This is a genomic window from Frateuria sp., from assembly GCF_035943815.1.
Lineage (GTDB): Bacteria > Pseudomonadota > Gammaproteobacteria > Xanthomonadales > Rhodanobacteraceae > Frateuria_A.
The window spans coordinates 1-52,875 of record NZ_DASZBU010000011.1; the positions used below are offsets into that span (position 1 = coordinate 1).

The window sequence follows — 52,875 nt, forward strand, 5'->3', positions numbered from 1 at the left end:
GGCGATCGCGCTACCTGCAATAAGCCAAACCCCTCAGGTCGTTCGTGATTGGCGCGCTTGGGTGGCGTTGGACGTTGACCCAGCGGGCCAAGTGGTAAATGTTGTCTTGCCCAGCCAGATTCCCGAAGCTATCGGCAACCAGGCGCATGAAGTAATGTCGCATTGGCGCTTCAGGCCGGCCAGGAGCCACGATCAGGCGGTTGGCGCAAAGACCTACGCAATGGTGCACTTGCAGGTGGTCAGGCGCGATGAAGGCCATTTCGGATTGCAGGTTGTCTACGTCTCCAACGGTCCCCGCCTGCACCCGACGACGGTGCCCTTTCCGCCGCTCACGCAGATCAACTCGGCACATGGCGATTTGCTGATCGAGGCAGTCGTGCGGCCCGACGGGCACATCGGCGAAGTCCAGGTCGTCGAATCACACTTCACGAGCCATGACCGCCTCATCCGGGAAGCGGCCAGCCACGCGGTACAGCAATGGACGGCCGACCCGGAATCGGTTGGGGGCCGACCCGTCGCGACTCGCATCCAGCTCCCAATCACCCTATGCCACGGCCAAGGCAGCACATGCGATGAGCTCCAACCAGAGTTGAAATTGTGGCGTCATCCTGCCGCGATGCAAACGCCGACTCCCGATGAAGCGGTAGCCCTGGACAGCCCGCTGGAGCCCATCTCCACGCAATCGGGGGGATAGGTGGAGGGCAAAAGGTGTCAGGGACAAATAACCGGGCCAGAGCTGCCTAGGTCAGGCGACTACGGCTGCCGCGCTACGCTACAGCTCCCCACGACGGTCCAGCCCGATGTTTGCCTCGTTACCCGCGCCGCTGCGCGTCCCGCTTGCCATGCTGTTGCTCGCCGCCAACACGGTGGCGCACGTGGTGGTGCTGTTCGCGCTCACCCTGGTCAAGCTCGTGCTGCCGTGGCGTGGCGCGCGTGTGGCGCTGTCGCGCGCGCTGGTGGCGATCGCGGAGAGCTGGATCGGGGTCAACGGCGTGCTGTTCGATCTGTTCACGCGCACGCGCTGGCGGATCGAGGGGCTGGAGGGGCTGCGGCCGGACGGCAACTACCTGGTGCTGTGCAATCACCAGAGCTGGGTGGACATCCCCGTGCTGCAGAAGATCTTCAACCGCCGCATCCCGTTCCTGCGCTTTTTCCTCAAGAGCCAGCTGATCTGGGTGCCGCTGCTGGGGCCGGCTTGGTGGGCTCTGGATTTCCCCTTCATGAAGCGCCACTCGCGCGAGCAGCTGGCGAAGCACCCCGAGCTGGCCGGCAAGGATCGCGAGACCACCCGCCGCGCATGCGAGAAGTTCCGCCACATGCCGGTGTCGGTGATGAATTTCGTCGAGGGCACGCGGTTCACCCGCGCCAAGCACGAGGCGCAGGGTTCTCCCTACCGCCATCTGCTGCGTCCGCGCGCCGGCGGCGTGGCCTTCGTGCTCGACGCGATGGGCGAGGGCCTGCACGCCATCCTGGACGTCACCCTCGTCTATGCCGGCGGCGCCGGCTCGATGATGGACCTGATCGCCGGCCGCGTCCGCGACATCCGCGTGCTGGTGCGCCAACGTCCCATCGAACCGGCCCTGCGCGGCGACTACGGGAACGACCCTGCCTTCCGCGAGCGCTTCCAGGCCTGGGTCAACGCGGTGTGGGCGCAAAAGGATGCCGATGTGGAACGATTGCAACTTGAAGGGACGGAGAGCAATTAAAGCGGCATGATTCCCTCCGTCCCTTTCCTTTAGGGATCACCGATTGACTCGGACGCAACCAACCAGGGGGTAACGAATGAACGCAGCAAAAGAACCCAGGCGCCCGCGACCAGGCTCCGGAATCGCCATCGGCGTTGCCATTGGGGTCGCGATGGGGGTGGCCATGCACAACGTGGGCGCCGGCGTGGCGATTGGCGTCGCGGTGGGTGTGGCCATGGAGGCAGCCGCGCGCAGGAGACAGAAGTAGGCGAGGTCACCAGCAAAAGGTGCCAGGGACAAGCCCCTTGGCGGCGTCCTCTTCATTTGAGGCGGCTATCGCCAGTAAGCATAGACGGGAGAGGGGCAGTGGTCGCCCATATCGCGTTCGTGTTATGGCAGCCATCCGCGCGCGGCAGGGAGTTCCTGCACGCGTTCGTTCAAGGCTAGTCGAGGGCGGCTCCCCCGCAGGAAGGCATGGACAACCCCACATCGCACGCTCCCGTTTCCTTCCGCAGCGCATTGCCGGGCGACGTCCGCGCACTGCCACCCGTGGCTCGCCGCATCTTCACCGAGACGTTCGAGTCCCGCTTTGGCGGAGCGGCCTTCGATGCGTTCTGCGAGACGGCCTACGGCCCCGCGGGGACGATGGCCCGTGACCTGGCCGATCCCGCGATTGCCTGGCGCGTCGCCGAGCAGGCGGGCGTGCCGGTCGGCTACGCCAAGCTTCGCCCGTGGACGGGGTCGCCCGGCGAAGCGGGCGCGATGGAGCTGCAGCAGATCTACGTGCTCTCATCGTGGCACGGCAAGGGCGTTGCCGAAGCGCTGATGCATTGGGCGGTGGACGAGGCCCTCGCGCGCGGCGCCCGTTCGCTCTACCTGACGGTGTTCGACCACAACGAGCGGGCCAAGCGCTTCTACGCGCGGCACGGCTTTGCCGAGGTGGGGCACTGCGAGTTCCGGCTCGGCGACCAGGTCTACGACGACCGGGTATGGCGCAGGACGCTCGTCTGAGGTCGGCGTTGGTAAGGAGGCCCATCGGTGTCGGAGCAGCAGCCCCACATTCACTGCCCCCTATGTCGTTGGGAGCCCACGGCAAGTAGCCGTTGGTTCTGCGCGCCTTCCGAGCCGGGTGCCGGGTGTGGAACGCGCTGGAACACTTTCTGGACGGCGGGCTGCTGTCCTGGGTGCGGACACTTCTGGGCGCGGACGCAGTGCCTTAGCTGCAAGCAGTCGCCGCCTCACGAGGCCTGGTATCACTATCCGCCAAAAGGCGAGCCCGAAAGTTTCCGTGACCGGGCGCTGCAGCGAGTCGACTGATCCCATGGCTAGCCAGGTCGACTGAAAAACCAGGGAAATACCCGGCAGGAACACGCGTGGCACCCGTGGCATGGCTCGGCTTCGGTCGAAGCGACTGCCACCACGCGACCGAAGCGAGCGCAAGCCCTGTCCGGGCAGGCCGCCGGCCACCGTGAGCCCCTGAGTCAACTACCTCCATTCCCTCAGGGATGGCTACGGCCACCGCACTTCCGGCAGGTGCTCGAAACCCGGGCGGGCGAACAGGTAGCCCTGGAAAAGGTGCACGCCCATGGCCTCCAGCGTCTGCCACTCCTCGAGGGTCTCGATGCCTTCGGCGATCACGCGGATGCCGAGTTCCCCGCACATGTGGAGCGTGTGGCGGACCAGGATCTGGCGCACGCGGTCGCGGTCGATGCCACGTATCAGCGCCATGTCGAGCTTGATGATGTCCGGCCGGATGTCGGCCAGCAGCGCCAGCCCGGAGTAGCCGGCGCCGAAGTCGTCCAGCGCGGTGAGAAAGCCCTGGCGCGCGTACTCCGCCACGATGTGCGCCAGGTGTGCATGATCGTGCGACTGCTCGCTTTCAACGATCTCGAACATGAGCCGTTCGGCCGGAAAGTTCACCCGGCGCGCGGCGGCCAGCGTCGCACGCAGGCAGGTGGCTGCCTGGTAGACCGCGTTGGGCATGAAGTTGATGCTGAGCTGGCAGTCCACGCCCAGCTCCGCGGCGAGCGTCACGGCCTTCACCCGGCAGGCCTGGTCGAAGCGGTAGCGGTTGTCCGCATCGACCTGCGCCAGCACGCCGGCCGCGCCACTGCCATCGGTGCCCCGCACGAGCGCTTCGTAGGCGAATACCTTGCGCGCGGCGGTGTCCAGCACCGGCTGGAAGGCCAGGCTGAAGTCGAAGCCGAGGGAGGCTCCGTCGCGGCATGCGGCGCAGGAGGCTGGCGAGGTCATTGTGTCTTCTCCGGTGATGGCCGGGCCCTGCCGGCTTGCTTCCAGGGGCACCGAACACCGTCCGCAGCCGCCACGCCCATTGCATCGGCAGCTTGCCTCCGCATTTGAGGGCGGCCAGCCGAAATTTCGCGCAGGATGGTGCCGGGCCCATTTTCTTTGGCCACGCAAGCGGCAAGCCTAAGGCTTCGTGCGCGCTGGCGCTCGGCATCTGCGTAGACGTGGTTACTCAGGGGCAGGTTCACGTTATCTTGGGATGCATCTGATCGCTTTGCCGGGATAACGGCCGCCTGGCTCGATGCTCTTCGCCCATCGCGACTTGTGAGCCAATGGGTCGGACGTGGTCAGTCCCCATTTGCGGCCATCCGTCCAGCCTCGAGCTCCTGCCGCGGCAAGGTGAACACGAAGCGCGCGCCCGTGGCGGGCTCGCTTTCCACCCAGATGCGCCCGCCATGGGCTTGCACGATGCCCTTGCTGATGTACAGCCCAAGCCCGGTCCCCTTGGCGCTCGAGTCGCGGGCCGACCAGTACGGTTCGAAGACCAGCCCGTGGTGCTCCGGCGCGACACCTGGGCCGTTGTCTGCCACCGAGACCAGCACCTCGTCCTCGACAAGGCTTGCGCCGAGCATCACGGAGCCACCCGGTGCGCAGAACTTGATCGCGTTGCCGAGGAGGTTGCCCAGGACCTGCTGGATGCGCTCGGCATCGCAGATCACCATGGTGTCGCCGGCCGCATTCGCCAGATGCATGGACAGGCCCTTTTCGAGCGCCAGCGGCTGGTGAACGACGTAGGCCTCCTCGAGCACGGACGCCACGGTGACGCATCCGGCCTGCAGCGAAAAGCGGCCGGTTTGCAAAGTGGCCAGGTCCAGCAGATCGCGGATCAGAAAATCCATGCGCGCCGCCGTGCGGCGCATGAGTTCCAGCATGCGCAGCGCCTGGCTTTCGCCCTTGGCGCCGCTGACGTGCCGGCCGAGCATGTCGAAGCTCAGCTGCAGCGAAGCGAGCGGCGAGCGCAGGTCGTGCGACACCACGGCCAGCAATTCGTCGCGCATCCGCGTGGCGGCCTGGGCATCGAGCTGGGCTTGCTTGAGCTCGGTGATGTCGACCACCACGCCGGCCACCCCCAGGCGCTCGCCGGCCGCAGTCCGCACGGGGGCGTAGTTGCCGAGGAAGTGCCTGGTCCGGCCGGGATGGTCCGGGTCGGGAAGGGCCAGCTCCTCGCCGATCACCGGCTCGTCGCGCTCCAGGACGCCACGTAGCAGTGCCTCGAGGCGCTCGCCCAGTGCGGGGACGAGCTCCTCCACGCGCCGGCCCAGGTGGGCCGCCACCGGCTTGCCGTTGAGCCGCGCGAGCGTCTCGTTGACGTGCAGGTAGCGCAGGTCGGTATCCAGCACCCCTATGCCGACCGGTGCGGCCTGGAAGATCGCGTCCAGGCGCGCCCGCGCCTTCTGCTCGGCGCGCCAGCTGCGCTCGCGCTCCGCTTCGGCGCGCTTGCGCGTGGCGATGTCCTCGACCACCGAAATGAAATACTCGGGCCGGCCTTGCAGGTCGCGCACCAGCGAGGCTGTCAGGTTGGCCCACACGACGCTGCCGTCGCCGCGGATGTAGCGCTTCTCGATCGTATAGGTAGGGATATGACCCTCGAGCAGCTGCTGCATGAGCTCGAGGTCGCCGGCCAGATCGTCCGGGTGGGTGATGTCCTGGAACGTCAGCCTGTGCAGCTCGGCCTCGCCGTAGCCCAGGAGCTGGCATAGCCGCCGATTGAAGCGCAACCAGCGGCCGTCCAGCGCCACGTGTGCGATGCCCACTGCCGCCTGGTCGAAAGTGGCGCGGAAACGCTGCTCGCTCTGGTTCAACTCTTCGCGCAGCAGGTGTTGGACGATGGCGGTACTCGCGCGGTCGCACAGGGCGCGAAAGAAATACTTGTCCTGTTGGGAGAAATCGTGGGCGGTGAGGGAGCCCATGTGGGCCACGCCCACCATCTCGCCTGCGGCCAGCAACGGCACGCCGTATATGGCGCGCACGCCCACGTCCCGGGCGACGGAACTTTTCATGATCGGGCTGCTGGCCGCATCACGCAGCAGCTGCGGAGCGCACGTCGAAGCGACCAGGCCGGCAAAGCCCTCGTCGATGCCAAGTGCGTAGCCTTGCTCCAGCCGGCCCTCCAGCCCCGCAGACGCGTATGTCACCAGGCGGTCGCCCTCGCGCAGCAGGACGACCATCGTGTCGGCCGCACCCACGCTTTCAAGGAAGACATCGAGCAGTTGCTTGAGCAGTGTGTCGAGCGCGGCGCTCTCCAGCGCCGCCCGGGACAGCCGGTCCAGGCCCATGAGCGTGCGCTGTTGCGCGGCCGAGTACGCCTTGACCGCGGTAGCGATTCCCTGGTCGATGATGCTGGTCACATGCCGCCATTCGGCTGACGGTATGTAGACGCGCTTGCGGTCGATCACGTCGAGGATGCACAGGCGCAGCTGCGAGTATTCCTCGATGACCTCCTGCAGATCCACGCTCTGGTCCAGCCGCTGCAGGGCGTGGGCGGTCGCCGCGGGCGGCGGCAGCGAACCGCGCTCGTCGCCCGCTTGCACGCGATCGGTAAGCTCGATGATCTGTTCGAGGAGTTCGCCCATGTCGTCGGGCAGCGCTTCGCCGGACAGCGTGCCATCGGAAAGCAGAGGACGCACCGCTTTCGCCCAGTCGTCGAGAATGGTCCGGTACTCCCGGCGCAGGAACTGGCTGGCGGGGAGGCGTTCGAGGGAGGTGGGCATGAGGTCCACATGATTGAGCGGCCAAGGTCTTGGGTTGCGGTCTAGCACAGCCCCCGCGATGGCCCCGGAAAACGTGCCGCCGCAAGGCGGGCCAGCGTTCATCCTCGTCAGTTGCCTGCGAAATCGAAAACACAAGTAAAGTGCCGGGGCAAATAACGGGATGGCGATGGCGTTTGCGCGCTTTCGATAGTGGGCCGAATCCAACGGGAGGGAAGGCTATGCGTCGATGGGGATGGATTGCAGCAGCGTGTTTGCTCGCGCCCGCTGCGTTTGCGCAACAGGTCGTGCGGGAGCAGCCCGTGACCCTGCAACTGGATGTCGATACGCAGGGCCAGATCGCGGCCGCCAAGGTCATGGACCCGCAGCCTTTGCTGATGCCGGGCCCCGGGGGCTTGGTCAAGCTGCCCCCGCGCTACGGGCCGCTGCCGCCCGTGCTGGCGCAGGCTGCCGAGCAGGTTGCGTCGAAATGGCGCTTCCGGCCGGTGCTGGCGTCGGGCAGGCCCGCCACGGGGCGCACCTGGGCCACGGCGATGCTGCAGGTGGTGAAGCGCGAGGACGGCAACTTCGGCGTGGACCTGCGCTACCTGCGCAACGGTCCGTACATGAACTACGCGGTAGCGCCGAGGTACCCCCAACGCATGGGCAAGCTCAACAAGTCGGGTGCGCTCGCCGTGGAGTACATGGTCCAGCCCGACGGCGCCATCAAGGGGTTCCGGGTGCTCAAGGCGGCTGGCGCTGCGACGGATCATCAGGGCGTCTTTGAGGACGCCGTGCGCGAGGCGCTCAGCCGGTGCCGCGAACTGCCCTTGCTGATCGATGGCAAGGCTGTGGTCACGCGCGTCCGTACCGCGTACCTATTCACGATGGACCTGCCGAAAGAGGACGCCGACCGTCTCTCGCGACAAGTCGGAGATGCCGTGGACCCCAAGGTATCGGGCGATTCCGGCACTGCGCCGCCCGCCTCGGGCGAGGCGGTCGCAATCGATAGCCCGTTCCAGAAACAGTCCGCCGGCTGACTTTGGTTAAGCGAGACACGGGTCGGGGGAAACGCGATCTGAAGAGGCACCTTTTTCGCCGTCGACCCCGACTCCGGTTTGCATTACTCGATCGAACGAAACACACAGCGAGGGGCGCCATGAAGAACGCAGCTAGCGGTTTCGGGGTCTGGGCGGCGGTGTGGGTGCTGGCGCTTGCCTTGCCCTGGCAGGCGGCGCGGGCGGGCGAGGCGGACAAGTCGCCGTCGTCCGATTGGGTGACACCGGCGATCGCCGGTTACGGCAAGGTCCACCCGCGGCCGGACGCGGCGGTGCAGCCTGACCCTGCCGCGGACTACCGCATCTTCGTGCGGGTGACCGATGACGGTAAGCATCCGCGCGAGCGCCTGCATGCGCTGGATCGGCTGGCCCGGCTGGTCAACCTGATGGCCGTGTCCAAGGTGCCTGCTTCGCACGTGCACATCGTGGCGCTGCTCGATGGCGAGGCCGCGCTCGCCTCGGCCACCGACGAGGTCTACCACCACTTTACCAAGGTGGCCAAGAACCCCAATTTGCCGCTCGTGCACGCCTTGCGCCAGGCCGGCGTCGAGCTGCTCGTGTGCGGGCAGGCGCTGGCCATGGAGAAGCTGCCCGACAGCGCGGTGGTGCCCGACGTCACCGTCAGCCTGTCGGCGCTGACCGATACCGTGGTCTACGGGCAGAAGGGCTATAGCTACCTGGAGCTCTGAGCGCGCGGCGCGCCGTGCCCATAAAGGGACACGGTGGCCCATCGAACGCGGCTTGCGTATTCGTCGGGCGAAACCCGGCGGGCCCTTTCGAGCAGCGTCGCGGTCCTTTGTTTATCTCGAAAAAGACACGGGCCAGAGCAAGCCTTTTGCGTAAGGCCTCTGACCCGCGTTTGTTCTGTCCTTGCAGACGGCTAGGGACCAGCCTGACCGGCAAGGGTGGCGCCGCGAGCCGACTGCTGCAGCTGGTGAGCGAACACGTCGGCCGCCTGCAGGGCCTGCTCTTCGGTCTCGAAGGGCGCGTCGGCGCATTCTGGCGGATGGTCTGCGATCTGGATGACGATCGTGTATTCGCCGTCATTGATCTTGGAGAGCCACGCGATGTATGGGCCCAGTTCCGTGTACCGGTCGCATCTGTGAGTGCTCATGTGCATGCGCCTCATGCTGTTCGGTTCATGCATGGTGCGCGTCGTGCCGCGGGGGCAGCAAGCGCGGCAGGGAGCTCTCCCAGGAAGACCGGCGGCTGCCGATGCGTCCGGCAACGAGTGGTGCCGCCGCCGGACGCTGGTTCAGCGCTACACGGCGCTGCGCGGATACCGACGCAGGTGATAGACCCGGTGCACGTGGCCGGCTCCCAGCCAGCCGCCCAGCGCCGCCGCCAGCAAGGCCAGCAACAGGCTGATGAACACCGTCCACATCGCCATCGCGGTGTAGTGGGCCGTCTTGTCGGCGGCGCTCTTGAGCTCGGCCTGGGCGGCGGCGACCTGCGGGGACAGGCCGCGCACGGCCTGGTCGGCGTCGGCCTGGGACATGCCGGTGGCGCCGGCGAGCACCGCGCTGGCGGTATCGGGATGGTTGGCCAGCAGCGCGGTGCTGATCGCGCTCACCGCCGCCGGGTCGGCCGCGGCGTGCGTGCCGGCGCCGACGATGCGCTGCGCCACCTGGCCGTGCAGGCGTACGACCGCGTCGCTGCTGGCGGCCATGGCGTGGGCGTCTCCACGGTGCGCGTTGCCGCCGCCGTGATCCGTGCCGCCCATGGCCCCGGCGAGCATCGCGCTGCCGCCGGCCGCCGCACCGGACAGGCCGAACGCCAGCAGCAGGCCGCTCATCGCGATCGACAGGCCCCACACGGTGACGCCGTGCATGCAGCCGACGGTCTGGTCGTCGCGGCCGTCGAACCAGCTGGCGAACATGCCGCCGAGAAACAGCGATACGATCCAGGTCAGCGCCATCCATACCGCGGTGCCGGTGCCGATGCCCTTGGCGGTGGCCGCCGCATCGTTCGGGTCGAACGTCTGGAAGCCGAACGCGAGGCCGGCGGTGTACAGCACCAGGGCGATGCCCGCGGCCACCATCCAACCGGCGATCACGGCGCCCCAGCGCAGCGAGGGGTGGGTCGTCACATCCATCACGGACGCTTGTTGCACTTCGATCGATGCCATGTTCGTTCCTCGATGGCGGGCTCTACCGCGGTATGCCTTTACGCGCAGCCGCGGATCAAGCCGATGATGATCAGGATCGGCAGCGGCACGCCGAGCAGCCACAGCAGCACGTAGCCGATGCCGCCCTCCTGTGCGCTGCGCCAGCTGCGATAGGGGTTCAAAGAAAGTTTCATGTGCTGTTCCCTGACAAGAACTCGAATGACCGACCTTCCGTCATACCCATGAAAGTGCGGGTTGCCGATGCGGGCGGGTTCCGGCTTTCGTGGGCATGACCCCGAAAAAAATTTCGGTGGTTCGCTGGCGTGGAAGACAGCGGGCGGCCCGATGGCCGCCGGGTTCGTTAACGCTGTTCCCAGCGACGTGGACAGGCAGTGACGGAAGCATCTGCATGGCGTCGTCAGGTGCGAAGTGGCACAGCCTCCACAGTGCAGACCCTGTCGCCGGTATCGACGTGCGCTGGTAGACCTGCTGGCCGGCCAGCCCATGCCCGAGCTGGACGCGGTGAACCGCATCGCCATCGAGGACATCGTCGGGAAGCTGGCGTGGGCGCGCATCGAGGAGGAGTTCGGCAGGTAGGCGTCGGGTTACGACGTCGCGAAGGCTCGTTCGCGCGGTAAACGGGCGCTCCGCTACGCCGGCCCTTTGCGGCGGCACGCAGACCGTGCAAGATCGCCGTCCCGGCGTCGCCGGCCATCACCAACCACGATTCGGCCATCCCCGCGGACGGCCGCGAGCCGCAGGGGGCGGTTGCAAGCATGCTTACGCTCGAACAATGGACCGTGCTCGGCACCTGGGCGTCGCCCCTGGTGGCGGCCCTGGGATTCCTGCTGATCCGCAACCAGCTCAAGGGCGACCGCGAGGCGCTGGAGACGCAGACGAGCTGGGAGATCTACAACGTCGGCGGCAGCATCCTGCAGATATTCATCGCCAATCCGGAGTGCCGGCCGTATTTCTACGACGGTGCCCCCGCGCCGACCGAGGAGCCCTTGCGCAGCAAGGTGCTGGCGGTCAACGAGCTGATCTGCGACCACATGGAAAACATCATCCTGCACCGCCGCGCGCTGGACGCGGAGACCTACCAGGTGTGGCTGTTGTACATGCAGGGCCTGTACAACCGCAGCCCGACCATGCGTGCCTTTCTGGAGCCGTCCAGCGAGGGCTATCGCTACTCCACCCAGCTGCTGGATCTCTTGAAGCAGGGCCAGCGCGACCAGGTCGGCCAGCACGACTGGCTGGCCCGCCGCCCGGACGCGCCCAGGCCGCTCAGCCAGGCGGGTACCGCATGAGGGTGATCGGCCTGCCGACGTATTGGTCCTGCTCGAGCGTCTGCCAACCCAGGCGCCGGTAAAGCTCTACCTGATCGAAGGTGTACAGGTAGATCGATGTGTCGAGCGGCGCGGCGTAGTCCATGACGTATTTCACCAGCGCGCCGCCGATGCCCCGACGCCGCCATGCCGGCAGCACCAGCACATTGGCCAGCCACGGGCCGAGATCCGGCCGCGTGGGCAGGTCATGCGGCACGATGCTGGCGATACCGGCCAGTTCGCCGTGCAGGCGCGCACCGAAAAACTTCGGCACGCGCACGGCGGGGTCCAGCGCATCGGCGATGTCCCGCCGGTTCTGCGCCCAGGTCTCGGCCGACTCGAAGCGCGCCCACTCCTGGTAGATCCACTGCGCCGCCCGTTCGGTTTCGGTGTCGCGCAGTACGGAAACGTCGGGGAGATCGTCCATGGGAATCACGTGCAAGCGGAGATGGGTGCTTCGCGGGACGATAGCAGCTGGCTGGGTCGCGGCGAATCCGCGAGGCAAAGGCAGCTCGAGCTGGATCCGCTTCTCAAAACTCAGGTCCCTGTTTGCGGTTCGCAAGGAGGCATGACCGACAGCCTATCGACCACGCGGGCATCCACCTGCACCATGCCGCTACATTTCAAGGGAGTCGGCACATGGCCACAGGTACCGCGTTGCTGCTTGCTTCTGTGGCGGCGACGGTCATTGCCGCTCCGCTGGGATTGGGGCTGGCGGGCGCCGTATCGGCGCGGCGTGCGGATGCCGCGTCGTCGGCCGGCGGCAGTTGGCGGTTCGCCGCAGCATCGATGCTGGTCTACGTGTTCGCCTTCAACCTGACGTTCTTCATCCAGGAACTGTTCCTGGTGTTGCCCAAGGCGCTGACGCCCGGGTTGCGTCCGACCCTCTACCACAACAACCACGCATGGGAGGGCAGCAGTCCGCTCGCGAGCCTGTTCCAGGGCACCGGCGCGCTGGCGACCCTGTCGGTCGGCCTACTCTGCCTGTGCCTGCTGCGGCGTCCGCGGCCTTGGTCGACGGGGATCCGGCTGTTCGTGTTCTGGATGGCGTACTGCGGTTGCTTCATGGCGCTCCCGCAGGTGGTGATCGGTGCGCTGAGCCCGGGCAGCGACGTCGGCATGGCCATGACCTACCTGCAGTTGGGCGAGGGCGCACGCATCGGCGCGGCCCTAGTCGCCCTCGGCCTGATGCCCTTGATCGCGATGCGGTTGTGCAGGCCGGCGCTGGAGCTGGCCGATACGCCGGCGCGCGTCGCCGGTCCCGCTGCACGCATGCGCCTGGTGTTGCGGATGGTGACGCTGCCGGCGCTCGCCGGGACGGCGCTGATCATCCCGTTCCGCGTACCGCGGGAACTGGTGGAGGTGTTGCTGGTGCCGCTACTGGTAATGCTATGCGGGATACCGTGGATCCAGGCGGGCGCCTGGCGCGTGCGAGAAGTGCGGCCTGGCGGTGGCGCTGCCGCTCCGTCGCTCGCCTATCCGCTCGCCGCGGTGGTGGGCCTGCTGCTGTTCTTCCAGCTCGTGCTTCGGCCGGGCATCCCTTTCTACGGAAGCTGAGACCGCCGAGGGGCGAGGAAACGGGACGCGGCCGGCGGCCTATCGCTTTCCCGCGCGAGCCTTGAGCTCGTTCACCACCGTCCGCTGCTCCGCATGCGTCAGCTTTGCGAAGGCGACGATCACTTCGGCGATTTCGTCGGTATCGGCAAAGAGCGCCGCGAGCGGCATGCCGAGCGCATCGGCGAGTTTCTTCGCGGTGCGTAGATCGCATTCGTTGACGCCACGCTCGTAGCGGTTGATCCGCGTGCGCGCCACGTCAGCCGAGATTCCGGTGGCGACGCCCAGCGCTTCCTGAGTCAGGCCTGCAGCCAGTCGGGCAGCGCGTAAGCGGTTGGCGAAGATGAGGCGGGCGTCGTCCAAAGTATTGGCACGGGCATTGGAGTCGTCGAGCCAGCATGAAGCCTTGCCTTTGCCCTGTCTGTTACCGTATAAGTAACACCGTGGCGCTTCTGCGGCAATCGCCTTGCCCGACGACGCGCTGCTGGCCGGCGACGGCGCGCCTGCGCCCGCACGGCCTGTACGCAAACCGATCTCGCCCGACGACCGTGCCGCCGGCCGGTACGCGAGCGGCCAACCCAGGGGAAAGCAAAGGACGCACCATGAAGACAAGCACGTTACGCAATGCCATTTCCATCGCCTTGTTCGTCGCCGCCACGGGCACGACCGGGTTGGTCCTGGCCGAACAGGCTGTGACCGATGCCACGGCGCCGGGCCAGCCCCCGGCGGCCGATGCGCTCGCGCCGATCGAGCTCGATCTGCCAGGCGGGCCGCTTGCGGCAGCCCTCGATGCCCTCGGCGCGCAAAGCGGCCTGCGGCTGGACTATCCGCCCGGGCTGGTCGCGGGCCGGCAGGCGAGGGCGGTCCACGGCCGCATGAGTTGGCGCGCTGCGCTCGGTCGCCTGCTGCAGGACACGGACCTCACCTACCGGCAGGTCGGCGACACCATCGTCGTGATCCAGCGTGTGCAGGAGCGCAGCAGTCCTGAGGAGCGGGCCACCGGCGCGACGACGGACGCCACGGCCGCACCAGCGGTGAGCAACCTGGCGACCGTCACCGTCACGGGTACGCGTATCCGTGGCGGCACCACGCCGTCACCGGTCGTCACGATCGGCAGCGAGCAGATCCGGCAGGAAGGATTCGCGGACCTCGGCGAGGTGATCCGCAGCGTGCCGCAGAACTTTTCGGGTGGCCAGAACCCGGGCGTGCTCAGCGGCAACCTGGCCGGCGCGGGTAATGCGAACCAGAACCTGACGGGCGGATCGAGTTTGAACCTGCGTGGCCTGGGGGCCGATGCCACCCTGACCCTGCTCAACGGGCGCCGCATGGCCTATGGTGGCTTCACCCAGGCGGTGGACATCAGTGCAATACCGGTGGACGCGGTGGATCGGATCGAGATCGTCCCCGACGGTGCCTCGGCGATCTATGGCTCCGATGCGGTGGGCGGTGTCGGCAATGTGATCCTAAAGCGGGATTTCGACGGCGTGACCGTCGGCACGCGCTTCGGCAAGGCAACCCAGGGAGGTCTGGCTAGCCGCGAGTACGACATCACCGCGGGCACCACCTGGCGCAATGGTGGCCTCATCGCGACTTACATGGACACCTCGATCGACCCCATCTACAGCAGCCAACGCAGCTACGCCACGCAACTGGTCGACCCATCCACTCTGTATCCCGGCAGCGATTTGCACAGCGGCCTGTTGAGCGTGCATCAGTCGTTGGGGGACTTCGCCGAGCTCCATCTGGACGCCATGCGCACCACGCGCGACCAGCTGCATATGTACAACTACAGAGGTACGAGCACCCGGGCCACACCGACCACGACGACCACCCTGGTGTCGCCCGGCCTGGAGGTCTGGCTGCCGAATGATTGGTCGCTGTCGCTCGGTACGACATCCGGCAGAAGCGAGCACCAAGAGCACCGAGTGCAGACCGTGATCGCGAACGGCGCGGCGATCGTCACCGACGCCTGCTACTGCAACGATAGCCGCAGCTATGAGCTTGGTGCCGAAGGACCCTTGTTTCGGCTGCCGGGGGGTAATGCACGTCTGGCGGCCGGCATCGGCTACCGGGAGAACGAGTTTCGCGATGTCGACCGCGTCACGACGGCCAATGCCTTCCGGGGCAGCGAAGGCGCCAGGTTTGCGTATGCAGAACTCAATCTGCCGCTGATCGGACCCGACCAACAGGTCTCTGGTATCCAGCGTCTGGACGTAACGGCCGCAATGCGGGGTGAGCGCTACAGCTCCTTCGGTGGCGTGACGACGCCAAAGGTGGGCGTGCTCTATGGCCCCAACCCCGACTTCAGCCTGAAAGCCTCCTGGGGCAAGTCCTTCAAGGCGCCCACGCTCTTCGAGCAGAACTATGCGCAGAACGCCTATCTGTTCTTTCCCGGCAGCTTCGGCGGTACCGGGTACCCCGCCGATGCCACCGTGCTGGTGCTGGATGGCGGCAACAGGAACCTCCAGCCGGAGCGTGCCACCACCCGGTCGGTATCGTTGGCGCTTCATCCGGAGGCGTTGCGTGAGCTGGAGGCGGAGCTGAGCTGGTTTCGCATCGACTACCGCGACCGGGTGATCCAGCCGATTGCCAATGCCAGCCAGGCGTTGAGCAGCGCGATCTACGCGCCATTCGTCGACGCCGCACCGACTTCCCAGGCGCAGGCGGACGTCATCGCGGGCGCGGGGAAGTTCTACAACTTTGTCGGGGCGCCTTACGACCCAGGCAAGGTTGCGGCGATCATCTACACGCAGTACGCCAACACTGCCCGGCAGCGCATTCGGGGCGTCGATCTGTCTGGCTCCTATCAGCTGGAGTTGGGGCAGGGCACGTTGTCGCTCCGTGGGTCAGCAAGCTGGCTGGAAAGCAGGCAGCAAACCGTTCCCGCCGCACCGGAATTCGCCCTGTCCGGCACGCTGTTTAATCCGCCCAAAGTCAGCAGCCGCGCTGGTGCGGTGTGGACGCGGGGTGGGTTCAGCGCTTCGGTCTTCGCCAACTATCGGAGCGGGGTGACCAACCGGGTCGACAACGTGAAATCCGCCTCGTTCAACACGTTCGATGCGGCCATTCGCTATGCCACCGGCAGGCGTGGCGATGCCTGGTCGGGACTGGAATTCGCCTTGGCCCTGGACAACGCATTCGATCGCGACCCGCCGCTGTATCGGGTCGCGTCGCCGCTCTACGTAGCGCCCTATGACTCGACCAATTACTCGGCGATCGGCCGCTTCCTGAGCCTTTCCGCGTCCAAGCATTGGTGATGCCCGGTGGAAGCCGGCTACGGCCGGCATCCCTCACGGTGGCAGAGAGGTGACTGTCCATGCTCAGTTGCGTCGTGCGGCCCCTGCTCTTTGCGGGTGCCTTGTTGGCCTGTGCTTCCGTCTGTCATGCGGGCCTCGTTTCGCCCCGTCGACTCCTGGAAGTAGCCGACATTTCAAGCCCAACGGTATCGCCGGACGGACGCAGCGTGGCGTTCCGGGTCGAGCGTGCGTCGGTGGCGCGCAATACCTACGACACTGTCTGGTACGTGCAGGGCCTGAGCGATCCGTTGCCGAGGCGCATTGCCGATGGCGGCGTTCCGCTACGCGACTCGGCGGGCGAATCGCTGCCCCCCGAGGTGGTGTGGTCACCCGACAATCGCTGGATTTTCTACCGCGCCTTGGTCGACGGAAAGATCGATGTGTGGCGCGCGGCGGCGGATGGCTCCGGCTCGGAACCTTTGACGCATGACGCGGCGGACGTGCGCGATTTCGCCTTGGGCGAGGGCGGCCGTGTGCTCAGGTACAGCGTCGGCGCGACCCGAGAGGAGGTCCGGTCGGCGGAGCGGGCCGAGTACGACCAGGGCATCCACATCGACGATTCCGTGCCGATCGGCCAGGGCCTGTTCCGCTCGGGCTACGTCAGCGGGCGCATGGCAACGCAGCGCTTTAGCAAGGTCTGGTTCGACCGTCTCCCACTGCTGGCCGATGCGCCGGATCGCTGGACAGAGATCGATATTGCCACCGGGGCGAGCCGGGCGATTGCGGTCTCGGCTGTACCTTCCGTGCCATCACTAGCTCCGGACAAGGTCGGTGTCGATGGAGATCCGTGGAAGTCACTTCGCGAGCCTCAAGGCGACAGAGTGGCCTGGCTCACGCGCATCGGCGATCGCAGGGGCCAGCAACAGCGCCCCGATGTCTTGCTGTCCGCTTTGCCGCGCGCGCATGCAGGCCGGGCCGTTCGCTGCGTTTCGGCACTGTGCACGGGCAAGGCCATCACTGCGGTTCAGTGGCGCCCGGACAGCGACGAAGTGCTGTTTACCGTCACGGATCCTCGCCAGGGATTGGCGCAGTCGATCCTTCGATGGAACGTGGCAACCGGCGAGGTTCGCACGGTTGTGAAGACTGCAGGATTGGTCAACGGTGGACGTGATCCCACATGGAACTGTGGCGCATCGGCCGATGCGCTGGTGTGTGTAACGGCGGAAGCCGATCGTCCGCCGCGGCTGGAGAAGGTCGATCTGGAAATCGGCAAACGTCTTGTGCTGTTCGATCCCAATAAGGCGCTAGCCCAGGACATTGCCGACGTCGCGCCCGCGCGTTTGCTGCAATGGCAGGACAAGCGGGGCGAATGGTTCACAGGCCAGTTCTATTCGGCGCGGCGCGGTGGCGATGGGCCAGCGCCGTTGTTCATCACTTACTACAGCTGTCCTGGCTTCATACGCGGTGGGGTAGGGGACGAGTGGCCGTTGGCCTCGCTGGCGCAGGCTGGCATTTCGGCGCTATGCATCAACCGACGCCCTGGCTACACGATGGATGCGGTCGCGCGATATGGAGAGGGACTGGCAGCGGCGGAGAGCGCGGTCGAACGGCTGTCCAGGGAACACGAAATCGACCGTGCGCGAGTCGGCATGGGCGGATTGAGTTTTGGCGCCGAGGTGACGATGTGGACGGTCGCCAACTCGGGCCTGCTGGCGGCCGCATCGGTCGCCACGCCGGTCGTGTCGCCCTTCTACTACGTGATCGGCAGCATCAAGGGAAAAGCCTTCCGCAAGGGCTTGCGGGAATTGTGGGGGTTGGGGTCGCCAAGCGAAACGCCGCAGCGCTGGAGCGTGCTCTCACCAGCATTCCAACTGGACAAGATCCATGCGCCCATTCTCTTCCAGCACTCCGAACAGGAATACATGTATGCGCTGGACTACGAGATTCCGCTCATACGCGAGCAACGGGCAGACCTCTACGTGTTTCCGAACGAGCCGCACCAGAAGTTCCAGCCTCGGCACAAGCTGGCCGCGTACAACCGCAACCTCGACTGGTTCCGCTTCTGGCTGCAGGGACACGAGGATCCGGATCCAGCAAAGGCCGAGCAATACGTACGCTGGCGCGCTATGCGGACGAACTTGCGGATGGAGCGCGGGCCACGAGCGGGCCACTGATTTGCGCGTCATTCCCCAATCGCAGGGCGATATCCGGGGTCCAGCGTCTTCAAGGTTCGAGTCTTAAGAGCGCTCGGGATTTCGGCCCCCCCGAGAATGATAGCCACCCGAGGCTTTTGCGCTTCCCCGCTAGTGCTGATGGCGGATCCAGCTCTCGGCAGCGCACAAGTCGAATATCCGCATGAACCGGTCGTCCCGGGCGGCCAGGTCGCGGTCGAAGAACTTCCGTAGGGCATCGGCGTCGAGAAGCCCTTTCCCCTCGAGCTGGCCCGTCAGCAGGTACTCCCTGAGGAGGTTCTTGTTCTGGCGGTAGACCGCCCCGGAGTAATTCATGAAAGTCCCTTTGCTCCGGCGATGCAGGATATCCGGGGGCAGGGTGTCCCCGAACGCGTCCCGGGCGACAGCGCGATTTCGACCCTCGGCAATCCACATCCAGCTTGGAACCCTCAGGCAGGCTTCCAGAACAGGCTGGGACAGCAGCGGCATGCGCAAATGTCGCCGTGCGCCGCGCGCCAGCCCGTCCCTGAAGACCTGGGTGCCGGCGAGATCGAAGATGCGTTCGCGGTCTCCGGGCAGCGCGTCGCGTGGCGTAGCAAACCAGGGGTGGGGTTCGAGCATTTCATGCGCGAGCGTGGCGGACAGGAACGACACGTCCGGCTTTCGCGGTGGCTTCGGCGGAGCGAGCAGCTTCCTCAGAGCCAACTTGCCCGCTTTCCAGAAGGTGCATTGATGGAGTTCGGCGAGGTTGCGGACCGCACGGATGCCCGCGATCGTTCCGCGCTCCCTGAGGGCATCGACAGCGGGTGCCGCGGTCCGGGTGTAGCAGAAGACGGTATCGCCGCCACCGCCGGAGAAGAAGCTGTTGACGCCAAGTCGCGTGCCCATCGCCTCGCTCAGTTCATTGGCGGCGTGCTGCAAAAACCAAGTGCTCGGGGCGACCGTGTCCGGAGGCGGGCGAAAATCGAGCGGCGTTCTAGTGAAGCCGAGCCGTTCGACATGAAGCTCCACATCCAGAACATCCGCCATCAGCGACGCGTATCTCCGTTCGTCGGCGCCGGGTACAGGCGTGACCAAATTGCAGCACGCCACGCGCGCGGTCGTGTCTTGAAGGCAAGAGGCCACAATGGAGGAGTCCAATCCCCCGGAGAGCTCCAGCAGAAGAGATTGATCCGTGTCAGCCCACCGCTTCACCGCGAATGACACGGCGCGGCGAACATCGATCTCAGCTTGATGCCGATCGCGGTGCCTGCATTGCCGAGAGACAAAGGTCCATGGAGACCACGCCAATTCCGTAGAGTGCCGGTTTCCACATAGGTTGAGCTGGCAACCGGGTAGTAGTTCGCGCAGGTCGACAAGGCCGGTGCGGCCAGCCTTATGGTGTGGATAAACCAGGTTGTTGCGGATGAAGTCCCAGTCGATCTCCCTGCTGTAAAGGCCCAACTGCGTCGCGATCGATATGTCGGAGGTGATGAAACGCTCGCGAAGCGAATAGATGCAGTTGACACCGCCAGATGGGTCGCGCATGACCGTAGCGGCATCGGAGCCGTCTCCGGGCGGATGAAGCAGCAGGTATTCGCCCCAGAACTCCTCCATGAGGAACTCGGCAAGCTTGTGTCTGGCAGGAAGATTGGATAGATCCAAACTCTCATCTGGAGTCTTTCCCTCGCGAGGGAAGATGTGGCCGATCAGCACGCCACCGGATGCCAGCGAACGTACAGGCGTGTCTTCGGCGGTATACAGATCGATGCGCCCCAAGGTTAGGCGGTGTTGAAGCCCAAGCGCTCGAAGCCTCTCTCCGTCGCCGCTTCCCTGGCAACGCCCGTCGAGCAAGGCGATGTATCGATACATCACACGACCCGTATCGGTGTGTGAGAGGCGACATTGCCGACGGTATCGTTCAGGACGAGGTCGTCGACCTGCACCCAGCAATGCGCTGAGAAGGGATCGATGGCGATGCCGAAGACGACGTGCGTGGGGACTCGTCTTCTGAGCAGGAATCTCGCCATCGCAATGGAATCCAGCAGGCACCGCATTTCGATCGGTACGTAAAGTCGCGCACGGCGAAACGCAGCGGCCGCATCCCAGACGCGCCGCTCTGGAAATTCTGCGAGCGGCTCGCTTCTCGCTGCCTGGGCGTGTCTATCCGCCGTAAGGCCATCGAGGATGCTCTTGAGAGTGGAGATCTTCAGGGCTATTCGCGTGACGAGGACGGTCACAAAAACTTCTATCAGTTCGGACACGCGAAGATTCCGCGACTGGCTTGTCGCCTCCATGGCGCTGCGGGTGGCTGGCTTGGCGTCTGGACGGCTGCCGGCCGCAATGTCCGTTTGCTCAACCAGAATGGAGCGTTTGATCAGATCGCTCCTATCGGTGTCCGAACATCCCGCCCCATCCAGATACGCGGTCAGCGCCTGCTCCAAGGGGCATGGCAGATGGAAGTAGCGATCCTTGCCGACGTCCAGGAAGACCAGTCGCTCACCTACCCGGCAGTACGAGAGGTCGTCTCGCAAAACATAGTGAGCCATTCGTTATCCCCCAGAAAAAAAGGGACGCGCCCTTCGGCGCGTCCCTTGGGCTTTAGTCTTGCGAAATGCCCATGGGGGCGAAGCCACCGATCACTTCGTTCGTCAGCGGCCCGCCCTTCGTCTCCGCGCTGGCGATGCCGAGCTCGATGACGTCTTCCTGCGCGTTGGTGCGAGTTGCGTTGTCGTTCGTGTTCATCTCAGTTCTCCTGCTCACGTCATGGCGGTCCCATGACGCAGGCAGCGTACGAGGCGAAAAATTTGGTTCTCAAATGATTTTTGCGCTGTCATTTGAAGATTGTTCGGGAGCGTGATTTAGGTCCCGCAATGTGAGCATGACTCGAAGCATCTTGCGATTCCGCCGCGCCGGATTAACATCCCTCGCTTGAGGGAACCGGCCACAACAATACGGCTCCAGTGGCGTACTGCTTTGGCCCCCCGCTTCCAGGCTCAGAGATTCTTGACGTCCATCGAAAGTCGAAATTTCTTGCTGGAGACCGGATCCTTGTACGCTCCGGCCCAGGAGCCAACCATCCGCTGACATGGAGTCGAGCTATGGATGCGATCCACTCCAAGAGCGTCTTCGTGTACCGGCAGGTCAGGCGCGCCCTGCGATCAGGGAGCTATGCGCCCGGGCAGCGAATCGATCCGGCCAGGCTCGCCGCGGAGTTCAAAACCAGCCCCACGCCGGTCCGGTTCGCGCTGTATCGCCTGGTCGGCGAAGCCCTGGTCGTCGATCACGCCCGCAGCGGATTGCATGTGCCCTTGTTTACCGAAGTCGCCCTGCGCGATCTCTACGATTGGATGGAATGCCTGTTGTTGATGGCATGCGATATCGGCGCGGCGCCGGCAACTCGAAAACCGGAGCCGCTGGAAATTTCCGCCGATGGCGATCAGGTCAACCTGACCTGGCAATTGTTCGACGCGATCGCCCGCGCGACGTCCCACACGTGCTTGCACCAAGCGGTGAAGCAGGCCAACGACCGGCTGGCGCCGATCCGTCGGGCGACGCAAGGCTTGTTCGACCGCGGCCTCGAAGAGCTTTCGCAATTGCATCGGCTTTGGCAGGCCAGCGACATGCCGGCCTTGAAGTCTGCGGTGCGCGAGTACCACGAGCTCCGGAAGCAAAGGGTTCCCTATATCGTGGCCCTGTTGAGCGACCGCGGCGATTACCTCAACTAGGCGCCGTCGCGCTCCTTCTCCGGCGGGCGTGCAGCGCTTGCTCGGCGCGCGGCCCGGTACCCGACTGCGAAGGCGGACGGCTCGCGCTAGGATGCCCCGGCGACGCGGTCACCCCTGCGGCCGTCATCGCCCCTATCTCCCGACAAGGAACGCCATGAGCACGCATCGCGCAACACGGCGGAGTGCCCGCCGATGACCTTGCTGCACAACGAGGCGCCCACGACCGTCGATCCGGTCATCGTGGTCGAGGGCCTCACCAAGACCTACGCAGGCGGTTTCCAGGCGCTGAAGCCGATCGACTTGAGCATCCGACGCGGCGAGATTTTCGCGCTGCTCGGCCCCAACGGCGCGGGCAAGACCACGCTGATCAGCATCATCTGCGGCATCGTCAACCCGGGCGACGGCTCGATCACCGTGGACGGCCACGACGTGGTGCGGGATTTCCGCGCCACTCGTGCGCGCATCGGCCTGGTGCCGCAGGAGCTGACCACCGACGCCTTCGAGACGGTGTGGAACACGGTCAGCTTCAGCCGCGGCCTGTTCGGCCTGCCGCCCAAGCCGGCGCACATCGAGCAGGTTCTGCGCGACCTGTCGCTGTGGGAGAAGCGCAACCACCGGATCATGACGCTCTCCGGTGGCATGAAGCGCCGCGTGATGATCGCCAAGGCGCTTTCGCACGAGCCGAGCGTGCTGTTCCTGGACGAGCCCACGGCCGGCGTCGACGTGGAACTGCGCCGCGACATGTGGAACCTGGTGCGGCGCCTGCGCGACAGCGGCGTCACCATCATCCTGACCACGCACTACATCGAGGAGGCCGAGGACATGGCCGATCGCGTAGGCGTGATCAACAAGGGCGAGCTGATCCTGGTGGAGCAGACCGCCACGCTCATGCACAAGCTGGGCAAGAAGGAGCTCACCCTGCATCTGCACGAGCCGCTGGCGGCGATCCCGCCCGCGCTCTCCCGCTACCCGCTGGCGCTGTCGACCGACGGCACCGACCTCACCTACACCTACGACACCCAGGCCGAACATACCGGCATCACCGCCTTGCTCGGTGATCTCGCCGCCGCCGGCATCCGCTTCCGCGACATCAGCACGCGCCAGAACTCGCTGGAAGAGATCTTCGTCGACCTGGTGAGGAGCCGCTGATGAACTGGTACGCCATCGCCGCCATCTACAAGTTCGAGATGGCCCGCACGCGGCGCACGCTGATGCAGTCGATCGCCTCGCCCGTGCTCTCGACCTCGCTGTACTTCGTGGTGTTCGGCTCGGCCATCGGCTCGCGCATCACTTCCGTGGAAGGGGTGAGCTACGGCGCCTTCATCATTCCCGGGCTGATCATGCTGTCGCTGCTGATGCAGAGCGTGTCGAACGCCTCGTTCGGGATCTACTTCCCCAAGTTCACCGGCACCATCTACGAGATCCACTCGGCGCCGGTGTCGTTCGTGGAGATCGTCGCCGGTTACGTCGGTGCGGCCGCGACCAAGTCGGTGATCGTGGGTTTGATCATCCTGGCCACGGCGCGGCTGTTCGTCGACTACCACATCGCCCATCCCCTGCTGATGGTCGCGTTCCTGCTGCTCACCGCGATCACCTTCAGCCTGTTCGGTTTCATCATCGGCATCTGGGCGGACAACTTCGAGAAGCTGCAGGTGATACCGCTCCTGGTGATCACGCCGTTGACCTTCCTGGGCGGCAGCTTCTACTCCATCCACATGCTGCCGCCGCTGTGGCAGAAGGTGACCCTGCTCAACCCGGTGGTCTACCTGGTGAGCGGTTTCCGCTGGAGCTTCTACGACCTGGCGGACGTCGGCGTCGACGCCAGCCTGGCGGCGATCGCCGGCTTTCTCGTCGCCTGCCTGATCGCCATCGGCTGGATCTTCCGCACGGGCTACAAGCTCAAGAGCTGAAGCGGGCGCGCGATGCTGCCGGGCAGGTCCTCGACTGCCCGCTGCATTACAAGAAGCGGATTACCTGATACCCGGGCGCTGCAGCATGGCGGCAGCGCGGAACGGAAGCAGCCCAGGAAAGTCAGGCATCCGGCCAGCACGCGACGTAACTTGCATCCCGGCATCGACAGAACAGGCCAATGGCGAGTGATCGACGCGGGGCCGTGACTGGCTTGGCAGTATTCCCTCGTCCTGCCTTGGGATAGGCGCGGACGCGGTACTCTTCGCACTGGTGCCATGCCCAAGCCCGGGGTCCGTCGATCGTGAGTTGTCGCAAGTGAGCTTCAGTGTGCGTGACGGGCTTGATGCGCGCCATGGATGAGCGCAAGGGTGTTCCCGGCTGGATGGTGGCCGCGTCCGTGGCGTTGCTGACCGTGTTTGCCCTGGCGTCTTCTTATGCGTTCCGGCGCACGCCGCCGCCGATGGTCAGGCTGCAGGAGCCGCCGCCGGCTCCCCCGGTGCTGTTCCCGGTCCAGGTGTGGCTCAGCACGGCCGACCGCCGGCTGCGCCTGGCGCGCCAGCCCGACGTCGAGATGGCCAGGCACGAAGTCCAGCCGGGCGACGTGATCGTCGATACCCACAGCACCTACCAGTCCATGGTCGGTTTCGGGGCGGCGCTGACCGACGCCTCGGCCTGGCTGCTCCAGAACCGGATGGATGCGCGGCAGCGCGGCGCCTTGCTGCACGAATTGTTCGGCCCACCGCCGGGACTGAATCTGGACATGACGCGGCTGACCATCGGCGCGTCGGATTTCTCGCCGCAGCCCTACACCCTGGACGACCTGCCCACCGGGCAAGTCGACCCGTCATTGGAGCACTTCAACGTCACGGCCAATCTGCGCGACGTGATACCGGCGGTGCGGGAGATACTGGCGATCAATCCACAGCTGCGCATCATCGCCTCCCCGTGGAGCGCGCCCGCATGGATGAAGTCCAGCAACAACCTGATCGGCGGGGACTTGCTGGGGCAGTTCGAAAGCGCCTATGCGGACTACCTGGTCAAGTACGTCGATACCCTGCGCGGATACGGCATCCCGATCTTCGCCCTGACCGTGCAGAACGAGCCAGGCTTCGTGCCGGAGACCTACCCGGGCATGGCGTTGCCCGCGGCCGCCCGGGCGCGCCTGATCGGCCAGTATCTCGGCCCGGCGCTGGCGCGGCGTACGCCCAGGACGCTGATCCTCGGCTGGGACCACAACTGGGATGAGCCGGGCCAGCCCTCGACCGTGCTTGGCGACCCCGACGCCGCGCGCTACATCAGCGGTATCGCCTGGCACTGCTACAGCGGCACGCCATCGACGCAGGGCGACGTCCATCGCGCCTACCCGAAGAAGGACGCCTACATCACCGAGTGCTCGGGCGGCGATTGGGAATCGGCGCGCAACGGCGAATTGATGTGGTTCGCCCGCGACCTGCTGCTGGCAGGCGTCCGGCAATGGGCGCGCGGGGTGGTGTACTGGAACCTGGTGCTGGACGATCAGCACGGCCCGCATTTGGGCGGCTGCGACCTGTGCAAGGGCCTGGTCACCATCGATTCGCGCACCGGCGAGGTCAGCCGCAATGACGAGTACTACGCCTTCGCGCACTTCAGCCGGTTCGTGCCGCGCGGGGCCGTGCGGGTAGGCTCCAGCGAGCCGGACCCGCAGATCAACGACGTAGCCTTCCAGGACCCCTCCGATGGGACGATCACGCTGGTGATGGTGAACAGCCATACGGACGCGCGTCGCATCGCGGTGTCGGAAGGCCAGAGCCGCTTCGAGTACGAGCTGCCGGCGCAGAGCGTGGCCACCTTCGTGTGGAACCAGGACCCTGCGCGCGCGTGGCTGCACCGGTTCCTGCGCTGGCTGGACATCCGCCCGACCATCCGATGATGCTCCGGCCAGCCTGATAATCCGGGAGCCGGCAGTCGAGCCATGAATGCCGTGCAGAGGCGAGGCTTTCTCTGTTGAAGGCAATGGGCACCGAAGGCTTCGTTCCGATAGGCGCTTCGCGCCGGCCGGCAGTGCGTATTCCTGCCGCGAGGGCGGCGCTAGGACTCGGCCGTTTCGCTGGCTGTGCCCAGATGCATGCCGCGCGAGGCCGGCGCCGACAGGCGCGATCCATCGGATACGGCCGACGGCATCGTCTCGACCGCCTCGATGTCGGCGATGACACGATTGCGTCCCCCGCGCTTGGCCCGGTACAGCGCGGCGTCGGCCTCCATGCACAATCGCTGCAGCACGTAGCCGCAGGTGTCGGTGGCCGCCACGCCCACGCTGGCGGACACCGAGACCGTTCCGCCGTTCATGGGCGTACTTTCGATGGCCACGCGGATGTGGTTGGCCGTTTCCATGCCTTGCTCGCGGGAGCATTCCGGCAGCAGGATGCCGAACTCCTCGCCGCCCAGGCGGCCGAACAGGTCGACCGGACGCAACTGCAGCCGACAGATCGCCACCGTGCGCCTGAGCACGGCATCGCCCGCCGCGTGGCCATGGGTGTCGTTGACCTGCTTGAAATGGTCAAGGTCGATCAGCACCAGGCAGGCGTGGGCGCGCCGCTTCTCGAGCAGGCGCAAGGCGCGGTCGGCCTCGCCCATGAAGTGCTGGTGGTGGACCGTGCCGGTGAGCCCGTCGAGGCTGGACAGCTTCTTGAAGCGCAGCTGCGAGCGCTTCAACCGGAACAGCCACAGCACGATCGAGGCGATCACCAGCAACAGCAGCGCGATGTACAGCCGGCTGGTTTCCATCGCCTTGGTCGCCAGCGCCTGCTGCAGGCGCAGGATGCTGTTCTGCTTGCTCAGCGCCTCGGTCTCGAGCTTCTTGGCCAGCACGTGCTGCTGCACCACCTGGTAGGCCAGGGCGCGGGCACTGACGTCGTCGAGGTAGCCCTTGTCCTGGGCAGTGTATTTTTCGTAGTAGGCAAGTGCCGCCGCCGCATTGCCGCGCTTTTTTTCGATCCTGTACAAAATCTCGTAGGCGGCCTTGAGCCATTCGTTGATGTCGTCCCGCCCGCTCATGGCCACCGCCGCGAGCGCGGCCTTTCCCGCTTCATGGTCGTTGCCTAGTTTTTCGTAGGCCTCGGCGCGCTGCACGTGTGCGGACAAGATTTGTGGCTGGTATTGGCCGGCGCGGATACTGGGGGCGATCTGGTCGAGTTCATCCAGCGCCTGGCGCGGCTGGTTCTCGTTCAAGAGCAGGCTGACCTGAATCAGTCGAAGCGCGTTGGTGACGATCGGCTGGTGCGCCTGGCTGCAGATTTCGATGCCCCGCATGAGTTGTGCATCGCTCGAGGCTAGCCGCTTTCCGTCATAAAGCGCCGCCAAGCGCATGTAGACCGGGCGGCATGGAGACTCTCCTGCCGGCAAGGTTTCTTCGGCTCTTTGCGCATACTGGACTGCGAGGTCCACCTGTCCGGCCAAGGCCAGCATCTGCGAGAGGTTGATGAGGAGAACGAAGCGCCCCTGGGTGTCGGTCAGATGGGAAAGCTCGCCGGTTACCCGGTTGGCCAGCTCGAAGGCCTCCTCGTAGCGCCGGTTAATGCCCAGATTGCTTAGAAGCAGTGCCGAGGCCTTTGCTACCAGCACGGTGTCTCCCGAGTGATCGATTATCTCTCGAAGCTGGGACTCCGACTTGGTGTATTCCCCCCGGTACATGATTTCCCAGGCTTCGAGATAACGCAGTCGCCATTGCTCGGCGCGGGACATGGCCGGTGCCTGGCGACGGGCCTGGTCGAGCATTTGCACAAAGCGCGGGTGGTCTTCCGTCCGCAGACGCTCCGCCTGTTCGAGCAACCTGGAAGAGTCCGTGATGCTTGCTTTGGCGTGGACCGGCTGAGTCAGCACACACCAGACTAGGGCCGCGAGCACCGGCCATAGAAGGATGTGGCTTCGTAGTCGGAGCATGTCCTTCTGATCCGATCCCCGTTCGGCAATGGTCAGCTGCGTTGATGCGGAACAGCCGAACCCAGAGGCTCTTCCTCGTCTTCCTGTTCGGGTTCTTCTTCCTCGCGGGCAGGCGTCTGGATAACCTGCGGCACCTGGTTCAACCTACTGCCGAGTAATGCGGACAGTATCGAGCTGTCGCCTTGCGCTACGGCCGAAACCAGCACCTCGTGCGCATGCTCGCGTTCCAGTAGGCTCGCCAGTTCATTAGCCGATGCATGGCGCAGCGAGGCACTGCGGCCGATGGTTTCGAGTGTCTCGATCGTGTCTGCCATGGTTATCCCCCCGTATTCGATATATTGGAAAGCGTTCGCCAGGGTTACCGATCACTCAGACGAAGCCATGCTATGTGTTTATGGTTTAACCGCCTCCGGCCAGCGAAGGCGGTTCCGGTAGTCATGCGAGCGCACTGGCCGTGTCCAGTTCATCGAGCGCTTCGAGCCGCGCATGCATGGCGACATTCGCTTTCAATGCATAAGCCGGTGGAAGGACGACCGTTTCCTCGGGCGTCAACGGCGCCTGGGCCAATTCACTCAAGCGCAGGCGACGAATCCTAGGTTGATCGATGGGCAGAGTTGCTGCGCGGTAGACGATAACCGGATGGTCGAGGGGGTAGTCCCTCCCAAGCAACTCCACCAATAGCTCGCGATAAGCCGAGCCGGTCTGGAAACGTACGAGCGAGCGATCGCCCACCAATCCCACCTGCCACAACACCAGATACCCAGCCGGGTCGATGCGGCGTTCATAGAACAGCAACTGGCTCGCCTCGAAGTGCTGGCAGCCGTAGCGGCCGGGGTCGATGCCGAGGTCGGCGTAAAGGCAGTCCTCGGCGGAGATGCCGGGCTCCATGTGCGCCTCGTAGCCTTCGGCGCGGGCCATCTCGATGGCCTTGTGCGGCGACCAAGCGAAGATGCCGGGGTGCCCGTAGAAAACGCCGCAGACCCGCTTGCCGGCGCGCACCTCGGTCATCATCAGCTCGACCCACTCGCGGTAGGTCTTCATGCGCGACTTGCCCTTCGCGTAGTAGGGCTGCAGGCTGCGCACGTCCGGGTGCATGCGTTCGAGCCACAGTTCCACCACGCCGTCGGACAGGCCGGCGAACACCACGTCGGCCTGCTCGATGTGGCTGCGCGCCAGCGGCGTCAGGTGGGACCCCAGCGTCATCCCCAGGCCGACACAGGCCAGGCGGCCGCGGCGGGGGCTCTCGGGTGCAGGCAAAACCGGTGTGTTCATTGCGTGATAGTAGGGCAATTTTTACAGGCTCACGCGGGCCTCAGACCTCGCCTGCCGCGGTCATGGTCCAGCCCGGTGCTAGAGTGCGCCGCCTCGATGCCCACCTCACAGCGAGTGACGCGATGACCTCCCCCGCCCCTAATCCGATCGGCACGCCCGGCGTTCCCTGGGGACCGGCCGAAGTGGCCGCCTGGCTGGCGCGCCAGGCCCGGCAGCGCAGCTACGAAGCACAGGTGCTGCATGCGGTTGACGCCCTTCGCCCGCGTTTCGACGTGATCCCGTACGGCCGCCTGGACTACCATCCGGATAGCTACCCGCTGCTGGCAATCAGGAGCCGCGACTGGCGCGAGGACCTGCCCTGCGCGCTGGTGACCGGCGGCGTGCATGGCTACGAGACCAGCGGCGTGCATGGGGCGCTCGAGTTCGTCGACCGGCACGCATCGGCATGCGCGGGGCGGATCAATCTGCTTGTGGCGCCCTGCGTGAGTCCCTGGGGCTACGAGCGCATCCATCGCTGGAACGCGCTGGCGATCGATCCCAACCGCTCGTTTCGTGCGGACAGCCCGGCGCCGGAATCGGCCGCGCTGATGGCTTTGGTCGAGCCGCTGCGCGGACGCGTACTGGTGCACGTCGATCTGCATGAGACCACCGATACCGACGAGTCGGAGTTCCGCCCGGCGCTGGCCGCGCGCGACGGCGTGGCCTACGTACCGGGCGAAATCCCCGACGGCTTCTACCTGGTCGACGACGAGGATGCGCCGCAACCGGCCTTCCAGCAGGCGGTGATCGAGGCGGTGAGCAAGGTCACCCATATCGCGCCGGCGGACGCCGAGGGCCGGATCATCGGCTCGCCGGTGGTGGCGCCGGGGGTGATCCGCTATCCGCTGCGCCGGCTCGGGCTTTGCGCGGGCATCACCGACGCGCGCTACAAGACCACCACCGAGGTCTATCCGGACAGCCCGCGCGCCAGCCCCGAGCAATGCAATGCGGCGCAGGCTGTGGCGGTGTGCGCGGCGATCGACTTCGCGCTGGCGCACGCCTGAGCGACGCGTGGGCGCCCCGGCTCAGTGCCTAGCCGGGTTCCACTTCAACACGGTGATCACCGGGAAGTGGTCGGACGGATAGCGCTCGCCCTCGTGGGTGGTCACCGTCTCGTAGCGGGTGGGCGTGAAGCCGCGCACCAGGATCCAGTCGATGCGCCGGTCGGGCGTGCCGGTGAAGTTGTGGAAGGTCGCCTCCGGCCCGACCGGATGGGCGACGGCCTCGCGCGCATCGCGCAGTCCCTTGGTCAGCAGGGCGTGGGCCTCGCTGGAAGGATCGGTGTTGAAGTCGCCGGTGATCACCACCGCCGCGTCGGCCGGTAGCTTCGCCACGCGGTCGTGGATCTCCCGCGCGGCGCGGGTGCGCGCGTCGGTGTCCTGGTCGCGGTAGGGAAAATGGGTGTTGTAGTAGTAGAAGCGGCGGCCGCGACGATCCTCGAAATGCGCCCAGGTGACCATGCGCGGCAGCGGGTGGCCCCAGCTGATGCTGCCGGGCACGTCCGGCGTATCCGACAGCCAGAAGTTGCCCGAGTCGAGCAAGCGCAGCCGGTCGCGCCGGTAGAACACCCCCATGTGCTCGTCGCGGTCGCCGCCGTAGCGGCCTTCGCCGAACCACGCGTAGTCGGGCAGCTTGCCGACGATGTAGTCGCCCTGCAGCTTGTAGAGCTCCTGCGTGCCCATCACGTCGGGGTGCTGCTCGCGGATGGTCTGCACCATCAGGTCCCGGCGACGTTCCCATCGGTTGGGGCCGTCGCTGGCGAGCGGCAGGCGCACGTTGAAGCTCATCACGCGCAGCGTCTGCGCGGGCAGCGGCCCGGCCAGGGCGAGCGCGGCGATCAGGATCAGCCACAGGCGCATGGGATTCTCCGGCAGGGGGAAGTCGTGCCCGCAACAGGGTAACGTGTGCGGGCGCGCTGTGGCGTCTGGTGTGTGAGGTGAACCGATGGTCCCGATGAGAACGGCGCGGCTGGTCATCCAGCCGTTGGGTCTGGACGACGATGCATTCGTCCTGCGGTTGCTCAACGAGCCGAGCTTCATGGAGAACATCGCCGACAAGGGCGTGCGCGACCTGGACGGCGCCCGTGCCTACCTGCGTGACGGGCCGCTGGCCAGCTACGCGCGGCACGGCTTCGGGCTCTGGCGCGTCGGGTTGGCAGGGGATGGCACGGCGATCGGCATGGCCGGGCTGCTGAAGCGTGATTACCTGGACGGCATCGACATCGGCTACGCGTTCCTGCCCGAATACACCGGCCAGGGCTACGCGCTGGAAGCGACCCGCGCCGTCATGGAACACGCCCGGCAGCTGTCGGGCGTGCGTGGCGTGCTGGCGATCGTGAGCGAGCACAACGTCCGCTCGATCGGCCTGCTGGGCAAGCTCGGCTTCCAGCCTGACGGCAGCGTGCGCATTCCCGGGTCGGACGAAACCGTCCGCCGGTTTGCCGCGACCTTCGTATAGGTCGCGCGGGGGCGCCTAGGACTTCTTGCCGCCGCCGTCCTGCTTGTTCACCGTGGCCCAGGCAATACGCTCGGCGGATTCCTGCGACTTGCCTTCCTTTTTCTCGCTTTGCTCGATGTGTTGGGCCTGGCGCTTCTGCTTGTCCGTGTAGGAGGACTTGTCACCCTTGGGCATGGCATGGCTCCGTGGTGGGGTGAACGGACGCTAGCGCGCCGGGGGTGAATGCGGGGTCGCCGCGGGCCCAAGGCGAGCGCACAGGCTCAAGCCGGCCAATGGGTGAGCTTGCTTGTGCTTCAGGTGGCCGCCTACACCATAGAGGCACCTGCACCGCTTCGTGTCTCCATGCTCTTCATTCTCGTTGGCCCGGCGATGGATGCCCGGCTATCACGCCTGCCTGCGCAGGATCGCCATGGCGGCGCTGGCCTTCCTGGGGCCCCGATGTGCCGGCCTCAACCGCTGGCCGCAAGGCGCGCGCATGCGTAAGTGGCTGCGTCCCCTCGGCCTAGGCCTGGCCGGGCTTCTCTGCATCGGCCTGGCCGGGCTCACCGTCGGCAACGTGCTGCCCGAAGGGCATGGCCTGGCGCAGGCGCCCAGCCACGTCGCGCCGGTACAGAGCGACGGCTTCCGGCGCGAGGCGGTGGCGCTGCTGGACAGCCCGGTGACGCAAGGCGACGCCGTGGCCGACCTGCAGAACGGCGACGCCTACTTCCCGGCGATGCTCGCCGACATCCGCTCGGCCCGGCACAGCATCGAGCTGGAAAGCTACATCCTGCGTCCCGGGCATATCGCGCAGACCTTCGTGGCCGCGCTTTCCGAGCGCGCGCGCGCCGGGGTGAAGGTGCGCATGGTGGTCGACTGGATGGGTTCGCGCGGCAACGAGGCGGACGCCGAGCGATTGCGCGCGGCCGGCGTGGAATTCCGCTTCTTCCGCCCGCCGCGGTTGGGCGACCTGGACCGCCTGAACAAGCGCACCCACCGCAAGCTGATGGTGGTGGACGACCGCATCGCCTATACCGGCGGCATGGGCATCGACGATGCGTGGCTGGGCGATGCGCGCAACGGCACGCAGAAGCGCGACATGATGTTCCGCATCCAGGGGCCGGTGGTGGCCCGCATGCGCGGGGTGTTCGAGGAAAACTGGCTCGCCACCGGCGGCAAGCCGTTGCCGGCGTTCGCTCAGGCGGCCGCCGGGCCGCCGGGCGATCTGCCGGTGCAAGTGGTCGCCAGCGCCGACCGCGTGGGCGACTACAAGTCGCAGCGGCTGTTCCTGCTCGCCATCGCCGGCGCGCGCCGCTCGATCGACCTGCAGGCGTCCTACTTCGTGCCCGACGAGCCGGCGCGCCGCGCGCTGATGGCGGCGCTCGCGCGCGGGGTGAAGGTGCGCATCATCGTCGAAGGCGACCATGTGGACGGGCATATGGTCGGCGACGCCTCGCGCACCTACTGGGGTCCGTTCATCGCCGCGGGGGCGCAGATCTACCGCTACGGCCCGTCGCTGTTCCACAGCAAGCTGATGATCGTGGACGACTACCTCACCATTGCAGGGTCCGCCAACTTCGACAGCCGCTCCTTCTACCTCAACGACGAGGCGAACATCGTGGTCTACGACGGCGGCTTCGCGCGGCACATGGACGGAGTGTTCGAACGCGACCTTGCGGTCTGCGGCCTGGTGTCGCTGGAGCACCTGCACGCTCGCCCCTGGTCGCAGCGTCTCAGCGATAGGTTCTGGGCCAGCTTCGCCTCGCAGCTCTGAACTCGCCTGGGTTTGATCCGCCTGGGCGCGCGGCCGGCTAGAATCGCGGCTCGTTCGGTCCGGCCACGGCGGCCGGGCCTGCCCAGCGGAGGAGACGGCGATGGAAGAAGGGATGAAACGGTGCCCGGCCTGCGCGGAGCTCATCCAGGCCGCTGCGCACAAGTGTCGCTACTGCGGCACCGACCTGGACAGCTACGTCGCCGCGCACGAGGCGACGGTGGAGCAGACGCTGTTCTCGGGCCACCCCCGGGTGATCTACAGCTTCGGCCAATACGTGCTGGCGGTGTGTACGCTGGGCCTGGCGCTGCTGGTCTACTGGGTGCGCAGCCTCAGCATCACCTTCATCGTCACCACACAACGCGTGCAGGTCGAGCGTGGCCTGTTCTCCAAGGCCAAGGACAGCCTGGAGCTGTTCCGGGTGGATCACTTCGACGTGCTCAAGCCCTTGGGGATGCGCGTGCTGGGGCTATGCCAGGTACACCTGCATTCGTCCGATCCGGGCATGTCGTCGGTGTACCTCTACGGCATCCCCGGCCTGGAGGCGATGGCCGACACGCTGCGCGACTGCTCGCTGCGCGAGCGCGCCCGCAGGCGCGTGCTGCCGATGGAGCAGATGTAGCCCTCGAGCCGATACTGGGGGTAATGCGGCCGCGTGGATCCTTTCCCGTTTACGGGGGAAGTTGCCCGCAAGGCGGATGGAAGATGCCTTGCTTAGGCCCGCCAGGAGCACCCCATCGTCTTGCCGGTACCTGTTCGTGCTTCGCAGGGAAAGGCACGGTGGCGGGTGCACGCTGGCGGCGCCTTACGTAGTCGGCAACTCGCCCAGCGACGCTGCGATCCTGCCCACTTCGGCCAGCACCATGCTGCGCACGGTGGCGTCGGCCGCGGGCGCGACGTAGTAGGCGGCCACCAGCAGCGGTGGCCGGTGCGGCGGAAAGAGGATCGCGACATCGTTGCTTTCGCCCGCGGGGCCGCTGCCGGTCTTGTCGCCGGCGCTCCAGCCGGCGGGCAGGCCGGCGCGCAGCCGGTCGGTGCCGGTGAGGCAGCCGCGCATCCAGGCCAGCAATCGCTTGCGGGACGCGTCCGACAGTACATCGCCGAGCAGGATGCGCTGCAGCGCATCGACCGCGGCATCGGGCGTGGTGGTGTCCCGCGCATCGCCGGGCTGACCGACGTTGAGTTCCGGCTCGGTGCGGTCCAGCCGGGTCACCGTATCGCCCAGGCCGCGGGCGAACGCGGTCACCGCCTGCGGGCCGCCCAGGCTGGAGAGCAGCAGGTTGGCGGCCGCATTGTCGCTGACGGTGATCGTCGCCCCGCACAGCTCGTCCACCCGCATGCCCGGTTCGCCGGTGTGCAAGCGGGTGATCGGCGAGTGGCCGAGCAGCGCATCGCGGCCGAATGCCACGCGGCGCTCCGGCCGCTCGAGTCCGTGGTCGATGCGTGCCAGCACCGCGGCCACCGCCAGCACCTTGAACGTGCTGCACATGAGGAAGCGCTCGCCGCCGCGATGGGCGATCCGGTGTCCGCCGCCGGTATCCAGGATCGCCACACCCAGCCGTCCGCCATGGCGGCGTTCCAGTGCGGCGAGGCGGACGGCCGGGTCCGTCCCGGCGGCGCCACGCGCGGCGTGGGCCAGCGTGGCAGGCAACAGGGCGCCCAGCAGGCTGCCCTTGATGAAGTCGCGGCGTTTCATGGCTTGCCACCAGTCCCGAACAGTGGCCCCCGATGATGCGCGAACCGTGGGCCGATTTGCGGCTACCGGACGGGCGCCGCCCGGGCGGCCATCGCACCGCCGGGAAGGAGGGGCGAGGCTGGGCCTGCCCACGGTACATCACAGCATCCGGCCATACCGCGCGGGCAACACGGATCACTTATGCTGATATCCGGGGTGAAGGGGCCATCATCAACCGGCAGTCCAGCGGTTGCACCAGGAGGGTATGCACATGAACAGGGCTCGGTTTTTTTTTGCTGTGTCGATAGCGCTGGTTGCACCAGGCACGTTTGCGCAACAAAGCCATACACAGCAGGATCCGTCGATTGAGCGGATGCGCCGCGAACAACAAAACATCGACCGCATGACGCAGAACAACAGCAGGCGGTTCGAAAACGGCGATCGCCAGTCCTGGCTCCGCTCCATGGACAACCTCGTCAAGTTGCGCGCCAAGCTTGCCGAGGCATGGCAAACCATGGGGATGTCACCCCAGGGAGCCAAGCTGGTCGCCGATGCCTATGACCCGGAGCGGGCAGCGCACCTGCATCGCACGAGCCTGCGAGGCAAAAGCGGTCAGGAGGTCGCGCAGCTGCTGCAGGCAGCGGTGAGGGAAAAGCGCTACCTGGCCGCCGACCAGATGCTCATCGAATACCAGCAGCAGAAACTCAGTATTCCCGAGTCCGGCAATCCACGCACCATGGATTGAGGCATCCGCATGGATGCCAGCTACCGGCGCACGTAATCCTGCGCCGGTCGCTCGCCTTTCTGGCGCTGGTTGTCCTCGCCGGTATCGTTTCTGGCATCGCCGCCGGCCGTGGTATCGGCGGGCCGTTTGGGCGCTTCGTTGCCAGGGTGGCCGGCAGCATGTTTCTTCTGCTCGTCCCCCGTACCCTTGCCCGGACGCGATGTGCTCATGGCCATTCTCCTTGGAAACATCGCGCCATTGTCGGCATGGGCATGGAAGAGCGCGTGAGCGGTGGTGGGCGTCATCGACGGGGCCGCCCGGACATGCGCTTGGCTTTTGGGCGGGCGGTCACACTCCATGTCGCACCGCTCCCGCCATTTTCATCTGTCCGTGATGCCGACCCGTCCCACCATGGGCCCGGTCCAGGCAGAGGAGCATGTCGATGGCATACCTCGTCGGAGACATCGTGGTGGTCGGTTCCTGGGTGGTTCCCCCGCAAGGCCGCGGCTTCGTGGGGCAGTTCGCCCTGTTGCGCGCCCAGCCTGGCCTGCCGGTGATCCGCACCGGCACCGTGGATGCGGGCGGGCCGTTCGACGACCTGTTCGAGGCGGCCGAGGCCGGCTGCCAGGCGGGTATCGAAGCGGCCAAGGTGCGCCAGGGCGACATCGCGTTGATGCCCATTCCTTATCCGCCCGGTCCCCTGTCGGTCTGACCCCGGCCAAGCTGCTGGCTTTGCGGGCGAGCGCCGCAGCCATGGACGAGTCTGCTTGCGTTCGCGCGCGCCGGCCGCAAGATCGGCTGACCATCTAAGAGGAACCCGCCATGCAGCACACCCATCATGAGCGCACGTTCGAGGACAGCGGCAAGCAGTTCGTGGCCATACTCAACGAGCAGCCCGACGGCCTGCTCAGCGTCACCGTGCGTCTTCCGGACGGCACGATGCGCGTGGTGCCCGGCGAGCACTTCGGCGACGAAGACCAGGCGATGGCGGCTGCCAGCTCGTTCGCACACGAGCTGGTGGGGTCCTGCTGAGCAGTGCCAGCTTCCAGGCCATGACCGACCAGATCGAGCTCGAGGACCTGCTGCACCTGGCCCGCGTGGCTGAGGGGCGCGGCGCCTCGCTACCTGAGCCTGCGGTGGTGCGATTGATGCGCTGGGGACTGGTCCGGCGCCCAGAGCACGTCTGCGAAGGAGCGCCGGCGCTCGAGCTCACCCCCGAAGGCCTGGCGCGAGTGCGTTCGAGCGACCAGTAGCGAACGAAAGGCTCCCATGGTGGCATCGGACCGAGCTCCGGCGCCGACGGCAAGCAAGGCGGGCACGGCCGTTGCCGTGGCGATGACCGAGCGCGTGCGGGAACTTCACCGCAGGGGCCTTAGCTTGTCGATGCACAGGACGGGGAAGACGCCGTCAGCACTCGTGTCCATGCCAGAGCCACGCGCTTGAACGCCAAGCATCTGATCCAGGCCAATGCCAAGACCGAACGGGTCCGCTACGACGGGTTTCGGGCGTTTCTGCTCGGCCGCCAGCCGACCCGGCGGCTCGCCGACGCCTTCGCGCGGCAGATCGTCTCGCGCGGCGAGCGCGAGCGTTACGGGTATGCGCGGGATGCCGTCGAATCGGCTATCGCGCGGGACTTCTACTATTGGGTGTGCGAATCCTGACGCCGCCGGGCAAAACGCAAGGCATGGTCAATGACGGCTGCGCGCCAGTTCCGCGGCACGGCGTTGCTCGGCGCGGCGCCTGTCCTGCGCAGCCATCAACACCTGGCGGCGCGTGGGCGGGACGGCAGGTGCCTCGTCAGGGACGAGGCCAAGGTAGCGTCCAAGCCGGATCGCCTGCTGGCGCCACTTGGCGGCAGGCCATGAGCTGTGGGTGGTGAATTGTGCGTGGATCGTCATATGCACATCCTGGCCTGGGCTGGCCGTGGCGGCGCGCGGATCGCCACCTCGGAGCACCAATGTGCAACGGCAGGTGTTAGCTGGCCGTAATGCGCAGGCTATGGCCGCGACGAGGAGGCTGCTGGCCTCGTCGACGCTGCCCTGACGGCGCCGGCGCGACACTGGGTTTCGGATCAGCAACCGGATGAGTGCCATGGGCGACGAACACGACCAGCGCGGGCGACGCCCGGCCGCAAGCCCGATGGCGCCTGATGCAGAGGGCAAGACCGCCGGGTCCAACACGCAGAGCCAGGGCGGCATCAGCCGCGAAGTGGCGCAGGCGGCGCGCGAGGATTTCGATCCGTCTACCGGCCTGCCCGGCGGGCCACTGGGCCGGGCCGATTCGCCTCGGATGTCGCCCGACCAGGGCGGCGGCAAGACGCCTTCGGACGGCCGTGCGCACCATGGCTTCAGCGGCGATGACGGCACGCATTTGGCTACCGGCAGCACTGGCACGCCAGCCTCGCGCCAGAGCGGGACCGCGGCCGACCTTGGCGCGCAGCAGGACCTGCGGCTCCATGCCAGCCCGAGCGATCCGGCCGAGCGCACCACCGGTGGCGACTCGCCCAATCGAGGTGGCATCGCCGGCTCGCCCGGCGGCCCGACCCGCGTGGCGCCGGCGCGCATGCCTGGCGAGGATGCCGACGAAGGCGTGGTCCAGGGCGGCCAGAGCGGCAACGATGCCCAGCAGGACCAGCAGATCTGACATACCGGCGGTGCCGCGTATCGCCTGGCCGTAGGCAAGTCGTGCAGGCGGCGTGTTCATGCTCTGCACATCCGTGAACCGCGCACATCCTCGACGCGCTCCGTCCCGGACAAGTCAGGCAAGCGCAAGGTTGTGCGCGGACCGCGGTGCTACGGTCAGACGTTCTGGGCCGGTGCGGCCGGTGGCCTTTTCCATGGAGCCGTCCGCCGAGGGCTCGCTAGCGAGGAGAAGGCGCACATGCTCAATTCGACATTCCGGTGGACTGCCGGGCCGCTGGTGGTGGCGGCGATCGCCCTGGGCGGCTGCACGCACTACGTCAAGCAGGCGGATTTCGATTCGGCCATCGCCGAACTGCGCGCCAACGACCAGAAACAGCAACAGCAACTGGACTCGCTGACCCAGGAGATGCAACAGCGCTTCGCCAAGTACGACGCGCAGATCGCGCAGATGGGCGGGCGCGTGCGGCTGGATACCGCCGCGCACTTCGCTTTCAACGATGCGTCACTGCGCGACCAGGACAAACCGCTGCTGGACGACTTCGCCAAGGTGATCAGCCAGCACTATCCCGATGCGGTGATCACGGTGGAGGGATTCGCCGACCCGGCCGGCTCGGCCAGCTATAACCGCCGTCTCGGCGAGCGCCGTGCCAAGGCCGTGCGCGACTATCTCGTGCAGGAGGGTTTGTCGGCCGATCACCTGCGTGCGGTGAGCTACGGCGAAGCGGTCAACCGCCAGGTCGAGCGCGGGAAATCACGGGAAGTGGGTGCGGCAAACCGGCGCGTGACGCTGGTGGTGGATTTTGCCGGCCAGTCGGGTACGGCAGCCGCCCCCACCGGAACAACGACCGGCTAGACGCACGATCCGCCTCGCAGCGGTGGCTTTCGTCGTCGGCGAGCATGAAGGCCCTTCCCCGCGCGCGTCGGGGAAGGGCATCAGGCCGTGGCCGCCTCGACCAATCCAGGATTTCTACCGGGGGCTGCGGAGCCTCCGGTGTTCGCCGTGCGAGCTTTCCAGTTGCCGGCTGACGACTCATCGTGGTTCGAAGATGCGTGTGCTCAAGGGCGTCCGGACGCATGCGCGAGGATGATGCAGACGTCCCTGCGTAGGACGGGCATGCAGCACCGCAACACTGAATCGATTGCTGTGGAGGAGCCCGTTGACCGATGGCTAAGGGGTTCTTTATGCGCTCGCCGCTAGGGTGGTAACCGTTCGCCAGCTGGGCGGACTTTTCCCACTCAACAGGAGAACGCCATGAGCAACGACAAACGCGGTTTCGCCTCGATGGACGAAGACAAGCAGCGTGCAATCGCCAGCAAGGGCGGCAAGGCCGGCGGCGGCGACCACGCCACGCACGAACAGCACGTGCAGGCCGGCAAGCAGAGCAGCGGCGGCACGCACGAGCAACATGTCAAGGCGGGCCAGCAGAGCCACAAGAACGACTGATCACCCCCGTCGCAACTGAGAGCGTGAGAGCGAAGGGCGGCCGCAAGGCCGCCCTTCGCATGCGCGCACCGTTGGCTTGCCGGCATTCGACTGGCCGGCTCGTCTATGATCGCTGCGCCGCGGCCCGCGCCGGAAAAAGGGGGAGTAGCGATGAGATCTGTCCATGTCGTGCTGGTTGCAGGCATCCTGCTGGCGGGTTGTTCGCCGGCGGATCCGGGGGACGGCCATCCGGCCGCGCACGCCGCGGCGGCAGTCCCCGATCGGCCGCTCGACTTGTGCCAGCTGATGCCGCTGGCCGACGTTGCCGGCGTGCTGCAGGCCAACGGCGCCGATACCGTAACCGAGCAGAAGGCGGGCCCGGGCGGCATGTGCTCCTACCTGCACGTGCCCAGGCCGGGCGACTACCGAGCCAAGCTGCTGATCGACTTCACCCGCATGCCGTCGGCCGGACAGGCGCAGGCGGCACTGGCCATGCAGCGGCGCGACTTTGCCGATCGCGGCACCGCGGTGACCGCGATTCCCGGCCTGGGCGACGAGGCCTTCGTGGCCGAAACCGAAGGCAACGAGGGGCTCAAGCTCCGCGTGGGCCCTTACGTGGGCCAGATCAACCTGGGCATCGAGGGTCGGCCGCCCGCGTCCTTGCGTCCTGCGGTGCAGGCGCTGGGCAGGCAGGTGGTCGGGCGATTGCGCTGAAGCTGCAGGCGTTGCGGCGGGCAGCCATAATCGGCTGCCCCCAGGCCGGTTGGAGCCGCGATGAAGTTCCTGATGATGATCTACGTCGACGACGCGCTTCTGCAGGCGCTGCCGGAAGGCGAATTCGATTCCATGATGCGCGGCTGCCTGGCTCACGCCGACGAACTGCGCGAGGCCGGTTGCGTGCTTGGCTCCCAGCAGCTCGAGGCACCAGCCACGGCACGCTCGTTCCGTGTGCGCCAGCAGCGCAGCACGGTTTTCGACGGACCGTTCGCCGAGACCAAGGAATACCTGGCCGGCTTCAACCTGATCGAGGCGCAGGATATGGACGAAGCCGTGCGTATCGCGCAGACCTTCCCTTGGGCGCGTATCGGCGCAATTGAAGTGCGCCCGGTGCGCGACATGGATGCGGTGCGCGAGCGCGTCAACGCCCGCGTCGAGGCGTGAAAAAAAGGCCGCGCCCTGCGCGGGCGCGGCCAAAGTGGAATCCGACCACTGCCAGATGGATCGGTGCCGGCGGCGGAGGGACCGCGACGGCCTGCGCACGATAGGCGCCAGCTGTCTCAGGGATTCGGACCGCCCGTCCCGAAACACCGGTGCGGCTCATTCAGGCACCGGCTTCATCGTCTGCCCACATTCCCGAACCGGCCGGGAGGCCGGCCAGGCGTCTGCACGCAAAGCGCCCGGGCGGCTCACACCCCCTAGACGGGGGGCACGCGCACGATGGCTGCACCATTACTGGCTGCAAGGAGTAAGCCCATGCTGATTACCATCCTGGTCATCCTGGTGATCCTCGCGCTGCTCGGCATGCCGACCTGGGGCTACTCGCGGTCGTGGGGCTACGGGCCCAGCGGCGGCCTGGGCCTGATCATCGTGATCGTGCTCGTGCTCTGGCTGCTGGGCGTGTTCCACTGAGGCCTGTCCCCGGTTCGACCGGACGACGGCCCGCCTGTACGGCGCCGTGGGACAATGGGCTTCCCATCCCACGGCGCGCACCACCATGCTGGAACTGATCGGTTTCGACGGCGACGATACCCTCTGGCATAGCGAGGGTTATTACCAGGCCGCCGGGGCGGAATTCACCGCCATCCTGGGCCGCTACATCGACGTGACCGATCGCTACGTGCAGGAAGGCATGTTGGCGACCGAGCGGCGCAACATGGCCTTGTTCGGCTACGGAGCCAAAGGCATGACGCTGTCGATGGTGGAGACCGCGATCGCCATGACCGACGCGCGCATCGAGGCGCGCGACATCCATCGCATCGTGCAACTGGGCAAGTCGGTGCTTGAGCACCCGGTCGAATTGCTGCCCGGCATCCGCGCTGCGGTCGAGGCGGTGGCCGCCACGCACGCGGTCGTGCTGGTCACCAAGGGTGACTTGTTCCACCAGGAGAAGAAGGTCGCCCAGTCGGGCCTGGCCGACCTGTTCGGGCGCATCGAGATCGTCTCGGAAAAGAACGAGGCCACTTATCGCCGCGTGCTGGGCGAATTCGGACTGCAGCCGGCGCAGTTCGCGATGGTAGGCAACTCGCTGCGCTCGGACATCGAGCCGGTGCTGACGATCGGCGGCTGGGGCGTGCACATGCCCTATCACGTGACCTGGGCGCATGAGCTCGAAACCGGCTTGGACGGCCAGGAGCAGCGACTGGTCAGCATCGACGGGCCGGCCGGCGTTCCCGCCGCGGTGGCTCGGCTGGATGCGCTGGCCGCCATGTCCGTGGCCGCCGCCTGACAGCGCCATGGCCGCAGGCGCGCCGCGCGTGGTGCTGGACACCAACGTGTGCCTGGACCTGTTCTTGTTCGATGACCCGCGCTGTGCCGGCATCCGGACGGCGTTGCGCGAGGGTGCGGTCGAGGCGGTGACCTGTGCCGCCTGCGAGGACGAATGGCGCGAGGTGCTGTGCTATCCGCAACTGGCGCTGGACCCCGGTGCGCGCCGCCGTGCCTCGGTCGCGTTCGAGGCGTCGGTGCGGCGCCTGCCGGTGACGGACCCGGCGACCGTCGTGCCGCGCTGCGCCGATCCGGGCGACCAGAAGTTCCTCGTGCTGGCCGCGTGCGCCGGCGCGCGATGGCTGCTCAGCCGCGACCGGGCGCTGCTGGCGCTCAGCCGGCGCAGCCTGCGCCAGTGCGGTTTCGCCGTCGTCGCGCCGCAGGAATGGCCCGCGCCCTTTGGCCGTCCGGACGTCCTCGGCTACGGGCTGTCGGCAAAGCCCGTGTAGCCTTCGGGAAAGACCGGCGTGCCGTCGTCCTCCAGCGCCAGCACGGCCGCCAAGGCGTCGCTGGCGGCCTGTTCGGCGCGGGCCTGTTCGCGGAAGCTGCGGTTCTCGCAGATCGCGTAGTACACGGGGAAGCCGCGCCCCTCGCTCGGCGTCACCGCGAGCCAGGCGGTGTAGCGCGAGCCTTCGGGGCTCGCGCCGGAACGGACGAGATAGCGGTCGAAGTGGCGCTCGGCCATGGTCGTCGCTCCAATGCGGGAGCCGAAGTATAGCCAGGGGCTTGCGCCGTATCCCCCGCGGCGCTGAAATCGGTGCGAGGTGACTCGAATGCTGACGCCTTGCCCGGTGACGTGCCCATACTGCGGTGAGCCGATCGAGCTGCTGCTCGATGGATCGGCCGGCGACCAGAGCTATGTCGAGGATTGTCCGGTCTGCTGCCGGCCGATCGAGGTGCGCGTGACCCTCGATGGCAAGGGAGAACCATCGGCGCAGGTCGCCGGCGAGGCCGAGGGATGAGCCCGCTCTCGGCGTGGCCCCTCAGCCCAGCGTGATCCCCTGCACCGCCAGCGCCTCGCGTGTGCGCGGATCGCTCTCGGCAGTCACCGGGCGGGTGAGCTCCCACAACATACACGCGCGGAACCCCAGCGCCAGCGCATCCTGCGCGGTCCACAGCACGCACACGTCGCGTGCCAGGCCGCATACGTGCACCTGCGCCACGCCGCGCTCGCGCAGCCAGCCGGTCAGGCCGGTGGGCGGGCGCGTGCCGCCGGGGCCGTGGTTTTCGCGGAAGGCGCTGTAGGAATCGACCGCCGGGTCGGTGCCCTTGCGCACGACCAGGTCCAACGGCGTCCAGTCCACCGCCGGGTGCAATGCCGCGCCGGGCGTGCCGGCCACGCAATGCGTCGGCCACAGCGTCTGCGGCTGGCCGTGCAGGGTGATCTCCTCGAAAGGCAGGCGGCCGTGATGGTTGCTGGCGAAGGAGACATGCTCGCGCGGGTGCCAGTCCTGCGTGGCCACGACGTGCCGGTAGCGCCGCGCGCGCAGCAAGGCATCGATGCCCGGCAGAATCGCGTCGCCCTCATGGCAGGCCAGCGATCCGCCCGGCATGAAGTCCGGCTGCACATCGACGAGGATCAGCGCGGTGTCGTGAGGGTACGGGGGCATCGGTACAGTGTAGTTGCCGGGGCGTCGGCGTGGCCGCGCGGCGCGTGGGGCGCGGGCATAATGCGCAATCACGCCGATGGATGACTCCATGCACTACGACCAATCCTGGATGGGCTACAGCTGGATCGGCGGGCTCGAGGCCGGGGCGATCGCAGCAGGCGCCGGCGCGCTGCTGTTTCTGCTGTTCCGCTGGCGCACGCGCGGCACCTGGAGCCATGGCGCGCAGATGGCGTGGGCCTATGTGCTGGGCGTGGCGGTGGCCGCCAGCGGCGACGTATCGGACCTGTTCTATTTCAACTACGCGCGGCTGCAATCGATGCAGCTGCTGCGGGTGAAGCTGGCTGAAGTACACGATCCGGACGGCCTGGGCACCCGCGTGCTGTGCGAGCTGCTGGGCGTGGCGGTCGGGGTGGGCCTGGCCTGGTTCGCCAGCGAGTGGGCGGCTCGGCGCCGGTAACGGCGCCACTCAGCCAGGCTGCGTCACCGGCCTTTGCGGCACCTGTGCAGGTGCGAGCATCCTCGCGGCAAGCAGCCGCGCCTGCAGCCTGATTTCCGGCATTGCCGTGGATTCCCAGCGCGCGCCGCGCAGCAGGCTGCCGATGCCGAACAGGCGTGGCCAGGGCTTGCCGTCGTGGCAGAGCTGTCCGTCCATCGTGGCCTGGCAGCCGAGCCCGAACGGGTCGGGCGTCACGTGGCCGTTGGTCACCAGCTGGCGCATCAGTGGATGGGCGGTGCTGCGCACGTCGGTATCCAGGCCGACGGTCTGGATCGCCAGGTCAGCGGCCAGCGACGTGCAGGCGCCGGCGCGGCGCAGTTCGAGCCGCACGCGTCCCTGCTCCGGTTGCGCGCCGACAAGGCGCCCGCAGACGCGGCGCAGCCGGCCTTCTTGCTCGAGCGCCTGCACCTGCTGTTGGACCTGCGGCGGCAGGCGGTGGCGTGCGCGTTCCCACGCCCAGCGTGCGTGGCGCATGAACCGTGCGCGCTCGGCGGCGGGCAGGGCGTGCCACAGGGACGGCGTATTGGGGCGCAGGCTGTCGATCACCACGCGCCAGTCCTCGGTCGCGGCGATCGCCTCGCGCAGCAGGCGCAGCCAGCGGCCGGCCTCGGGTGCATCGCGCATGGCATCGACCAGCGCGCCACCGTCGTCCTCCGGCACGGTGGCCAGCGGCAGGTGTGCCTCTGGCAGGCGGCCATGGCGGGAGAAAGCGACGAAGCGCGCGTTCGGCCATTGCGCGGCCAGCTCCAGCACCACGTCCATCGCGGTCAGCCCCAGCCCGACCAGGGCGACCTCGCGGGGCGCGGAATCGGGCGCGGCACGGGCCAGCAGCGCCCAGGGGTCGATCACATAGCGCCCATCGGCAAGCAGGCCGGGGTCGATGCCTGCGAGGGGCCGCACCGGCAACGCGCCGATCGCCAGCACGGCCGCGTCCACGCGCGTGGCGCGCTCGCCCTGGACGACGGTGACGCCGTCCGCTTCCGGCACCATGGCATCAGCCGCGAATGGCACGACCCGCACGTCCACGCCGCGGTGGCGCGAACGGGCTAGCGCGTGCGCGGCCTCGCCCTCCAGGTACTGCCCGTAGAGCCGGCGCGGCAGGAAATCGGTGCCGGCAATCCCGGCATCGGTGCGCTGGGCGAAATCCAGGAAGCTGCGCGGACTGCCCGAGAACATGCCCATCGAGGCGGCGCGCACGTTGAGCAAATGCCGCGGCGATTCGGTGCCGTAGGCGACGCCGCGTCCCGGCCGCTCGGCGCCGCCGGTATACCAGTCCAGGTGCAGCGGTGCGCTGGCGCGCTCGACCAGCTCGCTGAGCAGAGCGACGGCAGCCGCGCCGCCGCCGATGATGGCGACCCGTCGAAACATGGCGTTCTCCGAGTGGGCTCAGCCCGGCAACGGGCCGGCGATGGCCGGGCGCGCCGGGTGCATCCGTTGCGAAATGGAAGGTGCGGTTGTGGCGTAGGCAAGTCCCGTACCGGGCGCACCGCCGAACAGGTGCAGGCTCAGCGCCGCCGCGCGGCCGGAAAGGTTGCGGCAACGATGCAGCCGCGATTGACCGGCATCGAACCAGATGGCATCGCCTGGGCCGAGCCAGTGATGGCCGTGCGCCAGCAGATCGCCGCCGTCGCCCCGGCGGCGCCAGGCTTCGATCTGCAGGGCGCCATGCAGCGGGATTTCCAGGCCCCAGCGGGCGCCATGGTCGTGCAGCACCGAAATGTGGTTGGCCGGCCAGGCGATCAGCAGCAACTGCAGGTCCTGCCTGCCCGTGCGCAAGGGGCGGATCAGCGGACCGGCGGCCGTGCGGAGCTTGCCGGCCAGCATGTGGAGGCCGTCCGCATGGCAGCGGACCGCGCTTCCCAGTTCGCGGGCGAGGATGGCCAGGTCGGGGTGCTTACCCTGGCAGTGCGACAGTGCGATGCGACGCAGCGCCTTCAAGCTTTGCCTGTGGTTGGCCATTGCGTGGAACCGTACGAAAAACGGCGCCCAGTGGAGCATGGGCGCCGTTAAGCGGTCGTAACCCGTCGCTATGCGCCGCAGCTAGAACTTGCGCAGTTCGAAACTCACCGGCACCCGTGCCCACGCACGGACGGCCCGGCCGGCCACGCTCGCCGGCTGGAAGCGCCAGGACGCGAGCACCTGCTCGCGGGCGCTGCGGTCCAGCAGTGGGTAGCCGCTGCCCCGCTCGACCACTACCTCGACCGGCTTGCCCGCCTCGTCGACCAGCACGCGCAGCAGCACGGTGCCGTGCATGTGCTGGCGGATGGCCTGCGCGGGGAACGTCAGCGGCGCGTTGCGGTAGGCGAGGCTGGCCTCGACCGGCGCGGTCGCAACGCCCTCCGGCGCGACGCCCGCAGAGGACGGCAGCAGGGTCGGCACCTGCACCGGCGGGGCCGCCGTGCTGCCCTCATCGCTGGCGCGCGGGACTGAGACGGCCGGCGGCGCGGCTGCTGGCCTGACATGGTGCGAAAGCGGCGCGACGTGCAGCAGCGGTGGCGGCGGCACGTTCACCGGCTTGGGCGGGTCGAGGAAACGCATGCCCATGGGAGCGCTGGCCAGGTGCGGCGTCGCCATGGGGGCCAGCGGCCGGGTGGCCGCCACGAACACGGTGAGGTTGATGGCCATCGCCGCGCTCAGCGCGGCGATGCGGACGAGGTCGGGCTGGTGGACGTGTGCACGGGACGAGGCCAGGTAAGCGGACGACATGGGCGATCCTCCTGACGGTGCTTGGCGATGTGGCGCAGGCACGCTGCATGGCGCAGAGGGGATCGTGCCGGCGCGATCGCAGCCTAGGCCTGTCGCAGCCGTGCGCGCAAGCGTGCGGCGGGCATTCCGCCGCCGCGGCTCTTGCAGCACAATTCGCCGGCGCGGCCAATGGGGGTCGCCGGGAGGCGGTCATGACGATGTGGAAGCAATGGGGCGTACTGGCGCTGCTGGTGGGCGGGCTGGGCTTGTTGCCGGGCGCGGCGCGCGCCGGCGAGATCTCCTGCAAGATGAGTTTTTCACTGTCGGGCTGGTCGGTGTTCTACAAGACCGCCAGCGGCAGCGGCACGGTCCGCTGCAGCAACGGCCAGAGCATGCACGTGAAGCTGCGCGCCAAGGGCGGCGGCCTGACCTTCGGCAAGACGCACATCGACAACGGCATCGGCAAGTTCACCGGCGTCTACGACATTCATGAGGTGCTGGGCCACTACGCCAACGCCGAGGCGCACGCCGGCGCGGTCAAGTCGGCAGGCGCGCAGGCGCTGACCAAGGGCAACGTCGGCCTGGCGCTGAGCGGCAAGGGCGAGGGCTGGAATCTCGGGGTGGCGTTCGGCGCGTTCATCATCGAGCAGTAGCGTCTCTGCAAAAGGACGTCCGGACGTCCGTCACAGAAGGCAGTACGCAGGGGTATGGTAAGGTGGCCGTCCGGTCGCCCCACCTGGAACTTCCCGCCATGCCCGCGCCGCCCTCTGTCGTCAGCCCGCCGCGCTACCGCTTCGGCGACGAGCTGGCCGCCGCGCTGATCCATGGCGTGGGCACCCTGCTCAGCATCGCCGGGTTGGCCATGCTGGTGGCGTTCGCCGCACTGCGCGGCGATGCCCGGGCGGTAGTGGCCTGTGCAGTGTTCGGCAGCACGCTGATCCTGCTCTACACCGCCTCCACCCTGTACCACGCCATTCCGGGCGAGCTGCCGCGACGGGTGCTGCGGACGCTGGACCACATCGCGATTTTTCTGCTGATCGCCGGCACCTACACCCCGTTCACCCTGATCGCGCTGCCTGGCGCCTGGGGCTGGGGCTTGTTCGGCACGATCTGGGCGCTGGCGCTGGCCGGCAGCGCACTGGAGCTGGGAGTACTGCGGCGAGTAGCGTCCCGTGGGCTCGCGGTTTCGATCTACGTGGCGATGGGCTGGGTCGCGCTGGTGGCCTTCGAGCCGCTGCGAACGCACCTGGCGCCGGGCGGGCTGGTCTTGCTGATCGCCGGCGGCGCGACCTACACGCTGGGCGTGCCGTTCTATCTGTGTCGCCGGCTGCCGTTCCATCACGCGGTCTGGCACGGATTCGTGTTGGCCGGCAGCGTGCTGCACTACCTGGCGGTGCTGCTGTATGTGATCCCCGACTGACCGGCGGGCCCGCTCCCTCCCGGGAGCGGGCCGGTGGCCACGGCCGCGGTCAGCGCGTCTGCTGCTGCGGGATGAACTGCGTGCGCACGGCCTCCGCCAGCTGTGCCGGCGGCAGCAAGCCTTGTCCGATCACGAAGTCGTTGAACGCCTTGCGGTCGAATTTCTTGCCCAACGCCAGTTCGGCCTGCAACCGCAGCTGCTGCAGGCGCAGGTAACCGTAGAAATACGCCGTCGCCTGGCCGGGGCTGTCGAAGGTGTAGCGGTCCAGTTCCTGGCGGGCCATGGCTTCGGACAGGCCGACCTCGCCCGTCAGCACGTCGTGGGCCCGTTCGCGGGTGATCAGGCCCAGATTGAGCATCGGGTCGAGCCAGGCGCGCGCAGCGCGCATCAGGCGCATCTGGTAGGCGGCGAACTGCCCGGCGGGCGGTTCGTAGGGGAGCATCTCCGATTCGGCGTACAACGCCCAGCCTTCCACGTTGACGCTGTTGAAGGCGAACAGGCTTCGCGCCAGCGAGACACCGCGCTCGACCATCGCCGCGAACTGCAGTTCATGGCCCGGACGGCCCTCGTGCGCGGTCAGCGACCAGGCGGCTGCCTTGAAGGTGAAGTCATCGTAGGACTGGCTCTGGTCCTTGCCGTTGCCCGGGTTGCCCATCGTGAGCACGAAGGTGCCGCGCTCGCCGTGGTTGTTGAGGAAGGGCGGCGGATCCATGTGCGGCGCGGGCACCTGCGCGGCCTCGGCCTCCGATGCCAGCCGCATCTGCATCTGCCGCTTGGGCAGGGTGATGATGTTCTCGCGGCGGATGGTGTCCTCGATATGGCCCAGCACCTGGTGGTACCAGGGCTCGACCTGGTCGCGCGTGAGCTGCTGTTTCTTCAGCGCCTGCCAAACCTGCCGATAATCGGTCGCATCGATGCCCTCGGCCTTGGCCACGGTCGGCGCCAGCACCTGCATCACGCCGCGCAACTCCATGAACTCGAGCTCGGCCTGCTTCATCAGCTGCTCGGGCGGAATGTCGATGCCTACCTGCTTGAGGTTGTAGGCGTACAACGGCTCGGGCAGGCGGAAGTCGGTGCGCGCGCGCGGCAGCACGGTGTTGCGCACCCAGGCGTCGTAGTTCTTCAGTTGCGCGTCCAGCGCGTCGAGCGCGGCTTTGCCTTCGGGCGTATCCAGCTTGTACTTGGCGAACAGCTTGCGGATGCCCTCGACGTAGCGAGGAGTGTTGGCGAGCTTCTGTTCGACCTCGCCCCGATAGGGCCCGAGCAACGCCTTGTCGCCGAGCTTGGCGGTGGTCTGTGCCTTGGCCTCCTCGATGATCGGCGTGCAGCCGGGCGCGGTGCCGACGTAGCACTGCAGGCGCTTGAGCGCGGCCGGGCGCCGGTCGGCCGCGACGTCGTCCTTGAGCAGCGCGAACTCGCCACTGAACACCAGCGAGCCGATGTCGTTGTACGGCAGCAGGTACTTGTCGTTGAGGTCGATGCCATCGATCTGCTCGTCGGCGGCCTGGATCATGATCTGCAGGTCCTGGCGCACATTCGGGTCGCGTTCCGTCGCGAGCAACCGCGAGAGCTTCGTCTTCGCCTCGGTCAGCGCGGCGCGCGAGCGCTGGTCCGCGCCGGCCTTGAGATCGGCCACCTGGGTGTCATAGCCGCTCAGGCCGACCTGGGTGGCGAATTCGGGGCTGAAGCGGGCGATGGTGTCGAGCAACACCTTGGCATCGGCATTGCTGCGTTCAACCCAGGGGGCGGGCGCGGCCTGCGCATGCAGCGAACCGGCGGCCAAGGTGGCGGCCAGGGCAAAGGCAAGGGGTCTGGGCATGGCGGCGGAGCTCCTCGGGTGAGCGGCCGAGCGTAAGGGGCGCGGCGTGGCCTCGCCTGTGCCGGAGGTCGCATGCCCTTGCCTACATGAACATCGCAAAGGCAAACAGCCCCACCATCACGAACGAGATCACCAGCTTGACCAGGGCGCCGGCGAGCAGCCCCGCCCAGGTCGCGGCGCCTACGTGGGCCGAGCGCAATACGCTGTTTCCGACCGACAGTTCACCTAGCAACGCGCCCACGAAGGGGCCGAAGACCAACCCCGGAATGCCCATGAATGTCCCCACGACGGCGCCGAGCGTCGCGCCCCAGAGCGCGCGCGCACTGGCGCCGACGCGCTTGGCGCCCAGCGTGCCCGCGACGAAGTCGATGGCAACGCCCAGGGTGCCCAGAAGGCCGATTGCCAGCAGCCAGCCGATGCCCAGGTGCCGGTAGTCGTCCACTGCGGCGACAAGCCAGATCCCGCCGAAAATCATCGGTATGCCGGGCAGCATCGGCAACACCGTGCCGACCAGGCCGCCGAAGATGAGCATGGCAGCGAGCAGGTAAAGCGCGATGTCCATCAGGTCGCCCTCACGGGAGTCTCCGTCCACTGTGCGGGCGCCCGCAGGCGCAGGCAAGCCGATGGGCGGCCGCGGACAGCCGCCGGCGCGCGACTGGCTGCAGGCGGATGGCAATCCTGCGATCCACCGCACACGTCGGCCATCCCGGCAGGGCATCGCGTCCGAGGTGAGGTAGGATGCGCCTGCGGGAGGCCTCGCATATCCCGGCTTCACTCCGATTTCACCCGCGACGTAGTTTGTTTGTCCGAATACCGTGCGGGGGCGCGGCGTCTGCGAAGTTCAGTATCCAGGCCAAGGGGGAGGAGATGCTAAAAGGGATCCGGGCAAATCCGTGGCTGCAGCAGGTTGCTGTAGCCCTGGCCTACGCGCTCGCCTACACGCTGCTGCGCCAGGTTTCGTTCTCCCATTGGTTCCTCTTCGCGGGACTGCGCTTCGGGGTGCTGCTGCTGGTGCCCTACAGGTACTGGGCGGCGTTGGTGGTGGGTGAAGCCATCCCGCTGGCCTATACGGCCATCAACTGTGCCGGTGAATATGGCTGGCCGTGGGCTTCCTTGTTGATGGTGCCTCCGATGGTATTCGCGATGCCGGTGTTCCGCTGGTGTCGGGAGCGACGGCGGCTGTTCCCCGAGGGCGCCACGCCGGACATCAACGTCTTCCTGCTCTGTGTCCTGGCGACCTCGGTGATCTGGACGGCGGTGAGCCTTGCCACGGTGGCGCTTGCACAAGGCCCCAGGACGAACACGCTGCCGCCGTACCGGGAGATCGCCGGCTGGTATTTCCTAGGTTTTTATCTTGGCACTCTTACTTTGGTTCCAATGGTGCTCCTGGTACGTGAGCAGCTGTTGAGCTTCGGTCTGCGCCGAGTTTGGGCAAGGCTTTCGGAAAGTCGCCTGGCCATGGAATCGATGTGCCTGCTGCTGCCGTCCCTGGCCTTGCTGGTCTGGCTGGCCTCCGGTCCGACCGGAGCTGTAAGCCAGGAAGCCCAGATCGCGATGTTCCTGCCGGTCGCATGGCTTGCGCTGCGCTATGGCTGGCGAGGCGCGGCGGTCAGCGGCGCGGCGGCCAGCATTGCTGTCGTTCTAGCGATGCCTTCCCTCTACGACAGCAACACCTTGCATGCCGAGGTCTTCGTTTCCTTCGCCATCACGACGATGCTGATGCTCGGTGGACGGATAGCGGTGCTGCATGAACGGGAGGAGCGCGAGAGGACGGATGCAAGGCTGGCCTTGTCAGTGGCGCAGCGCAACGTCTACCTGGGCGAGATGCAACTGCGACAGACATCCTATGTTCTGGAGCAGATGAGTGGGGCGATCCAAGCCTCCTACACGCAACTGCTTGGTCGTCTGCGCTGCCTCTTGCCTGCGACCGACGAGCGTAGCTATTTCCGCCAGGCGGCAGTGACGCAGCACCAGATGTACCGGTTGGCCGATTCACTCTACCCGCTTTCCTGGCGAGAGCGCGGCCTACCGGCGGCCTTGCGTGAAGGCTCGATGCCGCGCGCGCTGGACGAAGCCGGGATCGCCTACTGGTGCGAGATCGGCGGTCCCAGGCTGGATGAGCTGTCCAGCAACGTACACCTGGCGTTGTATCGCCTGGCCTGCGAGGCCATTGCCTACGCCTGCGCCAAGCGCAACGTCAGCCGGATTCGCGTGCGGCTTCGCGCTGGTTCCTTCGAAGGCCATCGGTGGGCGCTGCTCTGCGTGGAAAGCCACGTGGACTACGAGCGGTTGAGCAGGGTGCGTTGGGACGACCTGCAGCCAGCGCTCGGGGCAAGCGGTCTAGGTCTGGGTGCGATCAAGGACCGAGCCGCCGTTTTCGGCGGCAAGGTTCGCGTGAGGTCGCTGAATGAGGGTAATCGGGTCAGCATCATGCTGTTCGACACGACCCTCGCCTGATTTTTGAAAATCCACCAACCGCCAAAAAAAAACCGCCATATGGCGGTTTTTTTTTTATCAGTTCACGTGCCCACTGCACTCGACAGGATTGTCACAAGGGGATGGCGCAGCGGTAGTTGTCGTCATCGGTGTTGCGGTGAACAGCGTTGCCCCGTTGCTCAGCGGAGTCGCGCTGACCTGCACGGAGCTGTCGCTATAGACGGTCTCGGCGTACGAGGTCAGTGGAACCACGCTGTTCGCGAGCGCCACCGGTTGT

Annotated in this window: 61 protein-coding genes and 1 pseudogene (1 of these 62 only partly in view); 36 read left to right on the forward strand and 26 right to left on the reverse strand. The window is 66.9% G+C overall.

Features of this window, described 5'->3' with window-relative positions:
* The 4 genes from VGU65_RS07110 to VGU65_RS07120 all read left to right on the forward strand — a co-directional run.
* Window positions 1-694 (forward strand): energy transducer TonB (locus tag VGU65_RS07110; protein ID WP_327474119.1); only part of this gene is annotated, 694 nt, incomplete at its 5' end.
* 106 nt (window positions 695-800) lie between these two features.
* A complete protein-coding gene (gene yihG, locus VGU65_RS07115; protein WP_327474121.1) occupies window positions 801-1,706 on the forward strand; it encodes a 1-acylglycerol-3-phosphate O-acyltransferase, YihG family in 906 nt (301 codons plus the stop codon).
* A 76-nt stretch (window positions 1,707-1,782) separates the two neighbouring features.
* Window positions 1,783-1,953, forward strand: coding sequence for a glycine zipper domain-containing protein (locus tag VGU65_RS15705; protein WP_524537786.1), 171 nt, complete (start codon window positions 1,783-1,785; stop codon window positions 1,951-1,953).
* Window positions 1,954-2,159: 206 nt separating this feature from the next.
* Complete coding sequence (locus tag VGU65_RS07120) at window positions 2,160-2,696, forward strand: GNAT family N-acetyltransferase (protein WP_327474123.1); 537 nt, start codon at window positions 2,160-2,162, stop codon at window positions 2,694-2,696.
* 498 nt (window positions 2,697-3,194) lie between these two features.
* Here the strand turns inward: VGU65_RS07120 and VGU65_RS07125 are convergent, their stop codons facing one another.
* Complete coding sequence (locus VGU65_RS07125) at window positions 3,195-3,938, reverse strand: EAL domain-containing protein (RefSeq protein ID WP_327474125.1); 744 nt, start codon at window positions 3,936-3,938, stop codon at window positions 3,195-3,197.
* 341 nt (window positions 3,939-4,279) lie between these two features.
* The gene (locus VGU65_RS07130) at window positions 4,280-6,703 is read right to left on the reverse strand and encodes a PAS domain S-box protein (RefSeq protein ID WP_327474127.1); all 2,424 of its coding nucleotides are present in this window, start codon (window positions 6,701-6,703) and stop codon (window positions 4,280-4,282) included.
* A gap of 299 nt (window positions 6,704-7,002) precedes the next feature.
* Here VGU65_RS07130 and VGU65_RS07135 point away from each other — a divergent pair, with 299 nt between their 5' ends.
* Window positions 7,003-7,719, forward strand: coding sequence for an energy transducer TonB (locus tag VGU65_RS07135; protein WP_327474129.1), 717 nt, complete (start codon window positions 7,003-7,005; stop codon window positions 7,717-7,719).
* Between the two features lie 119 nt (window positions 7,720-7,838).
* Entirely contained in the window at window positions 7,839-8,426 is a 588-nt protein-coding gene (locus tag VGU65_RS07140) for a DsrE family protein (RefSeq protein ID WP_327474131.1), read from the forward strand.
* 191 nt (window positions 8,427-8,617) lie between these two features.
* Here VGU65_RS07140 and VGU65_RS07145 read toward each other — a convergent pair whose 3' ends face one another.
* The 3 genes from VGU65_RS07145 to VGU65_RS07155 form a co-directional block, all read right to left on the reverse strand.
* Window positions 8,618-8,851 carry a hypothetical protein gene (locus tag VGU65_RS07145; protein ID WP_327474133.1) on the reverse strand — a complete coding sequence of 78 codons (234 nt, stop codon included), beginning with the start codon at window positions 8,849-8,851 and terminating at the stop codon, window positions 8,618-8,620.
* Window positions 8,852-8,998: 147 nt separating this feature from the next.
* Entirely contained in the window at window positions 8,999-9,865 is an 867-nt protein-coding gene (locus VGU65_RS07150) for a hypothetical protein (RefSeq protein ID WP_327474135.1), read from the reverse strand.
* Window positions 9,866-9,903: 38 nt separating this feature from the next.
* On the reverse strand, window positions 9,904-10,038 hold the full coding sequence (locus VGU65_RS07155; protein ID WP_327474137.1) for a hypothetical protein: 135 nt from the start codon (window positions 10,036-10,038) through the stop codon (window positions 9,904-9,906).
* Between the two features lie 582 nt (window positions 10,039-10,620).
* On the opposite strand from VGU65_RS07155, the gene VGU65_RS07160 reads away from it, so the two are divergent.
* Window positions 10,621-11,151 (forward strand): hypothetical protein, encoded by a 531-nt coding sequence (locus VGU65_RS07160; protein WP_327474139.1) that lies wholly within the window; start codon window positions 10,621-10,623, stop codon window positions 11,149-11,151.
* On the opposite strand, the gene VGU65_RS07165 is transcribed toward VGU65_RS07160, so the two are convergent.
* The gene (locus VGU65_RS07165) at window positions 11,129-11,596 is read right to left on the reverse strand and encodes a GNAT family N-acetyltransferase (RefSeq protein ID WP_327474141.1); all 468 of its coding nucleotides are present in this window, start codon (window positions 11,594-11,596) and stop codon (window positions 11,129-11,131) included. The two genes, VGU65_RS07160 and VGU65_RS07165, sit on opposite strands and share 23 nt — an antisense overlap.
* 212 nt (window positions 11,597-11,808) lie before the next feature.
* Between VGU65_RS07165 and VGU65_RS07170 the strand changes: the two genes are divergently transcribed.
* A complete protein-coding gene (locus tag VGU65_RS07170; RefSeq protein ID WP_327474143.1) occupies window positions 11,809-12,726 on the forward strand; it encodes a hypothetical protein in 918 nt (305 codons plus the stop codon).
* A 39-nt stretch (window positions 12,727-12,765) separates the two neighbouring features.
* Here VGU65_RS07170 and VGU65_RS07175 read toward each other — a convergent pair whose 3' ends face one another.
* The gene (locus tag VGU65_RS07175) at window positions 12,766-13,086 is read right to left on the reverse strand and encodes a helix-turn-helix domain-containing protein (protein WP_327474254.1); all 321 of its coding nucleotides are present in this window, start codon (window positions 13,084-13,086) and stop codon (window positions 12,766-12,768) included.
* A gap of 239 nt (window positions 13,087-13,325) precedes the next feature.
* On the opposite strand from VGU65_RS07175, the gene VGU65_RS07180 reads away from it, so the two are divergent.
* Both VGU65_RS07180 and VGU65_RS07185 read left to right on the forward strand, forming a co-directional pair.
* Entirely contained in the window at window positions 13,326-15,980 is a 2,655-nt protein-coding gene (locus VGU65_RS07180; RefSeq protein ID WP_327474145.1) for a TonB-dependent receptor domain-containing protein, read from the forward strand.
* Between the two features lie 59 nt (window positions 15,981-16,039).
* Window positions 16,040-18,133 carry an Atxe2 family lasso peptide isopeptidase gene (locus tag VGU65_RS07185; RefSeq protein ID WP_327474147.1) on the forward strand — a complete coding sequence of 698 codons (2,094 nt, stop codon included), beginning with the start codon at window positions 16,040-16,042 and terminating at the stop codon, window positions 18,131-18,133.
* Between the two features lie 129 nt (window positions 18,134-18,262).
* Here the strand turns inward: VGU65_RS07185 and VGU65_RS07190 are convergent, their stop codons facing one another.
* Genes VGU65_RS07190 through VGU65_RS07200 form a run of 3 tightly spaced genes read right to left on the reverse strand, consistent with a single transcriptional unit; the run spans window position 18,263 to window position 20,854 of the window.
* Window positions 18,263-19,981 (reverse strand): asparagine synthase-related protein, encoded by a 1,719-nt coding sequence (locus tag VGU65_RS07190; RefSeq protein ID WP_327474148.1) that lies wholly within the window; start codon window positions 19,979-19,981, stop codon window positions 18,263-18,265.
* A complete protein-coding gene (locus tag VGU65_RS07195; RefSeq protein WP_327474150.1) occupies window positions 19,981-20,658 on the reverse strand; it encodes a lasso peptide biosynthesis B2 protein in 678 nt (225 codons plus the stop codon). The genes VGU65_RS07190 and VGU65_RS07195 overlap by 1 nt, the downstream gene beginning before the upstream one ends.
* A 52-nt stretch (window positions 20,659-20,710) precedes the next feature.
* Entirely contained in the window at window positions 20,711-20,854 is a 144-nt protein-coding gene (locus tag VGU65_RS07200; RefSeq protein WP_327474152.1) for a benenodin family lasso peptide, read from the reverse strand.
* Window positions 20,855-21,210: 356 nt separating this feature from the next.
* Between VGU65_RS07200 and VGU65_RS07205 the strand changes: the two genes are divergently transcribed.
* From VGU65_RS07205 to VGU65_RS07220, 4 genes are all read left to right on the forward strand, one after another.
* Window positions 21,211-21,837 carry a GntR family transcriptional regulator gene (locus VGU65_RS07205; RefSeq protein WP_327474154.1) on the forward strand — a complete coding sequence of 209 codons (627 nt, stop codon included), beginning with the start codon at window positions 21,211-21,213 and terminating at the stop codon, window positions 21,835-21,837.
* 192 nt (window positions 21,838-22,029) lie between these two features.
* Window positions 22,030-22,986, forward strand: a complete 957-nt coding sequence (locus VGU65_RS07210; protein WP_327474156.1) for an ABC transporter ATP-binding protein — start codon at window positions 22,030-22,032, stop codon at window positions 22,984-22,986.
* Window positions 22,986-23,747, forward strand: a complete 762-nt coding sequence (locus tag VGU65_RS07215; RefSeq protein ID WP_327474158.1) for an ABC transporter permease — start codon at window positions 22,986-22,988, stop codon at window positions 23,745-23,747. The genes VGU65_RS07210 and VGU65_RS07215 overlap by 1 nt, the downstream gene beginning before the upstream one ends.
* Window positions 23,748-24,100: 353 nt before the next feature.
* Window positions 24,101-25,657 (forward strand): glycoside hydrolase family 30 protein, encoded by a 1,557-nt coding sequence (locus VGU65_RS07220; protein WP_327474160.1) that lies wholly within the window; start codon window positions 24,101-24,103, stop codon window positions 25,655-25,657.
* A 158-nt stretch (window positions 25,658-25,815) separates the two neighbouring features.
* Here VGU65_RS07220 and VGU65_RS07225 read toward each other — a convergent pair whose 3' ends face one another.
* From VGU65_RS07225 to VGU65_RS07235, 3 genes are all read right to left on the reverse strand, one after another.
* A complete protein-coding gene (locus VGU65_RS07225; RefSeq protein WP_327474162.1) occupies window positions 25,816-27,555 on the reverse strand; it encodes a tetratricopeptide repeat-containing diguanylate cyclase in 1,740 nt (579 codons plus the stop codon).
* Between the two features lie 143 nt (window positions 27,556-27,698).
* Window positions 27,699-27,980, reverse strand: coding sequence for a hypothetical protein (locus VGU65_RS07230; protein ID WP_327474164.1), 282 nt, complete (start codon window positions 27,978-27,980; stop codon window positions 27,699-27,701).
* Window positions 27,981-28,101: 121 nt separating this feature from the next.
* Window positions 28,102-28,938, reverse strand: a complete 837-nt coding sequence (locus tag VGU65_RS07235) for an SAM-dependent methyltransferase (protein WP_327474256.1) — start codon at window positions 28,936-28,938, stop codon at window positions 28,102-28,104.
* Window positions 28,939-29,060: 122 nt separating this feature from the next.
* Here VGU65_RS07235 and VGU65_RS07240 point away from each other — a divergent pair, with 122 nt between their 5' ends.
* The gene (locus VGU65_RS07240; protein ID WP_327474166.1) at window positions 29,061-29,981 is read left to right on the forward strand and encodes a M14 family metallopeptidase; all 921 of its coding nucleotides are present in this window, start codon (window positions 29,061-29,063) and stop codon (window positions 29,979-29,981) included.
* A gap of 21 nt (window positions 29,982-30,002) precedes the next feature.
* Here the strand turns inward: VGU65_RS07240 and VGU65_RS07245 are convergent, their stop codons facing one another.
* Window positions 30,003-30,836, reverse strand: coding sequence for an endonuclease/exonuclease/phosphatase family protein (locus VGU65_RS07245; protein ID WP_327474168.1), 834 nt, complete (start codon window positions 30,834-30,836; stop codon window positions 30,003-30,005).
* 85 nt (window positions 30,837-30,921) lie between these two features.
* Here VGU65_RS07245 and VGU65_RS07250 point away from each other — a divergent pair, with 85 nt between their 5' ends.
* A complete protein-coding gene (locus tag VGU65_RS07250) occupies window positions 30,922-31,434 on the forward strand; it encodes a GNAT family N-acetyltransferase (RefSeq protein ID WP_327474170.1) in 513 nt (170 codons plus the stop codon).
* A gap of 18 nt (window positions 31,435-31,452) precedes the next feature.
* On the opposite strand, the pseudogene VGU65_RS07255 reads toward VGU65_RS07250, so the two are convergent.
* A pseudogene (locus tag VGU65_RS07255) lies at window positions 31,453-31,608 on the reverse strand (HupB); the annotation flags it as partial.
* 301 nt (window positions 31,609-31,909) lie between these two features.
* Between VGU65_RS07255 and VGU65_RS07260 the strand changes: the two are divergent.
* Together VGU65_RS07260 and VGU65_RS07265 are read left to right on the forward strand one after the other, a co-directional pair.
* Complete coding sequence (locus tag VGU65_RS07260) at window positions 31,910-33,187, forward strand: phospholipase D-like domain-containing protein (protein ID WP_327474172.1); 1,278 nt, start codon at window positions 31,910-31,912, stop codon at window positions 33,185-33,187.
* A gap of 112 nt (window positions 33,188-33,299) precedes the next feature.
* On the forward strand, window positions 33,300-33,806 hold the full coding sequence (locus VGU65_RS07265) for a PH domain-containing protein (RefSeq protein WP_327474173.1): 507 nt from the start codon (window positions 33,300-33,302) through the stop codon (window positions 33,804-33,806).
* Window positions 33,807-33,989: 183 nt separating this feature from the next.
* On the opposite strand, the gene bla is transcribed toward VGU65_RS07265, so the two are convergent.
* On the reverse strand, window positions 33,990-34,880 hold the full coding sequence (bla, locus tag VGU65_RS07270) for a class A beta-lactamase (RefSeq protein ID WP_327474175.1): 891 nt from the start codon (window positions 34,878-34,880) through the stop codon (window positions 33,990-33,992).
* A 250-nt stretch (window positions 34,881-35,130) separates the two neighbouring features.
* On the opposite strand from bla, the gene VGU65_RS07275 reads away from it, so the two are divergent.
* Complete coding sequence (locus VGU65_RS07275; RefSeq protein ID WP_327474177.1) at window positions 35,131-35,604, forward strand: hypothetical protein; 474 nt, start codon at window positions 35,131-35,133, stop codon at window positions 35,602-35,604.
* A 20-nt stretch (window positions 35,605-35,624) separates the two neighbouring features.
* Here the strand turns inward: VGU65_RS07275 and VGU65_RS07280 are convergent, their stop codons facing one another.
* Window positions 35,625-35,813 (reverse strand): hypothetical protein, encoded by a 189-nt coding sequence (locus tag VGU65_RS07280; protein ID WP_327474179.1) that lies wholly within the window; start codon window positions 35,811-35,813, stop codon window positions 35,625-35,627.
* 212 nt (window positions 35,814-36,025) lie between these two features.
* On the opposite strand from VGU65_RS07280, the gene VGU65_RS07285 reads away from it, so the two are divergent.
* From VGU65_RS07285 to VGU65_RS07300, 4 genes are all read left to right on the forward strand, one after another.
* Entirely contained in the window at window positions 36,026-36,295 is a 270-nt protein-coding gene (locus tag VGU65_RS07285; RefSeq protein WP_327474181.1) for a hypothetical protein, read from the forward strand.
* Window positions 36,296-36,405: 110 nt separating this feature from the next.
* Window positions 36,406-36,615 (forward strand): hypothetical protein, encoded by a 210-nt coding sequence (locus VGU65_RS07290; RefSeq protein ID WP_327474183.1) that lies wholly within the window; start codon window positions 36,406-36,408, stop codon window positions 36,613-36,615.
* Window positions 36,616-36,635: 20 nt separating this feature from the next.
* Window positions 36,636-36,836: a hypothetical protein gene (locus VGU65_RS07295; RefSeq protein WP_327474185.1), complete on the forward strand. Its 201-nt coding sequence runs from the start codon at window positions 36,636-36,638 to the stop codon at window positions 36,834-36,836.
* 186 nt (window positions 36,837-37,022) lie between these two features.
* Window positions 37,023-37,244, forward strand: a complete 222-nt coding sequence (locus VGU65_RS07300; protein WP_327474187.1) for a hypothetical protein — start codon at window positions 37,023-37,025, stop codon at window positions 37,242-37,244.
* A 27-nt stretch (window positions 37,245-37,271) separates the two neighbouring features.
* Here VGU65_RS07300 and VGU65_RS07305 read toward each other — a convergent pair whose 3' ends face one another.
* Complete coding sequence (locus VGU65_RS07305) at window positions 37,272-37,481, reverse strand: hypothetical protein (RefSeq protein WP_327474189.1); 210 nt, start codon at window positions 37,479-37,481, stop codon at window positions 37,272-37,274.
* Between the two features lie 193 nt (window positions 37,482-37,674).
* Between VGU65_RS07305 and VGU65_RS07310 the strand changes: the two genes are divergently transcribed.
* From VGU65_RS07310 to VGU65_RS07345, 8 genes are all read left to right on the forward strand, one after another.
* Window positions 37,675-38,226: a hypothetical protein gene (locus VGU65_RS07310; protein ID WP_327474191.1), complete on the forward strand. Its 552-nt coding sequence runs from the start codon at window positions 37,675-37,677 to the stop codon at window positions 38,224-38,226.
* 237 nt (window positions 38,227-38,463) lie between these two features.
* Window positions 38,464-39,078 (forward strand): OmpA family protein, encoded by a 615-nt coding sequence (locus VGU65_RS07315; RefSeq protein ID WP_327474193.1) that lies wholly within the window; start codon window positions 38,464-38,466, stop codon window positions 39,076-39,078.
* A gap of 399 nt (window positions 39,079-39,477) precedes the next feature.
* The gene (locus VGU65_RS07320) at window positions 39,478-39,669 is read left to right on the forward strand and encodes a KGG domain-containing protein (RefSeq protein WP_327474195.1); all 192 of its coding nucleotides are present in this window, start codon (window positions 39,478-39,480) and stop codon (window positions 39,667-39,669) included.
* A 150-nt stretch (window positions 39,670-39,819) separates the two neighbouring features.
* Window positions 39,820-40,362: a hypothetical protein gene (locus VGU65_RS07325; RefSeq protein ID WP_327474197.1), complete on the forward strand. Its 543-nt coding sequence runs from the start codon at window positions 39,820-39,822 to the stop codon at window positions 40,360-40,362.
* A gap of 60 nt (window positions 40,363-40,422) precedes the next feature.
* A complete protein-coding gene (locus VGU65_RS07330; RefSeq protein WP_327474199.1) occupies window positions 40,423-40,809 on the forward strand; it encodes a YciI family protein in 387 nt (128 codons plus the stop codon).
* Between the two features lie 312 nt (window positions 40,810-41,121).
* A complete protein-coding gene (locus VGU65_RS07335) occupies window positions 41,122-41,277 on the forward strand; it encodes a DUF3309 family protein (RefSeq protein ID WP_327474201.1) in 156 nt (51 codons plus the stop codon).
* A gap of 85 nt (window positions 41,278-41,362) precedes the next feature.
* Complete coding sequence (locus VGU65_RS07340; RefSeq protein WP_327474203.1) at window positions 41,363-42,094, forward strand: HAD family hydrolase; 732 nt, start codon at window positions 41,363-41,365, stop codon at window positions 42,092-42,094.
* A 7-nt stretch (window positions 42,095-42,101) separates the two neighbouring features.
* Window positions 42,102-42,581, forward strand: a complete 480-nt coding sequence (locus tag VGU65_RS07345; protein WP_327474205.1) for a PIN domain-containing protein — start codon at window positions 42,102-42,104, stop codon at window positions 42,579-42,581.
* Here the strand turns inward: VGU65_RS07345 and VGU65_RS07350 are convergent.
* Entirely contained in the window at window positions 42,554-42,817 is a 264-nt protein-coding gene (locus VGU65_RS07350) for a hypothetical protein (protein WP_327474207.1), read from the reverse strand. The two genes, VGU65_RS07345 and VGU65_RS07350, sit on opposite strands and share 28 nt — an antisense overlap.
* An 88-nt stretch (window positions 42,818-42,905) precedes the next feature.
* On the opposite strand from VGU65_RS07350, the gene VGU65_RS07355 reads away from it, so the two are divergent.
* Window positions 42,906-43,094, forward strand: coding sequence for a CPXCG motif-containing cysteine-rich protein (locus tag VGU65_RS07355; protein WP_327474209.1), 189 nt, complete (start codon window positions 42,906-42,908; stop codon window positions 43,092-43,094).
* A 21-nt stretch (window positions 43,095-43,115) separates the two neighbouring features.
* Here the strand turns inward: VGU65_RS07355 and pncA are convergent, their stop codons facing one another.
* Window positions 43,116-43,742: a bifunctional nicotinamidase/pyrazinamidase gene (pncA, locus tag VGU65_RS07360; RefSeq protein ID WP_327474211.1), complete on the reverse strand. Its 627-nt coding sequence runs from the start codon at window positions 43,740-43,742 to the stop codon at window positions 43,116-43,118.
* 88 nt (window positions 43,743-43,830) lie between these two features.
* Here pncA and VGU65_RS07365 point away from each other — a divergent pair, with 88 nt between their 5' ends.
* On the forward strand, window positions 43,831-44,199 hold the full coding sequence (locus tag VGU65_RS07365; RefSeq protein ID WP_327474213.1) for a hypothetical protein: 369 nt from the start codon (window positions 43,831-43,833) through the stop codon (window positions 44,197-44,199).
* 9 nt (window positions 44,200-44,208) lie between these two features.
* Here the strand turns inward: VGU65_RS07365 and VGU65_RS07370 are convergent, their stop codons facing one another.
* The 3 genes from VGU65_RS07370 to VGU65_RS07380 form a co-directional block, all read right to left on the reverse strand.
* Window positions 44,209-45,606 carry an FAD/NAD(P)-binding protein gene (locus tag VGU65_RS07370; protein ID WP_327474215.1) on the reverse strand — a complete coding sequence of 466 codons (1,398 nt, stop codon included), beginning with the start codon at window positions 45,604-45,606 and terminating at the stop codon, window positions 44,209-44,211.
* A gap of 18 nt (window positions 45,607-45,624) precedes the next feature.
* Window positions 45,625-46,197: a cupin domain-containing protein gene (locus VGU65_RS07375; RefSeq protein ID WP_327474217.1), complete on the reverse strand. Its 573-nt coding sequence runs from the start codon at window positions 46,195-46,197 to the stop codon at window positions 45,625-45,627.
* Window positions 46,198-46,278: 81 nt separating this feature from the next.
* On the reverse strand, window positions 46,279-46,944 hold the full coding sequence (locus VGU65_RS07380) for an energy transducer TonB (protein ID WP_327474219.1): 666 nt from the start codon (window positions 46,942-46,944) through the stop codon (window positions 46,279-46,281).
* Window positions 46,945-47,141: 197 nt separating this feature from the next.
* Here VGU65_RS07380 and VGU65_RS07385 point away from each other — a divergent pair, with 197 nt between their 5' ends.
* Both VGU65_RS07385 and trhA read left to right on the forward strand, forming a co-directional pair.
* Window positions 47,142-47,576 (forward strand): hypothetical protein, encoded by a 435-nt coding sequence (locus VGU65_RS07385; RefSeq protein ID WP_327474258.1) that lies wholly within the window; start codon window positions 47,142-47,144, stop codon window positions 47,574-47,576.
* A gap of 98 nt (window positions 47,577-47,674) precedes the next feature.
* Window positions 47,675-48,343: a PAQR family membrane homeostasis protein TrhA gene (trhA, locus tag VGU65_RS07390; RefSeq protein ID WP_327474221.1), complete on the forward strand. Its 669-nt coding sequence runs from the start codon at window positions 47,675-47,677 to the stop codon at window positions 48,341-48,343.
* Window positions 48,344-48,392: 49 nt separating this feature from the next.
* Here the strand turns inward: trhA and VGU65_RS07395 are convergent, their stop codons facing one another.
* Together VGU65_RS07395 and VGU65_RS07400 are read right to left on the reverse strand one after the other, a co-directional pair.
* Window positions 48,393-50,162, reverse strand: coding sequence for a DUF885 domain-containing protein (locus tag VGU65_RS07395; protein WP_327474223.1), 1,770 nt, complete (start codon window positions 50,160-50,162; stop codon window positions 48,393-48,395).
* Between the two features lie 82 nt (window positions 50,163-50,244).
* The gene (locus VGU65_RS07400) at window positions 50,245-50,724 is read right to left on the reverse strand and encodes a DUF456 domain-containing protein (RefSeq protein WP_327474225.1); all 480 of its coding nucleotides are present in this window, start codon (window positions 50,722-50,724) and stop codon (window positions 50,245-50,247) included.
* A gap of 305 nt (window positions 50,725-51,029) precedes the next feature.
* Here VGU65_RS07400 and VGU65_RS07405 point away from each other — a divergent pair, with 305 nt between their 5' ends.
* Window positions 51,030-52,619, forward strand: coding sequence for an MASE1 domain-containing protein (locus VGU65_RS07405; protein ID WP_327474227.1), 1,590 nt, complete (start codon window positions 51,030-51,032; stop codon window positions 52,617-52,619).
* A 57-nt stretch (window positions 52,620-52,676) separates the two neighbouring features.
* Here the strand turns inward: VGU65_RS07405 and VGU65_RS07410 are convergent, their stop codons facing one another.
* A protein-coding gene (locus tag VGU65_RS07410; RefSeq protein ID WP_327474229.1) for a hypothetical protein crosses the window boundary here: on the reverse strand, window positions 52,677-52,875 show its 3' end. The gene runs 419 nt beyond the window's last position; the window shows 199 of its 618 coding nt (coding positions 420-618); its start codon lies off the right edge, out of view; it ends in the stop codon at window positions 52,677-52,679.

What these genes read in the sequence shown, in the direction of transcription:
- yihG (WP_327474121.1), top strand. Translation starts at nt 801, where the DNA reads ATGTTTGCCTCGTTACCCGCGCCGCTGCGCGTCCCGCTTGCCATGCTG.
- VGU65_RS15705 (WP_524537786.1), top strand. Translation starts at nt 1,783, where the DNA reads ATGAACGCAGCAAAAGAACCCAGGCGCCCGCGACCAGGCTCCGGAATC.
- VGU65_RS07120 (WP_327474123.1), top strand. Translation starts at nt 2,160, where the DNA reads ATGGACAACCCCACATCGCACGCTCCCGTTTCCTTCCGCAGCGCATTG.
- VGU65_RS07125 (WP_327474125.1), bottom strand. Translation starts at nt 3,938, where the DNA reads ATGACCTCGCCAGCCTCCTGCGCCGCATGCCGCGACGGAGCCTCCCTC.
- VGU65_RS07130 (WP_327474127.1), bottom strand. Translation starts at nt 6,703, where the DNA reads ATGCCCACCTCCCTCGAACGCCTCCCCGCCAGCCAGTTCCTGCGCCGG.
- VGU65_RS07140 (WP_327474131.1), top strand. Translation starts at nt 7,839, where the DNA reads ATGAAGAACGCAGCTAGCGGTTTCGGGGTCTGGGCGGCGGTGTGGGTG.
- VGU65_RS07145 (WP_327474133.1), bottom strand. Translation starts at nt 8,851, where the DNA reads ATGAGCACTCACAGATGCGACCGGTACACGGAACTGGGCCCATACATC.
- VGU65_RS07150 (WP_327474135.1), bottom strand. Translation starts at nt 9,865, where the DNA reads ATGGCATCGATCGAAGTGCAACAAGCGTCCGTGATGGATGTGACGACC.
- VGU65_RS07155 (WP_327474137.1), bottom strand. Translation starts at nt 10,038, where the DNA reads ATGAAACTTTCTTTGAACCCCTATCGCAGCTGGCGCAGCGCACAGGAG.
- VGU65_RS07160 (WP_327474139.1), top strand. Translation starts at nt 10,621, where the DNA reads ATGCTTACGCTCGAACAATGGACCGTGCTCGGCACCTGGGCGTCGCCC.
- VGU65_RS07165 (WP_327474141.1), bottom strand. Translation starts at nt 11,596, where the DNA reads ATGGACGATCTCCCCGACGTTTCCGTACTGCGCGACACCGAAACCGAA.
- VGU65_RS07170 (WP_327474143.1), top strand. Translation starts at nt 11,809, where the DNA reads ATGGCCACAGGTACCGCGTTGCTGCTTGCTTCTGTGGCGGCGACGGTC.
- VGU65_RS07180 (WP_327474145.1), top strand. Translation starts at nt 13,326, where the DNA reads ATGAAGACAAGCACGTTACGCAATGCCATTTCCATCGCCTTGTTCGTC.
- VGU65_RS07185 (WP_327474147.1), top strand. Translation starts at nt 16,040, where the DNA reads ATGCTCAGTTGCGTCGTGCGGCCCCTGCTCTTTGCGGGTGCCTTGTTG.
- VGU65_RS07190 (WP_327474148.1), bottom strand. Translation starts at nt 19,981, where the DNA reads ATGTATCGATACATCGCCTTGCTCGACGGGCGTTGCCAGGGAAGCGGC.
- VGU65_RS07195 (WP_327474150.1), bottom strand. Translation starts at nt 20,658, where the DNA reads ATGGCTCACTATGTTTTGCGAGACGACCTCTCGTACTGCCGGGTAGGT.
- VGU65_RS07200 (WP_327474152.1), bottom strand. Translation starts at nt 20,854, where the DNA reads ATGAACACGAACGACAACGCAACTCGCACCAACGCGCAGGAAGACGTC.
- VGU65_RS07205 (WP_327474154.1), top strand. Translation starts at nt 21,211, where the DNA reads ATGGATGCGATCCACTCCAAGAGCGTCTTCGTGTACCGGCAGGTCAGG.
- VGU65_RS07210 (WP_327474156.1), top strand. Translation starts at nt 22,030, where the DNA reads ATGACCTTGCTGCACAACGAGGCGCCCACGACCGTCGATCCGGTCATC.
- VGU65_RS07215 (WP_327474158.1), top strand. Translation starts at nt 22,986, where the DNA reads ATGAACTGGTACGCCATCGCCGCCATCTACAAGTTCGAGATGGCCCGC.
- VGU65_RS07220 (WP_327474160.1), top strand. Translation starts at nt 24,101, where the DNA reads ATGGATGAGCGCAAGGGTGTTCCCGGCTGGATGGTGGCCGCGTCCGTG.
- VGU65_RS07230 (WP_327474164.1), bottom strand. Translation starts at nt 27,980, where the DNA reads ATGGCAGACACGATCGAGACACTCGAAACCATCGGCCGCAGTGCCTCG.
- VGU65_RS07235 (WP_327474256.1), bottom strand. Translation starts at nt 28,938, where the DNA reads ATGAACACACCGGTTTTGCCTGCACCCGAGAGCCCCCGCCGCGGCCGC.
- VGU65_RS07240 (WP_327474166.1), top strand. Translation starts at nt 29,061, where the DNA reads ATGACCTCCCCCGCCCCTAATCCGATCGGCACGCCCGGCGTTCCCTGG.
- VGU65_RS07245 (WP_327474168.1), bottom strand. Translation starts at nt 30,836, where the DNA reads ATGCGCCTGTGGCTGATCCTGATCGCCGCGCTCGCCCTGGCCGGGCCG.
- VGU65_RS07250 (WP_327474170.1), top strand. Translation starts at nt 30,922, where the DNA reads ATGGTCCCGATGAGAACGGCGCGGCTGGTCATCCAGCCGTTGGGTCTG.
- VGU65_RS07260 (WP_327474172.1), top strand. Translation starts at nt 31,910, where the DNA reads ATGCGTAAGTGGCTGCGTCCCCTCGGCCTAGGCCTGGCCGGGCTTCTC.
- VGU65_RS07265 (WP_327474173.1), top strand. Translation starts at nt 33,300, where the DNA reads ATGAAACGGTGCCCGGCCTGCGCGGAGCTCATCCAGGCCGCTGCGCAC.
- bla (WP_327474175.1), bottom strand. Translation starts at nt 34,880, where the DNA reads ATGAAACGCCGCGACTTCATCAAGGGCAGCCTGCTGGGCGCCCTGTTG.
- VGU65_RS07275 (WP_327474177.1), top strand. Translation starts at nt 35,131, where the DNA reads ATGAACAGGGCTCGGTTTTTTTTTGCTGTGTCGATAGCGCTGGTTGCA.
- VGU65_RS07280 (WP_327474179.1), bottom strand. Translation starts at nt 35,813, where the DNA reads ATGAGCACATCGCGTCCGGGCAAGGGTACGGGGGACGAGCAGAAGAAA.
- VGU65_RS07285 (WP_327474181.1), top strand. Translation starts at nt 36,026, where the DNA reads ATGGCATACCTCGTCGGAGACATCGTGGTGGTCGGTTCCTGGGTGGTT.
- VGU65_RS07290 (WP_327474183.1), top strand. Translation starts at nt 36,406, where the DNA reads ATGCAGCACACCCATCATGAGCGCACGTTCGAGGACAGCGGCAAGCAG.
- VGU65_RS07295 (WP_327474185.1), top strand. Translation starts at nt 36,636, where the DNA reads ATGACCGACCAGATCGAGCTCGAGGACCTGCTGCACCTGGCCCGCGTG.
- VGU65_RS07305 (WP_327474189.1), bottom strand. Translation starts at nt 37,481, where the DNA reads ATGACGATCCACGCACAATTCACCACCCACAGCTCATGGCCTGCCGCC.
- VGU65_RS07310 (WP_327474191.1), top strand. Translation starts at nt 37,675, where the DNA reads ATGGGCGACGAACACGACCAGCGCGGGCGACGCCCGGCCGCAAGCCCG.
- VGU65_RS07315 (WP_327474193.1), top strand. Translation starts at nt 38,464, where the DNA reads ATGCTCAATTCGACATTCCGGTGGACTGCCGGGCCGCTGGTGGTGGCG.
- VGU65_RS07320 (WP_327474195.1), top strand. Translation starts at nt 39,478, where the DNA reads ATGAGCAACGACAAACGCGGTTTCGCCTCGATGGACGAAGACAAGCAG.
- VGU65_RS07325 (WP_327474197.1), top strand. Translation starts at nt 39,820, where the DNA reads ATGAGATCTGTCCATGTCGTGCTGGTTGCAGGCATCCTGCTGGCGGGT.
- VGU65_RS07330 (WP_327474199.1), top strand. Translation starts at nt 40,423, where the DNA reads ATGAAGTTCCTGATGATGATCTACGTCGACGACGCGCTTCTGCAGGCG.
- VGU65_RS07335 (WP_327474201.1), top strand. Translation starts at nt 41,122, where the DNA reads ATGCTGATTACCATCCTGGTCATCCTGGTGATCCTCGCGCTGCTCGGC.
- VGU65_RS07340 (WP_327474203.1), top strand. Translation starts at nt 41,363, where the DNA reads ATGCTGGAACTGATCGGTTTCGACGGCGACGATACCCTCTGGCATAGC.
- VGU65_RS07345 (WP_327474205.1), top strand. Translation starts at nt 42,102, where the DNA reads ATGGCCGCAGGCGCGCCGCGCGTGGTGCTGGACACCAACGTGTGCCTG.
- VGU65_RS07350 (WP_327474207.1), bottom strand. Translation starts at nt 42,817, where the DNA reads ATGGCCGAGCGCCACTTCGACCGCTATCTCGTCCGTTCCGGCGCGAGC.
- VGU65_RS07355 (WP_327474209.1), top strand. Translation starts at nt 42,906, where the DNA reads ATGCTGACGCCTTGCCCGGTGACGTGCCCATACTGCGGTGAGCCGATC.
- pncA (WP_327474211.1), bottom strand. Translation starts at nt 43,742, where the DNA reads ATGCCCCCGTACCCTCACGACACCGCGCTGATCCTCGTCGATGTGCAG.
- VGU65_RS07365 (WP_327474213.1), top strand. Translation starts at nt 43,831, where the DNA reads ATGCACTACGACCAATCCTGGATGGGCTACAGCTGGATCGGCGGGCTC.
- VGU65_RS07370 (WP_327474215.1), bottom strand. Translation starts at nt 45,606, where the DNA reads ATGTTTCGACGGGTCGCCATCATCGGCGGCGGCGCGGCTGCCGTCGCT.
- VGU65_RS07375 (WP_327474217.1), bottom strand. Translation starts at nt 46,197, where the DNA reads ATGGCCAACCACAGGCAAAGCTTGAAGGCGCTGCGTCGCATCGCACTG.
- VGU65_RS07380 (WP_327474219.1), bottom strand. Translation starts at nt 46,944, where the DNA reads ATGTCGTCCGCTTACCTGGCCTCGTCCCGTGCACACGTCCACCAGCCC.
- VGU65_RS07385 (WP_327474258.1), top strand. Translation starts at nt 47,142, where the DNA reads ATGTGGAAGCAATGGGGCGTACTGGCGCTGCTGGTGGGCGGGCTGGGC.
- trhA (WP_327474221.1), top strand. Translation starts at nt 47,675, where the DNA reads ATGCCCGCGCCGCCCTCTGTCGTCAGCCCGCCGCGCTACCGCTTCGGC.
- VGU65_RS07395 (WP_327474223.1), bottom strand. Translation starts at nt 50,162, where the DNA reads ATGCCCAGACCCCTTGCCTTTGCCCTGGCCGCCACCTTGGCCGCCGGT.
- VGU65_RS07400 (WP_327474225.1), bottom strand. Translation starts at nt 50,724, where the DNA reads ATGGACATCGCGCTTTACCTGCTCGCTGCCATGCTCATCTTCGGCGGC.
- VGU65_RS07405 (WP_327474227.1), top strand. Translation starts at nt 51,030, where the DNA reads ATGCTAAAAGGGATCCGGGCAAATCCGTGGCTGCAGCAGGTTGCTGTA.